The sequence below is a fragment of the Mesorhizobium loti R88b genome (assembly GCF_013170845.1).
Lineage (GTDB): Bacteria > Pseudomonadota > Alphaproteobacteria > Rhizobiales > Rhizobiaceae > Mesorhizobium > Mesorhizobium loti_B.
Window position 1 is genome coordinate 1022629 of the sequence record NZ_CP033367.1, and the last position, 56409, is coordinate 1079037.

Genomic DNA, 56409 nt, shown 5'->3' on the forward strand with positions numbered 1-56409 from the left:
TCGCGAAATGGTGGACATCAAAGGGCTCCATGAAAACAGAGAAAACCGGATTGCCCTATGATAGTCCGCTAATTCTATGGTTCTTGTAGAGTTAAATCCTTCCAACAAACCCGCCTTCGTTGGAAAAAACCCACCGATGACGCGCGCCAAGGCGGATAGGGCGGCTGTGGCAGGCCCGGCCTCACATCACCGCGCGGCCTCGGGGGCGAAATCGTCGGGCTGGAACCGTCGCTGTCCACCGAACGGTGGATGACGCGAAATCCTTTTCATGGTGGTCTGCGGTCTGCATCTGCCCCGATTCAATGGGGACCCGACAGGCTCGACGGAGTTCTACGGATCTCTGGAGGGATGAAAAATGGCCATTGGCTGCTAACGCCTCACTGGGCGGCCAACATTGTCGGCATCGTGGTTATGTTTCGTTTCTGCCGTGGAATCTTTACCATCGGATAAGGCATAAATAGCTTGTGTATGGAGGATGCGATGACAGTCGAGGATGATTGCGATTGCAATACAATTTGCCCACAATACCAGCACTGTATTTGTATTTATCACTATGATGAAGGATATTGTGACTGCACTTGCGGCCCTCTGCAGATTTTATCCGAGCGAGTCGCAAAGCGGCCGTCGGACAGCATCATAAACATTTGCGTCAAGGGTGCCGAATTGTCGGCGGTGGCGGAGTTCCTGAGCAGATACAGCGAGGAAGAATTGTTCATCCCGGCCGCACGCGCGAAGACAAAAATCTCCCTGGAGATCAAGAAGGTGTCGCTGGCCAGCGTGATCGAGCAGGTTGGCTTGCGGGTCGGCCTGCCCGGTTGAAACGACCCCACGCGCCGGACCGCTTGAGGTGTTCGCCGATTCGAGATCGCCGGCGCTGCCATTGGCAATCGGCTTTGCCTATGAAGCCATACCAGCCAGGGGCGACGCGAGCGACGCGGCAAGCTGCACCAGTTCGGCCTGCCGCCGCGTGCCGGTCTTATCGAACAGCCGTAGCAGATGCGTCCTGACCGTGCTGCGGCCGATGTCGAGAGCATCGGACGTCTCCTCCACCGTGCGGCCCGCCGCGATCTGCTCGAAGACGCGCGCTTCGGCCGGCGTCAGGCCGAACAGCGCCGCGACGAGTGCTGTCGGCGCGACAAAGGGCGTATCCGCGCGTGCGACAAACACCGCCGCGACCACGCTGGCATCGAACGCCCCGCGCCCCGGGCGCAGCGGCAGGACGTGCAAGGCTCCGGCCGAGCCGTCCCGCCAACGTATCGGAACCCCCAGCCCTTTGCGGTCGATGGCGCTCTCGTCCTGCGCCGCCTGCGACACGGCCACGGCCAGCGCGCTGGACACGGCGGCGACGCTGGCGCTGAGAACCCCGTTGCGGATGTTCAGCAGCTCTGCCGTGGCGACGATGTCCTGGGCAGCTGGATTGGCATGCACGACATGCAGATCGGCGGTGGTGAGAAAGATCGGCGCCGTCAGCGTGTCGAGCACCGTCTGGAAGGTCGACCGGGCAATCGCCGCCATGTCCAGCAGCCGGTTGATCGTCGCGGCGCGCTGGAGATGCGGGATCAACAATCGGGCGGCCTCGATCTCATATTCACCGATCGGCTCCGCGCTCTCGTGACGGCCAAGGCCCAGCGACCCGAAACCACGCTCGTCGCGAGCGAGCCCCAGCCCCATGACATCGACCAACCCCCGCGGTTTGGCCCACTCCAGCGAGTAGCGGTTGGTCGTACTCGCTTCTGGATTGACGCGGCTCATCACCGCGGGCTGATCCAACGGCAGCGCCAGCAGCACCGCCAGCCCACCCCACTGGTCGATAACATCAACGGCGTAGTCCGCGATCCTGTCGACGTAGTCCTGCGGCATGTTGCTGGTCACGTTGAGCAGCACTTCGCCCGACGGCAACGCTTGCAGGTTGAGGGCTGCGTTCTCGAAATCGAGCGCGATGCGGATCTCTTCAATGGCGACGGCCCAGCGCGAGGGATCGATCGCGGCGTCGTAGATCAGTCCGATCAGTTCGGACAACTGAGCCATCGAGAGAGCAGAACGCATCGCCACCACCCTTGCTGAACTGCAACAAAATGAACGCATGATCCGAATTGGGTAAGTCTCCAATCTCCGACGGAGATTGTCGCCCGCCCAAAGCCGGTCAGACGCCGGTGGCTACGGGCGACGCGAGCGACGCCGCAAGCTGAACCAGCTCGGCCTGTCGCCGCACGCCGGTCTTCTCGAACAGCCGCAGCAGATGCGTCCTGACCGTGCTGCGGCCGATGTCGAGAGCATCGGACGTCTCCTCCACCGTGCGGCCCGCCGCGATCTGCTCGAAGACGCGTGCCTCGGCCGGCGTCAGGCCGAACAATGCCGCGACGAGTGCTGTCGGCGCGACAAAGGGCGTATCCGCGCGTGCGACAAACACCGCCGCGACCACGCTGGCATCGAACGCCCCGCGCCCCGGACGCAGCGGCAGGACGTGCAACGCTCCCGCCGAGCCATCCTTCCAGCGTATCGGAACCCCCAGCCCCTTGCGGTCGATGGCGCTCTCGTCCTGCGCTGCCTGGGACACCGCGACGGCCAGTGCGCTGGATACGGCGGAAACGCTGGCGGTGAGAACCCCGTTGCGGATGTTCAGCAACTCGCCCGTGGCGACGATGTCCTGGGCAGCTGGATTGGCATGCACGACATGCAGATCGGCGGTGGTGAGAAAGATCGGCGCCGTCAGCGTGTCGAGCACCGTCTGGAAGGTCGACCGGGCAATCGCCGCCATGTCCAGCAGCCGGTTGATCGTCGCGGCGCGCTGGAGATGCGGGATCAACAATCGGGCGGCCTCGATCTGCAGATCGCTGATGGGAGGGGCATCGACATGGCGGCTGAAGGACAGCGAGCCGAGGCCACGCCCATCCCGCGCGAGCGGCAGTGCCAGGGAATCGACCATGCCTTGCGGTTTGCCGCACTCCACAAAATAGCGGTTCGTCGTGGTGTCGAGGTTGGGATTGAGCTGGCTCAACACCGCCGGCCGATCCATCGGCAGCGAGCCTACCACCGCCATGCCACCCCATAGCTCGACAATTTCAGCGCCGTAGCTGACCATCTGGTCGACATAGGGCTGCGGGATGTTGCTGGTCACGTTGAGCAGCACTTCGCCCGACGGCAACGATTGCAGGCGGATGGCGGCGGTCCCGAAGCCAAGCGCGATGCGAATCTCATCGATCGCGACGGGCCAGCGCGCGGGATCGATCGCGGCGTCGTAGATCAGTCCGATCAGGTCGGACAACTGAGCCATCGAGAAGGCAGAGCGCATCGCAACATCCTTGCTGCACGGCAACAAAATCTTTGCTGCACGGCAGCAAAATGAACGCATGATCCGGATCGGGCAAGCCCCATCATCTTGGGCGCTACCATCGAACTGTGGCCGTCGCTATCCACCGAATGGTGGAAGACGCGACATTTCCTTTGTGTTCGTTTGCGTCCGTCGGGTGCTGCGGTCCTGCGCGGAATTCGGGGGCATCGGTGTTTGCAAGGCGAGTGCTGTTCGGGGACGGCGGCACAACCGTCGAGTGCGCAACTGCTTGATTGTCAGCCCAGCCATGGCCGGAGCACCTCCCGCCCGGCCCGGCCAACGTGCGGGACCGACAGCCGCCGGCAGTACGACTTGGTCGATTGTCTGGCAATGAAGCGAGGGCTTTGAGCGTGATTGCAGAAACGAGCGAACGGATGGGCGTGAGCGGATCGGAAGACGCTGCGACTGGCACAATAAGCAGAACAATCGCGATTGGGCGCCAAGTGCTAAAAAGCATAGAATCGGCCGCGGCGGCGGTTTTCGGTGGGCTGGCATCCTCCCAAGTGCCCACCCTCGGGACCGCAGCCATCATGGTGGTCGCGGCCGCCGGCTTTGTCGCCTTCGCGCCGGGCACAGCACGCGGCGGCGGGTTCATCTGCCAGGATTTCAATGGGTTGAATGGTGGAGCGGCTTACGCCGGGGGGTCGGCCAATTCTGTGGCATGCGGAGTGTCCGCCAATAGCAATGGCTTTGTGTCGACAGCCGTCGGCTGGGCCGCAGGTGCTATTGCCGACTACAGCGTGGCCCTCGGCTACCTCGCAAACGCCGGTTGACATTATGACTTGATCTCGACGACTAATTACAACAATTCCAACACAACGGCCATCGGCACCGAAGCTCAGGCCGGCGCCAGCGCGACCGGCCAGGCCAACGCCACGGCCCTTGGCGCTTCCGCCCAAGCGAATGCCTTGAACGCCACCGCGCTCGGCGCCGGCGCGACGGCCAATTTTTCCAACTCCACCGCCATCGGCCAGGGCGTGCAAACGACGCGTGACAATCAGGTCATGCTTGGCACGGCCAGCAACACCTACACGCTGGCCGGCATCACTTCGCAGGCGAGCACGGCGGCCCAGGCTGGCCCGACCTATCTGGTGACGACGGACGCCGCCGGCAATCTGGCGGCGTCGACATTCGATATGGCAACCCTGCAAAACCTGCCGGCCGAGGTCGCTCAGAACAGCACCGACATCAGCAATCTGAACACCACGGTGAGCAATCACACGACGCAAATCGCCGCCAACACCCAAGAACTCGCCGGCCACGAGACGCGCATCACCAACAATACGACGCAGATCGCCGCCAACACCACCGAGCTCGCCAATCATGAGACGCGTATCACCAACAACACCAACGCGATTGCGGTGCACACCACCGAGATCGCGGACCTCGACACCAGGGTGACCACCAACACCAGCAACATCACCCAGCTCGACGGCCGCGTCGGCGCGCTCGAAGCCGGCGTTCCGGATCTCGGCAACCAGATCAGCGAAACCCGCACCGAGGCGCGTGCCGGCACGGCGCTGGCATTGGCCACGGCGGGGCTGCGTTACGACGACAGGCCCGAAAAGCTGTCGCTCGCCGGCGGCTTCGGCCACTTCAAGGGTCAATCCGGCCTGGCGCTCGGCCTTGGTTACAACACCAGCGAGGATTTCCGCCTCAACGCCGCTGTCTCTGCCACCACCAACCACGGCGATGTCGGCGTCAGCGTCGGCGCATCATGGACGCTGAATTGAGGCGGCCAGCGTGATCCGGAGTGCGAGGGGGCTGGCTTGAAAAAGCCGCCGGCGGCCGCGTTCCCACAGACGCGGTCGCCTGTCTCCCCTGCCCGAGGCGCGATTCCGATCAATGCTCAGAGGCCACATGAAGCACCCGCGATTCTTATCAATAGGGCGGATGACCCATACCGCCGTGACAGGCCTGCTGCTGGCCGGTCTGTTGGCAGCATCCGGGGGTGTTGCGGAGGCGCAGACCAAAAAAACCGAGAAGAGCGACAAGGTCCGCGCGGCTCATCCGGCCAGCATCGACCGCAACGGCGTGCTGATCCTGATCCGCGGCACGCTGCTGGCGCTCGATCAGGCCAACAAGACCGGTAACTACACGGTGCTGCGCGATCTCGGCTCGCCGAATTTTCAGGCCAACAGCGCGGCAGGGCTCGGCGACATCTTTGCCAACCAGCGCAAGCAGGCGCTCGACTTCGGCGCCGTCGCGGTGCTCGATCCGCAACTGACCCTGCTGCCGCAGATCGAGCCGAACGGCATGCTGCATATGGCTGGCTTTTTCCCGTCGGTGCCAATGCAGGTCAATTTCGAGCTTCTGTTCGAGCCGGTGAACCGGCAGTGGAAGATTTATGGCGTATCGGTCAACCTCACCTCGGGAGCACCGCAGGCGCCCGACACACCTGTCGCCGAGCAATCCAAGCCTGACGATACGGCCCCGCCGCCTGACGCGCCCTCGATGGCCGTGCAGCCGAAGAAGGCAGCAAAACCTTAAAGCGGCATGCGCATTCAGCCGCCCCTACGACAGCAACTCCAGGCGCAGGGCGCTGGCCAGCAGCGACAGCGCGAAGACGAACAGGCCCGAACTGAAGACAAGATTGACGGTGCGCAGCCCGCGCGCGCTCAGCCGCTTGCGCAGGAGGTTGGTGACCAGTGTCAGCGTTGTCCACCAGGTGGCCGAGCCGAGCAGCACGCCGGCCGAGACAAGCGCCAATGTTTGCCAGGACGGCATGGCCGCGCCCAGGATTCCCGGCGTCAGCGTGAAGAAGCCAAGCAGAGTCATCGGGTTGCCCAACGTCCAGATCAGCCCGGTGACATAGGCCCGACCCGAGGGCATGCGCCGCTGCAACGCGGTGTCCAGCGACGGCGTCAGCCGCGCCGCCGTCACCGCCATGTAGAGCAGGAATATGCCGGCGCAGAGCTGCAGCAGCATGTGCCAGCCGATGAGCACATGCGCCACCGCGCCCAGCCCCGCGGCGGCAACGGAGGCGTAGACCGAATGCGTGGTCGCCGCGCCATAGCCGGTCGCCAGACCTGGCCCGATGCCGCCGGCGATCGTGCGCTGCACGCATAAGAGCCCGGTGGGACCGATGGGAGCCGCGACCGCGAACCCCAGCAAGGCCCCACGCATCACACTGAGGAAAAGGTCTGCTGTACCCGACATGCGAACAGATCTTCCGTTGGCCGCACGTCGTCGGGGTTCCCGGCCAGGCAATACCTGGGCCAGATGCTGGCCAAGGCCAGCAACGGTCGCCCCGCTTTCGTGAGCTGCTTCGACATTCTTGCGGCAAGACGGCCGTTGGCGGGGCTGACGAGCACGTCGTCTTGAAGTTTCTCTCCAAGTATTAGCTAGATGTAATGTGTCTACGCGTATAGACGCCGTTCAGTTCGGTGAGCTTTAGACCCGACTAATGTGTCGACGCATTACTGGCGGCGGAAAATCTGCAATTCTCCTGATGCGCGTCACGTGCCTTGAACTCAGTCCAACCTCAAGCCGATGCACCCAATCACAAATGAACGATCGCGGCGTCCACCATTTGGATTAGGCTTGACTCCCAGCTTCTATTTTTTTCTACTGACTTTCAGTTGGCTTTCGGTGCGCCCCACCTCCATGTCGACTCCAGACAGACAAGTCGCGAAGTCGAACGAGGATTGATCCCGTTGAAGCGATATCGGCGCAGCAGCACGCGATGTCTGACCGGGGCCGCCAGCCCATGTTGGTCAGCATGACTGACCGATCCTATCCGGCGGAGCGCATTTCAGAACTCATCGGCACCATTTACGACTGCGTCCTCGATCCGGACCGATGGCCATCGGTCGTCGACAACATTCGACGGGAGCTGGAGTTCTGTTATGCGGTTCTGGGGGTGTATCCGCTTCCGGGCGGCGAAGTTACGCTCGGCGTCGCGACAGGCATCGATTCGGTGAAGCTCGGCGAGCTTCCCGCCTATGGCCAGGATCTGGTGGACCTCTGGGGTGGCGACATCAGGGTCAAACAATATCCGCTCGAGGAGCCGATCGCGCAGTCCCGGGCCGTGCCGGATTCGGCACTTGTCGCCAGCCGCTATTTTCTCGAATGGGCCCAGCCGCAAGGGGTGGTCGACGCGGTTGCGATCGGGCTGGAGCGCAATGCGCGCATGGTCTCCACGCTTTCGTTCGGCCGGCACGAGACGGTCGGCATTGTTGGCAACGGGGAACTTGACGCCTTGCGTCTTCTGGCGCCGCACTTCCGGCGCGCCATCGCCATTGGCCAGATGCTCGAATTGCAATCGATTGCCGCCGCCAACGTGACATCCGTGCTGGAAAGCCTCTCTGTCGGCGTCGTACTGGTCGATGAATTGATGGCCTTGATCCATGCCAATCCGGTCGCCGAGTCCATGCTGGCCCGCAAGGAACCGATCAAGGTCAGCAATGGCCGCGTTGTCGTCTCGGATGCCTCGCCCGCTATCTCGTCGGCGATAGAGGATGCGGTCGCCCAGGCGGCCCGCGACGAGGCAGCGCTCGGACGGCGCGGCGGCACCGGGTTTCCGACGCGCGGCCTCTCGGGCGAGCCTCGCATCATTCATGTCCTGCCGCTGAAAAGGCGAGAGAGCCGTCCCGGCCTGTTCCGGCGGGCGACAGCGGCTCTTTTCATCGCCCCGGTCGACAGACCGATAAGCCTGCCATTCGATGCTTTCGCCGCCCTCTACGGCCTGACGCCCGCCGAGGTTCGGATCGTGGAACTGATCGTCGCCGGCCAGACCCAGCGCGAGATCGCGAAATCGCTTGGCCTGGCCAGCGCCACTGTGAAGACGCACCTTCTGCATGTTTTCGAGAAGACCGACGTCCGGCGCCAGGTCGATCTCGTCCGGCTTGTCGCATCCCTGGCATCACCGCTCTGACAGGACAGCCGTTTCGGCGCTGCGCCGATGAACCATGTCCGGCTTCGAACCGGCCGTCGATCCTTCGTCGATGATTTGGCGACACATTGTCGCAGCTATCGCCGAGCGGCGTCGATAGCCGCCGCCCAGGCCCGGTATCCCGGATCCGGGCCTGGGCGCGGTATCGCGAACCCGAATGAGCGCGCCCTCAAGGCTTCCGGCCGTTCCGGCGTCCTGAATTGCCCGCCGGCGTCGCGGTCAACGCGCGCCGGCAGTGCCGGGCTGCTCCGTCAGGAGCGGCTAATATGAACTGCCTCCACCAAACGGCTGACGTCGAGCGCCCGCGCATCGCCTACCCCGTTCATGGAAGTGTTTTTGCACTGCGTTCCGGTCGTCATTGTCGTGGCCCGTTTCGGCCACCCAGTCGATGGCGTCGCCGGATGACTAGGGGGCTTGGAATTGTCGCATCGCCGGGATTTGAACGGACGCTCCACCGCGTCGCGCATATTCAGCAGAAAAGCGCGGCGGCGGCGCTGATGGCCTCGACGGCTGTCTGGGTCGCCGGACCGGCCTATGCCCAATGCACCGTCACCGCGCCGCCGGACACCTGTGTGTGCGCCGGCGCAAACGGCTTCGGAATTGGCCACGACGCCCTGAAAGGCATCGGCTTAAAACATAGTTTGGATGGGGATCCGCAATGACACCAGCTATTGGCTTGCGCGCAGGGCCGCGCGGAAAGTTTCGTCTCTCCAGGCTTCTGGCAACCACCGCGCTGGTCGCCTGCCTCGCCACGCCCGCCTTCGCGACGAACTATCTGGTTGGCACCGAGCAGGAGCTGCGATCGGCGCTGAGCAGCCACGCCAATGGCGACACCATCACGTTGAGCAACGACATCACCCTGACGGCGGGCGGCGGCGGCAATCTGCCGGAGGTGCACAGCGATGTGACGATTTCCGGCGGCGGCCACACGCTTTCGGGCGGCGGCGCCTATCGCGGGCTCTTCGTGACGGCGGGCACGGTGCGCGTCGAGGACCTGAAGATCACCGATACACTGGCACAAGGTGGCACCAGCAACGGTGGTGGGGCTGGCGCGGGGCTTGGCGGAGCGCTGTTCGTCAATGAGGGCGCAACGGTTACCGTCAGCAATGTCGATCTTTCCGGCAACCAGGCCAAAGGTGGCGCGGCCAGCACGAACACCTCGTTCGGCTACGGCGCGGGCGGCGCGGGGATGCTTGGAGATGGTGGCAATACCTCGGCAAGCCAGGGCGGCGTTGGCGGCTCGCCCAATGGCGGCACCGGCGGGACGACGCCCGCAGGGGGCGACATAACCAGCAATGGCCCGATTGCCGAGACCGCCCAGGATGGGTCGGCCGGGGCCGCCGGCGGAACAGGGGGCGGTGGGGGTGGCGGCGCGGCAGGGCCACACCTGCAGGTGGCCACGACAAGCGGCGACGCCACGGTGGACGGTGGCACGGGCGGTGCCGGGGGTGTCGGAGGGTTCGGTGGGGGTGGCGGTCAAGGCGGCTCCGGCAGCTGGAACACCGCAACCGCGCACGATCCGGGAACCGCATCAGCCAGCGGAGGCGACGGTGGCGACGGTGGTGCGGGCGGGTTCGGTGGCGGTGGTGGCGCCGGCGGCGTTGGCGGATTGAAGGGGACGACTCAGTATAATGGCAACTTTTTTGTCTCGCAAATCACCTCGGGCAATGGCGGCGACGGTGGACAGGCAGGCTTCGGCGGCAGCGGTGGCCTGCGCGGCAACAGCAGCAGCCTGGCCCCCGGCGGGCTCGGTGGCGTCGCCCTTGGCGATGGCAGCGGCGCCGGCATGGGCGGCGCGCTGTTCGTGCGCCAGGGTGGCCAGCTGATCGTCGAGGGAAACCTTGCCCTGAACGGCAATTCGGTGGCGGCGGGCGGTGCCGGCAGCCAGGCCTTCGGTTCCGGCATCTTCCTGCAAGGCGGCGGCAACCTCTCGTTCAAGCCCGGCGCGGGCGAAACCCAGACGATATCGGACGATATCGACGACATGGTCGGCGTGGTCGCGCAGGGCTATGTCCCGCCCGCCGGCACCTACACCGGCAATGAACGCTGGGGCGTGACAGTCGATGGCGACGGCACGCTCGTGCTCTCCGGCACCAACAGTTTTTCGGGCGGTGTCCTGGTGTCCAAAGGCACGCTGTCGGTCGGCGCCGACGCCAGTCTCGGCAATCCGGATGGCGGCATTACGCTCGCAACCGGCACGCTGATGACGACCGCGAGCTTTGCCACGGACCGCGACATTACGCTGTCGCTTGGCGGAACGGTTTCGCAGGCCGCCGGCACGATCTTCACGGTGAACGGCATCGTCTCGGGTGGCGGCGGCCTGACCAAGGCCGGCGCCGGCACTGTGGTGCTGGCCGGCGACAACAGCTATGGCGGCGGCACCAGCCTGGAAGCCGGCACGTTGCGGCTCGATCACGACCATGCGCTCGGCACCGGTTCGCTGAACGCCCGCGATGGAACGACGATCCAGTACGGCCTCGACGACCTCAGCGTCGCCAACGCCATAGCGATCGAGGGCGACGTCAAGTTCGACTACGAGCAGCCTGGCCCCATCATCATCGCGGTTCCCGAACAGGCCGGCGCGATATCCGGCACGGGCCGGCTCATCCGCACCGGCACCGGCGGCCTCACCCTCTCGCATGCCAACAGCTATGAAGGCGGCACGATCGTCGAGGGCGGCAGGCTGATCGCGAGCGTGACGGGCGCGCTCGGCACCGGTGATGCGGACGTCAGGGGTGGAGCGGTGCTTGCCTTCACCGGCAGCCAGGCGACACCCACCGACGCGGGCTCGCGCACGATCACGGTCGAGAATGACGGCCAGCTTCAGTTCTCCGACCATTCGAATGCCACGACGACCACCGTGCTGAACGAGGCGGGCGGCCTCGTCGCGTTGAAGGGCAACGCCGCACCGGTCGAAGTCGGCTCGCTCTCGGGCGCCGGCGACGTCGATCTCGACTTCGGGACCATGATTGTCGGCGGCCTCGGCAGCGACGACACGATCTCCGGGGCGATCCGCGACGGCAATGTGCCGCCAGTATTGCTGCCTGCGGCACAGGCGGGATCGCTGGTGAAGACCGGCGCCGGTACACTGACCCTGTCTGGGACCAACAGCTATTTCGGCACGACGACTGTCGAGGAGGGCAAGCTTGTCGTGAATGGCTCGATCGCCGCCTCCTCGCTGACCACGGTCGGTTCGGGCGCGGTGCTGGGCGGCGGCGGCACGATCGGTGCGACGCGGGTCGAGGGGACGATCGCACCGGGAAACTCGATCGGCACGCTTAACGTAAAAGGGGCTTTTACCCAGGTCGCGGGCTCGACCTACGCGGTGCAACTGGATGCCACGACCAGCGACCGCATCGCGGTGACCGGCACCGCCGATCTGCAGGGTGGCACGCTCGATGTCGAGGCCGCGCCCGGCGGCTACAGTCTCGGCGCGCGCTACACCATCCTCACTACCACCGGCGGGCTGACGGGAACGTATGCCGCCCTCACCGGCGATGCCGGGCCGCTCTCGGCATTCGTCAGCGTCATCGATAGCTACGACACCAACAACGCCTATCTCGACGTGGCGAAGGTGCGCGATTTCGCCGATGCCGGGCTGACGCCGAACCAGATCGCAACGGGCGAAGGGCTCGATAGCATTGCGGAATCCGGGGCCTTGTTCAGCGCCGTCGCCGGTCTGGCCACCGATGCCGCTGCCCGCGGCGCCTTCGACCAGCTGTCGGGCGAGATCCACGCCTCGGCCAAGGGTATGCTGGTCGGGGACAGCCGCTTCGTCCGCGATGCCGCGACCAATCGCATCGCTGCCGCCTTTGACGATGGCGGCACCACGGCTGCTATTCCTGTGATGGCTTATGGCGAGGGTGGACCCGAAATGGTCGCTGCCGACACCGATCGCTTCGCCGTCTGGGGTCAGGCCTTCGGCTCCTGGGGCAATACCGACAGCGACGGCAATGCCGCCGCCTTCGATCGTTCGACCGGCGGGGTGCTGGCGGGCGCCGACACGCTGGTGGGCGGCTGGCGTGTCGGCGTTCTCGGCGGCTACAGCCATTCCTCCTTCGATGCCGACGATCGCAACTCGTCCGGATCCAGCGACAACTATCATCTCGGCCTCTATGGCGGCACCAATTGGGGCGCTATCGCCTTCCGTACTGGCGCCGCCTACTCCTGGAGCAGCATCTCGACCAAACGCTCCGTCGCCTTCGACGGGTTCACGGATGGGTTCTCGGCCGACTATGATGCCGGCACCGCGCAGATGTTCGGCGAACTCGCCTACAAGGCCGATTCCGGGCAATTCAAGCTCGAGCCGTTCGCCAATCTCGCCTATGTCAGCGTGCACACCGACGGCTTCAGCGAAACCGGCGGTGCTGCGGCACTGACCAGCGCCGGTTCGACCACCGACGCCACCTTCACCACGCTTGGCCTGCGCGCCTCGACCGACTTCGCGCCGGGCGGCATGAACGCCACCGCGCGCGGCATGCTCGGCTGGCGTCACGCTTTCGGCGACACCACGCCGCTGTCAACGCTCGCCTTCGCCAGCGGCGATGCCTTCACCATCGCCGGCGTGCCGATCGCCAGGGACGCCGCCGTGATCGAGGCCGGTCTCGATTTCAACATGACGGCCAATGCCACGCTCGGCCTGTCCTACTCCGGCCAGTTCGGCGGCTGCGCGGTCGACAATGGCGCCAAGGTCGATCTCAACGTGAAATTCTGAGGGCCGAGGAATCTGACGAAGGGGCGCATGACGGATCCCGCCTCGCCTGGCCTAGGGAAGTGATCTGGCAAATGGTGACGCCTGCGAAGTAATTCAGCCGTCACGATCGACCCGCTAGTCGAAACGGGCTCCGCGATGCTAGCCTCGACGGCTGGCGGCGCCCGCGCTTGCGACAGGAACAGGAATTCCCTGTTGGCCTTATCTTTCGGCAAATCCATGCCTCAGACAGCTGCGGAATTGACAAGCCGTTCCGCGTGGTCGAGGGTAAGTATAGTATCCTTATCGACATGAGGGAATTGGAGGCGACGATGAGCGAACACCCTATCACCATGATCGCTCGCGGCATGCATCCGCTCCAGACGTCGCATGAGTCGGCGCGCAACACGGCTACCCCATGGGAATCATTTGTCGCCTTTTTGCCGTCGAAGCGCATTTCTGTGCTCTTAATGGCTCAAAGGCCTGATAAAATTGCCACAACGGCTTGAAAACGAAGCAAAATCAACGATTCTCGGCTTGTATATCATGTCACTAGAATTTATGTGTCATGGATGCTTGGGCGCGGCGGGGAAGCTCACCAGGCGTTTCGCAACGGATGGTCTCAAGCCATCGCATGACAGAGAAACGTTGGGTCTATGCTCACCAAAAAAGGCAAGTACGGCCTCAAGGCACTCGTCCACCTCGCGCAGCTGCCAGCCGGGCAGTTGGCTTTCGTTGGCGATATCGCGACCGGCAACACCATCCCGAAGAAATTTCTCGACGCCATCCTGGGTGAACTGCGCAATGCTGGTTTCGTGCAGAGCCGCAAGGGCAAGGATGGCGGCTACCGCTTGGCGCGGCCTGCCGATGAGATCAAGGTCGGTCATGTCGTGCGCGTCCTCGACGGGCCGCTGGCCCCAATTCCCTGCGCCAGCCGCACCCAGTATCAGCGCTGTGAAGACTGCAACGAGGCGACATGCCAAGTCCGACATCTGATGCTGGAAGTCCGGCAGGCGATCGCCGAGGTGCTCGATCAGCGCAGCCTCGCCGAAATGCGCGATATCGGTCTCGACGACCTTCCCGTCACGGTGAAGGTCCAGGCCTGACGCTTCACGCATGGCGGCAACACGCATGAGCGGGCGCGCCAATTCGATCATCATTGTCGGCGGCGGCGCCAGCGGCGTCGTGCTGGCCGCGCATCTCTTGAAATCGTCCAATCCCGATCTGCGCGTCACGCTGATCGAAAGGCGCCCGCATTTCGGACAAGGCGTCGCCTATTCGACGCTGCTGTCGGCGCATGTGCTGAATGTCAGCGCCGCCGGTATGAGTGCCTATGCCGACGACTCCAGCAATTTCTGGCGCTGGCTGCAAGGGCATGGCCTGGTGAGCCCGGAGCAAACGCCACAGACGCCCTTCTACGCGCCGCGCAGCATCTATGCCCGTTATCTCGGGGAGCTGCTCGACGAACTCGAAGCGCAGGAGCAGCCGACCGGGCGCCTGCGCCTGATCCATGAGGAGAGCCGGTCGATCACGCCGACCCCGTCCGGCGTCGAGGTGGCGCTCGCCAACGGCACCAGCGTCGTCGCGCATCTGGCCATATTGGCCACCGGCCATGACGAGCAGCCGGCGCAGGGCCATGCGATCCGGATGGGTTCGGAAGCCGACACGGAGCTTGTCCCCGACAGAAGGGTGATGGTGCTGGGCACCGGCCTCAGCATGGTCGATGCGTTCCTGGCGCTGGAACAGCGCGGCCACACGGGCGAGATCGTCGCCGTTTCCCGGCGTGGCCTGCTGCCGTCGCCACACCGCAAGGGCAACCCGATCAAGCTCGATGTAGCCGACATCCCGCTCGGCACCCAGCTTTCCTATTTCGTCGGCTGGTTCCGCGACCTGATCAAGGAGAACCAGAAGGCCGGCGTCGACTGGCGCGACGTGGTCGACGGTCTCAGGCCATTCAATCAGAAGATCTGGCAGAACTGGCCGGCCTCGGCCAAGCGCCGTTTCGTCGAGCACACCAAGGCCTGGTGGGACATCCACCGCCATCGCATGCCGCCCGAAGTCTATGCGCGCGTGACCGAGGCGGTGAAAACGGGCCGCATCCGCCTGGTCGCCGGCCGCGTCGTCGACATCGCCAGGGGTGGTGACTTCACCGTCCAGGTCCAGTCGCGCCACACGCAGCGCCTCGAGACCTTCGACGTCGCCCGCATCTATGATTGCTCGGGCATCGTGCGCGACATCTCGACCTCGTCGAACAGCGTGGTGCGCTCGCTGGTCGACCGCGGGCTGGCGCGGCCGGACCCGCTGCGCATCGGCCTCGACGTGTCGGCCAATTGCGAGATCATCGCCGGCGACGGGACGGTTTCGGCCAAGATCCTGGCGGTCGGCCCGCTGACGCGCGGCACCTTCTTCGAGATCGACGCCATACCCGATATCCGCGTCCAGTGCGCACGGCTGAGCAAGCGGCTGCTGGGTTGAAGAGCGCCTTCCGCGATCGCACCATATTCGGCTGAGCGCAGTCTGCTATTGATCCGGGGCGGCCCTAAGTCGGCCCGAGCAACTTCCGTTCTTAGCAATAAGACGGCAGGACTAAAGTCTTGTGCCCTAGTAGGCCTTGGTCTGAGGGGCCCTCGAACGTTCCGTACTTGTCCATTGGACGTTCCGTACTTTAGTCAATCGATATATACCTAAATTCAGCATGTCTCATATAATGGCGATGCAAATCGGCTTGCCAAAAGAGGGGTAATCCTCCCGCTTTCGGTGTTCCCGATTGTCTCTCAAGCCCGGTTTCGGGCCAGGCTCTCTTAGCTCTCAGGGACCAATTTCGACCGGATCTCTTTGACGGCGTTCGCGATGGCGTCAAGGGTCGTGAGGTCGAGGGCCAAGTCTAAAATGCCCTCCGTTGTCTGGATGGAAAGGATGCCCAGAGAACCCTTCTCATCCTCGACCGTGCTGACATGAATCTCGGTCGGGACGAAAGGCAGAGCCTTTGTGGTACGGCGCATCGATCACCTGTCTCCCCCGGGGCGCGACAATCGCGCACTCGGGTTGGGATTTCAAGCTGGCCATGAGCCCAACGGCAGGGAGAGGATGGCCGGTGCAGGGGATGCTTGGGTTGGAAGCGGGCCGCACCGGCCATCGCGGGACAGGCTTCGATTTGGGATCGTCCCCCGCATCGACCAAGCTACACATACATTAGCTATTACTCAACTAAGACTGAAGTCCCAGCCGTCGGGGAACGCCTGAAAATCCGGGGAAAAGCGCGTGGCGCTATCCAAGGGAATTGCATAAAAGCCAACGAGAAGGGCGCTCAGCCGCCCAACGCCTCGCACACCAGGCGTGCGGTCTCGGCGCCGGAAAAATTCTGCTGGCCGGTGATCAGATTGCCGTCACGTATGGCAAAGCCGCGCCATAAGCCTGCCTGGACATAATTGGCGCCGCTTGCCTTCAGCTCATCCTCGATGCGCCACGGCATCAGGTGGCTGCCAGGCTGGAGCGCGCCTATCTCCCAGGTTGCCTTGTCGGCGAAATCCTCCTCGGCATTGGCGAAACCGGTCACCGTCTTGCCGGCAACGAGCAGCCAGCCGTCAGCGCGCCTGGCGTAACGCAGCAGCGCGGTGCCGTGGCAGAGCGCTGCCGCCACCTTGCCCGCTTCATGGAAGGCGACGAATATTCTTTGCAGCGTTTCCGCGCGATCATAGCTGAACATCGGCGCCTGGCCGCCGGCGACGACGATGGCGTCGAAGCTGTCGACGTCGATCTCCGCCACCGGCCGCGTGGTTTCCACCAGAGCCGCCAGTTTCGGGCTCGACAGGAAGCCGAGCGAGATCAGATCGGTTTCGGAATAGCCTGAAGCGTCACGCGGATCGCTCAGCGCGTCGGCCTCGCATCTGCCGCCTTCAGGCGAAAAGATCTCCACCGCATAGCCGCGTTCGGTGAAGGCGAACCACGGATGCGTCAGCTCGCTCCACCAGAAGCCGACCGGCCATCCGGTCGTGGTGGAGACGGCCGGATTGGCGATGACGATCGCCAGACGCTTCGGCCTCAGCGCATCGACCGGATTGGCATCCCTGACACTCATCTTGGCTCTCCCTTATGAAGCTTTCGCCGACAATGCTGGACCTTGGGCCGGACCATGCAATCTGGCCATATGGCGGGGCAAAATCCGCTTCCGTCGCGGCGGCGCCATGCCTAGGATCGGGGCATGACCCAACGCGGAAGACTCTATGGCTGCCCGGTCGAGTTCGCGCTCGATGCGCTCGGCGGCAAGTGGAAAACAGTGATCATCGCGCGGATCAAGCAGAACCCGCTGCGCTATTCCGAATTGCGCCGGCTGATCCCGTCGCTGTCCGACAAGATGCTGACGCAGCGCCTGGCCGATCTGGTCGAGATCGGCTTCGTCGTGCTGGAGACCTCGCCCGACGGCAAGGCGCGCTATGCTCTGACCGGTCGCGGCCACGATCTCGCAGCAGCACTCCAGGCGCTTTACGACTGGGGCAGCGAGCACGGCCGTGCGGAGGGTGTGCGCTTCCGCACCGACATTGATGTCGCCGCCTGACAAAGCGTCTATCTCCCGCCTGCGGCCAGCGCGCCGCAAAAGCCGGCGACATCTGACATGACGGCTTCGCCGAGATAACGCAGCGTCGCCATCGAGCGATCGCGCGCTTCGCGATTACCGAAGCCGCAGGCGTCCTCGATCACCACGGCCACAAAACCGTTGTCGCTCGCCTGGCGGACGGTCGGCTCGATGCCGATCTCCATGGCGATGCCGGCAAGGGCAATGGCGCGCACGCCGCAATCGCGCAGCGCAAAACCGAGCGCCGTGGACTCGAAGGCCGACATGGTCAGCTTGTCGAAGACGGCTTCGTTGGCGCGGGGCGCGAGTTCGGGGACGATCCCGGTCGCATCCGTGTCGCGCAAAAACCAGGGATCGACCATGTCGGGGCTGTCGCGCCGCTGCCAGGCCATGGCGGTGCGCAGCTGGGTGGCGCCCATCCATTTGCGCGGCAAGGACAGATGGCGCGTGAACGCCACCCGCATGCCGGCCGAGCGCGCGGCTTCGAGCACGATGCCGGTGCGTTCGACAATCTCAGCGGCGCCGGCAAGCTGGCGGCAAATGCCGACCTGCATGTCGTAGACCACCAGCGCCATGCGGTGCGGTTCGCACCATTCGACCAGGCTGGTCGGGATCTCGATGCCTTCGCTGGACCGGATCATGCCGCGGTCCGGTCCCAGGGCTTGGCGATGTCGACGCTGGGATCGAACAGATATTCGAGCGGCAAGGGTGCTGAGTCGAAGGCGAGGAACTGCCACTCCAGCAGCCCGGCCTTCGACAGCGGAAAGTCGTCGGTGTAGCGCCTGGCTTGCTCGACGCTGTCGAGTTCGAAGACGATGATGACGCCGCCGACATCGGCGCGCGCATAGTTCTCGCGCACGATGCCTGCCTTCCACAGCCGCCAGACATTCGATACCTCATCGCGCAGATAGGGTTTCAGATCGTCGAGGGTGACGCCGGGCTTGAAGTTGTCATAGGCAATGATCTTCATCGGCTGTCTCCTCTTGGGGTGTCAGGATCGCGCGGTCCGCCTGTTTCGGCTGGCATCCCGTTCGGCTAGCATGTTGAAAATGGCGGCTTCAACGAACGAGATGGTTCGTTGAAGCGGTGGGCCGAATGCCCTTTCGTGGCGCGGCATCCGGTGGGAGACAAGAGAATGGCTATCGAGCGGCTGAACCCGAAGGGGATGCACAGCAACCCGGCCTATTCGCAGGGCGTGGCGCTGCCGGCCTCGGCGCGCATCGTGCTGATCGGCGGCCAGAACGGCGTTGATGCCGATGGCCAGATCGTCGGCAAGGGCGACATCGCGGCACAGACCAGGCAGGCGCTCGCCAATCTGGCGATGGTGCTCGAAGCCGGCGGCGCCAGGCCGGAAAACCTCGTGCGGCTATCGATCTACATTGTCGGCGACGCCGACATCAGGCCGGCCTTCGGCGTCTGGATGGCGTTCTGGGCAGATCGAGGACCACCGCCGGTGGTGACGGGCATCCGCGTGCTCGGCCTCGCCAATCCGGATTTCCTGATCGAGATCGAAGGCCAGGCCGCGGTTGAGGCATAATAGATCAGGCACCTCTTGGAATTTCATTCCCCGTCTGGCCGGCTGATTGGCACGTTCTATCTTCTTTCCCGCGACAAACGGCTGGAAAAGGAGCTACGCTGCCGCTCCGCCGGCTCAATCAAAAAGTAGAGCATGATGTCGTCCGAAAACCGCTTCACACTTTTCGGCATCATGCTCTGGACGGTCGCTTGATCAGGGAGCTTCGATATGAGCGAGCACGGAAAAGCTGCGCCAGGCAGCACCCCCTCGGACGGTCCATCGTCCCGGCTGCGCCCACCCTATGCGTCGGTTCTCGACCTCATCGGCCAGACGCCAGTGGTCGAGCTGACCAAGTTCGACACCGGCAAATGCCGGCTGTTCATCAAACTTGAAAGCCAGAATCCGGGCGGCTCGATCAAGGACCGCATCGCGCTGTCGATGATTGCCGCCGCCGAGAAAGAGGGCAAGCTGAAGCGTGGCGGCACCATTGTCGAGGCGACGGCCGGCAATACCGGCCTCGGCCTTGCCCAGGTCGGCATCCCCAAGGGCTACCGCATCGTGCTGGTCGTGCCCGACAAGATGTCGCGCGAAAAGATCCAGCATCTGCGCGCGCTGGGCGCGGAAGTGCGCATGACGCGCTCCGATGTCGGCAAGGGCCATGCCGAATATTACCAGGACATGGCCGAGAAGATCGCGGCGGAGGTGCCCGGCGCCTTCTACGCCAACCAGTTCGCCAATCCGGCCAACCCGCTGGCGCATGAGACGGCCACCGGCCCGGAGATCTTTTCCCAGCTCGATGGCGACGTCGACGCGGTGGTCGTCGGCGTCGGCTCGGGCGGCACGCTGACCGGGCTTGGCCGCTACTTTGCGAAAGTGTCGCCGAAGACCGAGATGGTGCTCGCCGACCCGGTCGGCTCGGTGCTGGCGCCATTGATCAAGACCGGCAAGATGGAAGAGGCCGGCAGCTGGACAGTGGAAGGCATCGGCGAGGATTTCGTGCCACCCAATGCCGATCTGTCCTTGGTCAAGAAGGCCTATTCGATCACGGACAAGCAAAGCATGCTGGCAGTGCGCGACCTGCTGTCCCGCGAAGGCATCCTGGCCGGTTCGTCGTCGGGCACGCTGCTGTCGGCCGCCTTGCGCTATTGCCGCGAGCAGACCTCGCCCAAGCGCGTCGTCACCTTCGTCTGCGACAGCGGCAACAAGTACCTGTCAAAAGTGTTCGACGATTTCTGGCTGGCCGAGCAAGGATTGGCCGAGCAGGAACATCATGGCGATCTGCGCGACCTGGTGATGCGTTCGCATCGCACCGGTGACACGGTCTCTGTCGGCCCGGACGAAAGCCTGCTCAACGCCTATGGCCGCATGCGCCGCTCGGATGTGTCGCAGCTGCCGGTGCTCGACAATGGCAAGCTCGTTGGCATCGTCGACGAAAGCGACATACTGGCCAAGGTCGAGGGTCCGCATGACGGCCGCTGGGAACGCTTCAACGGCCCGGTGCGCACGGCGATGACCTCCAATCTGCACACGCTGCAGGCCAGCCAGACGCTGGATGCGCTGCTGCCGGTGTTCGACCGCAATGAGGTCGCCATCATCTTCGACGGCGACGAGTTCGTCGGCCTGATAACCCGCATCGACCTGATCAACCATTTGAGGCGCGCCCGATGACCAAACATACCCCGCCAGTCGGCAAAAACCGCCTGGCCTTCTCGACGCGCACCATCCATGGCGGCCAGAGCCACGATCCGCTGACCGGTGCCGTGATGGTGCCGATCTACGCCACCTCGACCTTTGCCCAGCAATCGCCCGGCGTGCACAAGGGTTTTGAATATGCCCGCAGCCAGAACCCGACGCGCTTTGCCTTCGAGCGCGCGGTGGCCGATCTGGAAAGCGGCTCGGCAGCCTTCGCCTTTGCCTCCGGCCTGGCGGCGATCTCGACGGTGCTGGAACTGCTCGATAGCGGCGCCCATATCGTCGCCACCGACGACATCTATGGCGGTTCCTTCCGGCTGATGGAGCGGGTGCGCAAGCGCTCTGCCAATCTGCAGGTCTCCTTCGTCGACTTCACCGACCTTGCGGCGGTGGAAGCCGCGATCCGGCCGGACACGAAACTGCTGTGGGTCGAGACGCCGACCAATCCGCTGCTGCGCATCGTCGACCTCGAAGGCGTCGCCGCGCTCGCCAAGCGCAAGGGCATCCTGTCGGTTGCCGACAACACGTTCTGCAGCCCCTATATCCAGCGGCCGCTGGAACTCGGCATCGATATAACAGTCCACTCGACGACCAAATATCTCAATGGCCATTCCGACATGGTCGGCGGCGTCGCCGTGGTCGGCGACAACAAGGATCTCGCCGCCCAGCTGAAATTCCTGCAGAACGCCATCGGCGCCATTTCAGGCCCGTTCGACAGTTTTCTCGCGCTGCGCGGCCTGAAGACGCTGGCGCTCAGGATGGAGCGGCATTCCGACAACGGCCTGAAAATCGCGCAGTGGCTGGAAGCCCGCAAGGACGTGCGCCGGGTCCTCTATCCCGGCCTCGCCAGCCACCCGCAGCACGCCATCGCCGTGCAGCAGATGCACGCCTTCGGCGGCATGATCACGGTTGTGCTCGACCGCGACCTTGCCGGGACAAAGCGCTTCCTCGAACGCACGCAATTGTTCACGCTGGCCGAGAGCCTCGGCGGCGTGGAGAGCCTGATCGAGCACCCGGCGCTGATGACGCATGGGTCCATTCCCGCCGAGAAGCGGGCGGAGATCGGGATTTCGGATTCGCTGGTGAGGTTGTCGGCGGGGATCGAGGATGGCGATGATCTGATTGCGGATCTGGAGCAGGCGCTGGGGGGATGAAGGCGCTATGATTGGCTATCGGCCCGGTTGACCCCTAAGGCGATTGGCCCGAAATGTAGCGCCCATGGCCACGCGCGAACCCGAAAAACCCACCGAACCCCTGACCTTCGCGGTGCTGGTGTTTCCCGGCTTTCCGATGATGGCGTTCAGTTCCGTCATCGAGCCGCTGCGCGCCGCCAATGTGCTGGCGAAGCGGCAGTGCTACCGCTGGATCATAGTCGGCGGCACGAAAGGTTCGGTCGAGGCCTCGAACGGCGTCGTCATCCAGCCGGGCTTTTATGCCGAGGATGCGCCGAAGGTCGACCGCATCGTCGTCTGCTCCGGTGGCGATGCCGATCACCTCGTCGCCGAGGACGCAGCGAGCTGGATCCGCCGCAGCCTGCGCAATGGCGCCCATATCGGCGCGGTGGCGGATGCGGCGTTCTTCCTCGCCCGCGCCGGCCTGCTCGACGGCCATGCCTGCACCTTGCACTGGACCAGCCAGGCTGCCTTCACCGAGGCGTTCCCCAACATCGAGCTGCGGCGCGACCTCTATGTCATCGACCGCAAGCGTTTTACCTCGGCCGGCGGCGTCGGCAGCCTCGACATGATGCTGGAGATCATCACCCGGGATTACGGCGCCGAGCTTGCCGCCGGTGTTGCCGAATGGTTCGTGCACAGCCAGTTGCGCTCCAGCGTCGACCGCAAGCTGATGCCGCTGCGCCTGCGCACCGGGGTGCAGAACGAGCTGGTGCTGTCGGCGATCGCCATCATGGAGGACGCAGTGGAGGAAAGGCTCGGCATGGCCGAGCTGACAGCGCGGCTCGGCGTGTCGTCCGACAAGCTGGAGCGCTCCTTCCGTTCCGAACTCGACATCTCGCCCAATGGTTACTATCGGAGGCTCAGGCTGAAACGCGCCGCCGATCTCCTGGCGCATTCGACGCTCGCCGTACGCGACGTGGCGCTGGCCTGCGGCTTTGCCTCGATGTCGAGCTTTGCCCGGGCGTTTCGCGAGGAGCATGGGCATCCGCCGAAGCTGGCGCGGCGGCATTAGGCGTTCAGGTGGCCGACGACGCGCAAACCTTGTTCGGTAACTTCGATGGGAAAGCGTTTGCCGGTGGCATCGATCACTGCGCGAATAGCGTCTACGTCTTGTGAGAGGAGCGCCGGGGGCACATTGTTTGGTCTTTTCTCGACCACAGTTCGCCGGAATTCAATCCACTCTATCTCGACCAATGGATGGACATTCAAGGGCCATAGATCCACGTAGGCATGGGGTGGGTATAAACCGGGAAACACTGGTGACCACTCTTGACTATCGCCGACAAACTTGACTGCGATTCCCTTGATATCGACGCCAGAAGCTTCCAATGCCTTGAACAGAATGCGCCATTTTGTATTGGACATGAGCGAAGCCGAATAATTCCGCGCCACCTCTTTCCTGGCGCTGAGCCGTAGCGCATTCATGTCTATCGCTGGTTCTCTTCTTTTTGGCACGATTTGAGCTCCAATAGTCATGGATATATTCGCTGAGTTGGAATGCCTCCACAATACCGGTGAATGGCCCGATCACCTTTTGATCATATGGGGAGACTGACGGGGGGTTTGCTCAGGTCACGCGACACTCGCGACTGACGGACTGCAAAGGGTCGAGCTCGATCGTTCGTGTCTGTCGGTTCTAACCGAGGTTGTGGCGGCATCCCGCACAACAAACGCGGTTTTCCGCACAATGGCTTCGCCCCACCTGCGCCATGGTCTGACCTTGCAAACCACCCAAGGCCAGGCACCCCATGAGCATCGTCGTATTCGAACCTGACAGCACCGACGACGTCGACTTCAAGGATCGCATGCGTCACCCCGCGGCGGCCGATCCTGCCGGCGGCATGTGGCTGTCGGACACCGAGCCGTCCTTCATCGATGCAGACGCCTTGCGCAAAGGCCGGCTGGCAAAACTGCGCGGCTGGATGCGCGACGCCGGCTATGGCGGCGTGGTTCTGTTCGACCCCTACAATCAGCGCTACGCCACTGGCTCGCGCAACATGTTCGGCTATTTCCTGCGCAACTCGACCCGCTATTTCTTTATCCCAACCGAAGGGCCGATCGTGCTGTTCGAGTATCCACAGAGCTACCATGTCTCCATGGTGCTCGACACGATCGACGAGGCGCGTCCGTCCAAGCTGGTGTGGTCGTCGGTCTCCGGCCGCGACGACGAAACCGCCGGCCCCTTCGCCGACGAGATCACCGAACTTTTGAAGAAGCATGGCGGTGGCTCGATAAAGCTCGGCCTCGACCGCTGCAGCCATTTGCAGGCGCTGGCGCTGGAAAAGCGCGGCTGCGAGGTGCGAGATTGCCAGGGCGAGATCCTGGCGGTGCGCGCGGTGAAGACGCCGGAGGAAGTCAAATGCCTGCAGGTGTCGATGGCCGGCGCCGAGGCCGCCGTCTATGCCGTTCGCGAGGCGATCAAGCCCGGCGTTTCGGAAAACGATCTGTTCGCCATCATGTATGGCGAGGTGATCCGCCAGGGCGGCGAGTTCATCGAGACGCGGCTGTTGACCTCCGGCCAGCGCACCAATCCGTGGTTCAACGAGGCGAGCGGCCGCAAGATCCGGCCCGGCGAACTCTTGGCGCTCGATACTGACACGATCGGCTGCTACGGCTATTATTCGGATTTTTCGCGCACCTTCCGCTGCGGGCCGGGCAAGCCGACGCCCTACCAGAAGTCGCTCTACCGCATGGCGCACGACCAGGTTCAGCACAACATTGGCATCGTCAAACCCGGCATGGCGTTCCGCGAGATCGCCGAGAAGGCCTGGACGATCCCGGACCGCTTCGTCGACCAGCGCTACACCTCGGTGATGCACGGTGTCGGCATGCATGGCGAGACACCGTTCATCGCGCATGCCATGGATTACGAGACCTATGGCCGTGACGGCCATATCGTGCCAGGCATGGTGGTGAGCGTGGAAAGCTATATCGGCGAGAAGGGCGGCCGCGAGGGCGTCAAGCTGGAGGACGAGATCCTGATCACCGAGACCGGGACAGAGCTTCTGTCGCGCTTTCCCTATGAGGACGAGTTTCTGGAGACGCAGGTTTGATGCCTACTGCCCACCTCGGTGACGTGGCCTTCGCGACCGGCGCAGCCTCCTCCCATCGCTTCGTCATCCTAGGGCGGAGCAAGGAGCGCAGCGACGCGGCGCAGACCCTAGGATCCATGCCGGGACTTCGAAGCGTCGCAACGGTCCAGAATTCTGCACCGCCGCACCCGTCAGCAGCGTCACGGCATGGATCCTCGGGTCTGCGCGTCCGCTTCGCTCCCGCTCCGCCCGTGGATGACGAAGTCGCATGAAAGCCCCCATCACCATCAAGCGCGGCACCGTGGCCGCAATCTTCATCGACCTGCAAGAGGAGCACCGGCAGGATCCGCGCTATCTGGTCGAGGGCTATGGCGACATCCTCGCCAACGTCCAACGCCTGCAGGCGGCGGCGCGCCAAAACCATGTGCCGCTTTATCATTGGGCCTACATCGTCGATCTCGACAAGCAAGATCGCCCCTTCCATCCGCTCGATGCCGACGGCAAGTCGGCCTTTTCCGACAAGAGCGATCCGCTGACCGAGATCTGCCATGAGGTGGCGCCGGCCAAGGGCGAGGCGCTGCTGATCAAGGCCGAGGCCAGCGCCTTCCGGTCAGGGCCGGCCGCCGATCAGCTCAAGGCTTCCGGCGTTGAATGGCTGGTTGTTGCCGGTGTCTGGACCGAGGCCTGCATCGACGCCACCGTGAAAGACGCGGTGGCCAGGGGATTTCGCGTGCTTCTGGTGAAAGATGCCTGCGGCAGCGGCAGCGCGGCCATGCATCAGACCGGCATCCTCAACTTGGCCAACCGGCTCTATGGCGGCGCGGTCACCGACACGGACGGCGCCTGCCGGCTGCTGGCGGGCGAGACGGTCACCGTCTGGCAGGTCGAAGGCTCGGTGCCGCTGCGCTTCGGTTTCGACAATGCCGCGCAGCTTTACGCGGATCTATGACGGGGCGGCGCGGCAAATACGAGACCCGGCTCGATCCTGGCGTCTGGGCCTATATCGATGCGGTGAATGCCTGGTATCCGCCCGAAATCATCGGCCTGCCGATCGACAAGCAGCGCGAAATCTATGACCGGATGTGCCGCGCCTTCCACCAGGGCCGCCCTTCCGGGGTCAAGGCCAGCGACGGCCTGATCGCCGCTTCCGGCCACGGCGTCCCGATCCGGCACTACCAGCTTGCCGGCAAAGCCGGGCGGGCCATGGTGCTCTATTTCCATGGCGGCGGTTTTATCCTGGGCGGGCTCGACGGCCATGACGACATCTGCGCCGAGCTCTGCGCCGGCACCGGCTTCGACGTCGTGTCCGTCGACTACCGGCTGGCGCCGGAGCACGTCCATCCCGCCGCCTTCGACGATGCGCTGATCGCTTTCGAATGGGCGGCGGCGGCGTCAGGTCTGCCGCTCGTGCTATGCGGCGAGAGCGCCGGCGGCAATCTGGCCGCGGCGGTGGCGCAGGCTGCGCGCCGGCGTGCTGCGATCGGCCAGGTGCTGATCTATCCCGGTCTCGGCGGCGACGAGAGCAAGGGTTCTTATGTCGAACATGCCGAGGCGCCGCTGCTGTCCCTCAGTGATATCGCCTTCTACCGCGATGTCCGCTCGGCCAAGCGGCAATCGCCTGATGATCCGACATTTTCGCCACTGCGCGACAGCGACTTTTCCGGCCTGCCGCCGACGGTGATCTTCACGGCCGAATGCGACCCGCTGTCATCCGATGGCGAGACCTATCGCGACCGCATCGTTTCGGCCGGCGGCCGAGCGTGGTGGTACGAGGAGCCGCGCCTGGTGCACAGTTTCCTGCGCGCCCGCAACACGGTGCCCACCGCAGCGGAAGCTTTTGCGCGCATCATCGCGGCGGTGGCAGCGCTGGGGCGGGGCGAGTGGCCGTATTGAGGGCCGCGCCCTACGACGAGCTTCGGATCAACCGGCTTTCAGCCACAGCGCCTTTTCGCCGAGCGTGGCGACCATGGCGGCATGCGCGGCCCGTTCGGCCTCGCTCAGGCGCGGTGCCAGTGGCGCCGGGCGCTGGGCGACGATGATCTCGATATGGCGGACATTCTCGCCCTGCGCCGGCGCGGTGGCGCTGTCGAGGATGAGCGCCGCCTGCTTGCCGCCGATCAGCTCGATATAGACCTCGGCCAGCAGTTCGGAATCGAGCAGGGCGCCGTGCTTGGTGCGCTTGGTGTTGTCGATGCCGTAGCGCCGGCAGAGCGCGTCGAGCGAATTGGGACCCATCGGATGCTTGCGCCGCGCCAGCGCCAGCGTGTCGACAATAAGGCCGGGGTCGACATTGGGATGACCGAGCCGACCGAACTCGACATTGAGGAAGCCGATATCGAAGGTCGCGTTATGCGCGACCAGCTTGGCGCCGTCGGTGAAGTCGAGCCACGCCTGCGCGATGTCAGCAAAGCTTGGCTTGCCCTCAAGATCCGCCGCGCTGATGCCGTGCACCGCCTGCGCCTCGGCGTGGATCGCGCGGCCTTGCGGATTGATATAATGGTGGAAGGTCCTGCCGGTCGGGAAACGATTGACCAGCTCGACGCCGCCCAGCTCGATCACGCGGTCGTCGCGCGAATCAAGGCCGGTGGTTTCGGTATCGAAGATGATCTCACGCATCGAATCAGGTGCTCCTGGGGGCAGAATCACGAGACCGGAACAAAATGGCAATGGGCAATGCTGACACGGTGGCGTCAGTAACCGGCTTCGCCGGACTTATCCCCGGAGTTCCGCAATGATCGCATCAACGGCAGCACGCGCAACATCCAGCCCCTGGCCCGTATCGATGACGAAATCCGCCAGCCTGCGCTTCTCCTCATCCGGCACCTGCTTGGCCAGGATCGCCGCCAGTTTTTCCTCGGTCATGCCAGGCCGGGCCAGCACGCGCTGGCGCTGGATATCGGCCGGAGCGGTGACGACGACGACCTTGTGAACCCGGCCGCGCCCACCGGTTTCGAACAGCAAGGGTATGTCGAGCACGGCGATCGATTCGCTGGCGTTACGATGCTTGGTCAGAAAGGCATCCGCGTCGGCACGCACCAGCGGATGGATGATGGCTTCCAATGCCTTCAACGCGGCGGTATCGCCGAGCACACGCGCGCCGAGTTTTGCCCGATCGACCACGCCGGCAACAGTCGTTCCGGGAAACGCCGCCTCGACCAGAGGTGCCGCCACGCCGGAATAAAGGCGATGCACGGTCTCGTCGGAATCGTGGACCGGCACGCCGGCCTCGGCAAACATCTTTGCCGTGGTCGACTTGCCCATGCCGATCGAGCCGGTGAGACCGAGCACGATCATGGTTTCGGCACCAGATCCGCCTCGATCAGGGCGCGCAGTTCGGGCGTGACCTGCGGCCTGACGCCGAACCAGTGTTCGAAGCCAGGCACGGCCTGGTTGAGCAGCATGCCGAGTCCGTCGACCGTCTTCAGCTTTCTTGCCCGCGCAGCAGTGAGCAAAGGTGTTTCAAGCGGCACATAGACAAGGTCGGTGACGACAGCGTGGTCCGGCAGCAGGGCCGGATCGGCCGGAAGGCCTTCATTGCCAACCATGCCGAGCGCGGTGGTGTTGACCAGCAGCCCGGCGTCAGTCAGCAGCTCGCTGGTCGCCGCCGTGCCATGTGCCGAGACACCGGCGCCGAAACGATCCCGCAATTCCTGTGCCCGGGCGAGCGTGCGGTTGACGATGCGGATGTCAGCGACACCGCGTTGCTTCAGCGCCTGGATGACGGCACGCGACGCGCCGCCGGCACCGAGCACGACTGCCGGGCCCGTATTCGCCCAGCCCGGCGCATAGTCATCGAGGTTGGCGGCAAAGCCGTGGCCATCAGTGTTGCCGCCCCACAGCACGCCATCCTCGAGCCACAGTGTGTTGACGGCGCCGATCTCATCCGCCGCCCGGTCGCGGCGTTGGACAAGAGCGAAGGCGGCTTCCTTGTGCGGGATGGTGACATTGCCACCCCGAAAACCGTTGGCCTGCAACGTGCCGATGAATTCGGCAAAATCCTGCGGCGCCACGTCGATCGCCTCGTAGCTGCCGTCGATGCCATGTTTGGCCAGCCAATGGCCATGGATCTTCGGCGAGCGCGAATGCTTGATCGGATGGCCCGTGACAAAGGCCTTGTTTGCTGCCTCAGCCATCGATCGCTCCAAGTGTGCGAAGTTCGGCCAGCAGCGGCAAAAGCGGCAGGCCGACAATGGTAAAATGGTCGCCTTCAATCTTGTCGAAAAGCTGGATGCCTTCGCCCTCGATCTGGTAGGCGCCGACACTGGCCAGCACCTTGGCGCCGACACGGGCAAGATGACGGCCGATAAAGCCGGGGTCGAGCTTGCGCATGGTCATGGAAGCGATGCCGACATGGCGCCACAGCACCTCGCCGTCCCGCATGAGCACCGCAGCGCTGTTGAGCTGGTGGGTCTTGCCGGACAAAGCCAGCAGATGGCGGCGCGCGCCTTCCATGTCGGCCGGCTTGTGGAAGACTTCGTCGCCGAGCGACAGCGTCTGGTCGCAGCCGAGCACCAGGGCGCCAGGCTTGCGCTCGCTGACCTCGGTGGCTTTGGCTTCGGCCAGGATCGCGGCAACGTCTTCGGGCGAGACGCCTTGCAAAGGCGCTTCGAGCGCGCGCTCATCGACATCGGCGGGGACGGCTTCGATGGCGACGCCGGCATGGATGAGCATCGCCTTGCGGAAGGGGCTGCCGGAAGCGAGGATGATGGTTTCGGTCATGGACTGTGCGCCTGATTACCCGTCTGGTTGCCGTCGAGATGTTTACCCAAGTAGAAAACCGTTGTGCCCGTCGGCCACTGTAACGGCATGGATCCTAGGGTCTCCGCGACGGAGCTTCGCTCCTGCTCCGCCCTAGGATGACGAAGGCGCGATGGTTCATGGCCAATCACCAACGTTGGAGATCAGCAGACGACCCTCTCTTCGTCATCCTAGGGCGAAGCAAGGAGCGCAGCGACGCGGCGCAGACCCTAGGATCCATGCCGCGACCTTCGAGCTGTGCGGCGGTGGGCATTGGCGACGCGCAGCCCGGCTCCATTACCTATTCTTCCCTCTCAGGGCAACGATGGCCGCCGCCGTTTCCTCGATCGAGCGGCGGCTGACGTCGATCATCGGCCAGCCGTGGCGGGTGCAGATCTGGCGGGCGTAGGCGAGCTCCTCGGTGATGGAAGCGCGGTCGACATAGTCGGTCGCTTCATAAGAACTGCTGTTGCCAAGAATGCGGTTCTGCCGGACATGCGAGATGCGCTCGGCGGTGGCGATCAGCCCGACGATCAGCGGCGTCTTGGCGGCGACAAGGCTCTCCGGCACCGGCACGCCGAGCACGATCGGGATGTTGGCGGTCTTGATGCCGCGGTTGGCTAGGTAGATGCTGGTCGGCGTCTTCGATGTCCGCGAGATGCCGATCAGCACGACATCGGCATCGTCCATGTTGAGCGGCAGCTGGCCGTCATCATGGTCCATGGTGAAATTGAGCGCATCGATGCGGCGGAAATATTCGGCGTCGAGGACGTGCTGGGCGCCGACGCGCCGGCCGGCCGGCGTGCCGAGATAGGACTGGAACACGGTCAGCACCGGCTCCAGCACCGACACGCAGGGCAGGCCCATTGTGGCGCAGCGCTCGTCTATGCCGCGCGCAAGCTTCTGGTCGACGACCGTGTAGAGGATAATGCCCGGCTCCTCCTCGATGTCCTCGAACACCTTGGCCACCTGCTTTTCGGTGCGGATGAGCGGGTAGATGTGTTCGATGGCGCGCGCGTCCTTGTATTGCGCCGAAGCCGCGCGGCCGGCGGCGAGCAGCGTTTCGCCGGTCGCGTCGGAAATCAGATGCAGGTGAAAGAAGCTCTGGGGTTTGTTCACAGGGTTCACCTGGGGCTGTGGGCGGATGTGGATAAACCGGGACAGAAAGAGGGGCCGGTCGGAGGCGACTGTATCAGATGGCAGTTTGTCCACAATTCGCTGTGCTGTCAGCTTCGTCGGGCGGCTGGGGACAAGTCCGGGGACCGGTTTCTTTGCCCTGCTTCTGTCCACAAGGCCGACTTTTGCCGGGGCGTCCTAACGCGTTGACTCTGGTAGCGGATTCCAAACTATCCCCAGAACCCTACATCCGGGAGAAAGAAACGCGCGACAATATGCTTGCTGGTGTTTTTCGGGGCAAAGCGGGACAGGTGACAACCACCACAACCAACAGACTCTTAGAATCAGAAGAATCTTAGATATAAGAATCTTTAAGATTATAGGGAGGCTGGGAGAGGCGAGATCGATGCCCAAAAGCCGGATCATGCTGGACGTCCTGAAAGGCGAAGCGGTGTTTCCGCCTCCGCTCTGGATGATGCGTCAGGCCGGACGTTATCTGCCGGAGTATCGTGAGACGCGCAGGCGCGCCGGTTCGTTCCTCGACCTCTGCTATGATCCCGACCTTGCCGTCGAAGTGACATTGCAACCGATCGAGCGCTTTGGCTTCGACGCATCGATCCTGTTCTCCGACATCCTTGTCGTTCCGCATGCGCTTGGCCGCGATGTGCGCTTCGAAGAAGGACGGGGCCCGCTTTTGACACCGATCTCCGCGCCGGAGATTCTGGCTCTGGAAAGCGATGTGTTTCACGTGAATCTCGAACCGGTCTACGAGACGGTTCGCCGGCTGCGCTCCAAACTGCCTGAGGAGACGACCCTGATCGGCTTCTGCGGCGCCCCGTGGACGGTGGCGACCTATATGATAGCGGGCCATGGAACGCCCGACCAGGCGCCGGCACGGTTGTTCGCCTATCGCGAGCCGGTGGTGTTTCAACATCTGCTGAAAGTGCTTGCCGACAATTCCGCTGCCTATCTGATCCGCCAGATCGAAGCGGGCGCAGATGTGGTGCAGATTTTCGATTCCTGGTCCGGGGTGCTTGATGATGCCTCGTTCGAGCAGTTTTGCGTTTGGCCGGTGGCCGAGATCGTCAGGCAGGTTCGGGCCGTCCATCCCGATGTTCCGATCATCGGCTTTCCCAAGGGCGCCGGCGCTCGCTACCGCACCTATCGCCAGAAGACCGGCGTAACGGGTCTGGGGATCGACTGGACGGTGCCGCTGGTAGCAGCGAAGGACTTGCAGCGCTCTGGTGCCGTCCAGGGCAATCTCGATCCCTTGCGCCTCGTGGCTGGCGGCAAGGCGCTGTCGGATGGTGTCGAGACGATCCTTAAAGCGTTGGGAGACGGGCCGCTGATCTTCAATCTTGGCCACGGCATCACGCCGGAGACGCCGATCGCGCATGTCGAAGCAATGGTGAAACAGGTTCGGAGCGCGACACGCTGATGGCTCAGTCAAACAACACGGGCAACGCCGGCAACAGCACCGGCCAAGCGATGATGCGGATGACCGTCGGTATCGGCGTGCTGGTCGTTCTCACCGCGCTTTTGTTTTTCTTCGCCCCGGAGAGTTTCTATCCCTGGGCGAAGGCGATCCATATCCTCGCCGTCATCTCCTGGATGGCCGGCATGCTCTATCTGCCGCGCCTGTTCGTCTATCATGTCGATGCCGAGAAGGGTTCGGTGCAGTCGGAGACTTTCAAGGTGATGGAGCGGCGCCTGCTGCGCGGCATCATCAATCCGGCGATGATCGTGACCTGGGTGTTCGGCCTGTGGCTCGCCTGGAAAGTGTTTGGATTCCAAGGCGGGTGGCTGCACGCCAAGATCGGCTTGGTGCTTCTGTTGTCCGGCGTTCATGGCTATCTGGCTGGCGCGGTGCGCAAATTCGCCGAGGACCGCAATGAAAAACCGGCAAGGCACTGGCGGATCGTCAACGAGATCCCCACATTGCTGATGATCGCAATCGTGATCCTGGTTGTCGTCAAGCCGTTCTGAGCCTTTATCGGTCTCACAAAACGCGGCTTGCTCTTTCACCCGACCGACGATAAAAGACGGTCTTCCTTCCCGTCATGCGCCGCCCCTCATTGCTTTCGGCCGCGCCCGGCATTTGTCGCATCCCGTCGATATCCTCCCAAAGCCTGCCCAGACTCCATCTATTCAAGGTCCGTTTATGCAAGAAATGAAACTCGCCGAGTTCAAGAACAAGAAACCGCCAGAGCTGATCGCTTATGCCGAATCGCTCGAGGTCGAGAACGCCAGCGTCATGCGCAAGCAGGAGCTGATGTTCGCGATCCTGAAGAAACTGGCCGCCCAGGACGTCGAGATCATCGGCGACGGTGTGGTCGAAGTGCTCCAGGACGGGTTCGGCTTCCTGCGCTCGGCCAATGCCAACTATCTGCCAGGTCCCGACGACATCTATATCTCGCCGTCGCAGATCCGGCGCTTTTCGCTGAAGACCGGCGATACGGTCGAAGGACCGATCCGCAGCCCGAAAGAGGGCGAGCGCTATTTCGCACTGCTCAAGGTCAACACGATCAATTTCGACGATCCCGAAAAGATCCGTCACAAGATCCACTTCGACAATCTGACGCCGCTTTACCCGACCTCGAGGCTGAAGATGGAGATGGAGGTTCCGACCTCCAAGGACATCTCAGCCCGCGTCATCGACCTGGTGGCGCCGCTCGGCAAGGGCCAGCGCGCCTTGATCGTGGCGCAGCCGCGCACCGGTAAAACCGTGCTGCTGCAGAACATCGCCCACTCCATCACCACCAACCATCCCGAATGCTACCTGATCGTGCTGCTGATCGACGAGCGGCCGGAAGAAGTCACCGACATGCAGCGTTCGGTGAAGGGTGAGGTTGTGTCCTCGACCTTCGACGAACCGGCGGTGCGCCACGTCCAGGTCGCCGAAATGGTCATCGAGAAGGCCAAGCGCCTGGTCGAACATGGCCGCGACGTCGTCATCCTGCTCGATTCCATCACCCGTCTCGGCCGTGCCTACAACACCGTGGTGCCGTCATCCGGCAAGGTGCTGACCGGTGGTGTCGATGCCAACGCTTTGCAGCGGCCGAAGCGCTTCTTCGGTGCCGCCCGTAACATCGAGGAAGGCGGCTCGCTGACCATCATCGCCACCGCGCTGATCGATACCGGCAGCCGCATGGACGAAGTCATCTTCGAGGAGTTCAAGGGTACCGGCAATTCGGAAATCGTGCTCGACCGCAAGGTTGCCGACAAGCGCATCTATCCGGCCATGGACATCCTCAAGTCCGGCACCCGCAAGGAAGACCTGCTGGTCGCGCGTTCCGACCTGCAGAAGATCTTCGTGCTGCGCCGCATCCTGGCGCCGATGGGAACGACCGATGCGATCGAGTTCCTCATCGACAAGCTCAAGCAGACCAAGACCAACGCGGACTTCTTCGATTCGATGAACACGTAAGGTCTGGGAACACGTAAAATCTGGCCGGACATTTCCGGCCGGCATTGAAACCCCGTTCCGGGAAACCGGGGCGGGGTTTTTCATTGCCGAGGCGGAGGTCGCATTTCCGCTAGGGAGTGGCCATGGGTGGCGGCGGAGATCTCCTGCTTCGTGCGATTGATCCTGCTTCGAACCTTGGAAGAGGCCGCATGGAGAAGACTGTCCCGACCCTGATCGGCTTTTCGGCGATCCTGACCTGGTCGTTTCTGGCACTGCTTTCAACGGCTGCCGGCCCGATACCGCCCTTTCAACTGGCGGCCATGACGTTCTTTCTTGGGTCGCTGGTTGGCGCGGGCAGCTGGATCTTCCGTCCGGGCGCGATCCGCTCGCTGCGGCAGCCATGGAAAGTCTGGGCGACCGGCGTTGCCGGGCTGTGCATCTATCACTGCGCCTATTTCTTCGCGATCCAGTCGGCGCCGCCGGTCGAGGTCAGCCTGATCGCTTACCTCTGGCCGTTGCTGATCGTTGTCTTCGCCACCTTTCTGCCGGGTGAAAGGCTGAGGCTTCACCATGTCATCGGTGTAGTCCTCGGTCTTGCCGGCGCGATCGTCGTGATCACCAAGGGCGGCACCATCGGCTTGGCCAATGGGGTGATGAAGGGCCATGTCATCGCGCTGTTCTGCGCCTTCATCTGGGCCGGCTATTCCGTGCTGTCGCGCCGGTTTGGACAGGTGCCAACCGATGTCGTGGCCGGCTATTGCTTCATCACCGCAGCGGTCGCGTTGGCGCTGCATTTGATGCTTGAAACCACGGTCTGGCCGCAGACGGCGACGCAGTGGAGTGCGATCGTGGTGCTGGGTGCCATCCCGCTCGGCGCCGGTTTCTATGCCTGGGACTATGGCTGCAAGCACGGAGACATCATGATCCTCGGCGCTTTGTCCTACGCCGCACCGCTGTTTTCGGTGATCGTGCTGCTGCTGGCCGGGTTCGGCGTGTTCCACTGGTCGGTGGCGCTTGCCTGTATTCTGATCACGGTCGGCGCGGTGATCGCCGCCAAGGATCTGTTGTTCAAGCCATGGAGAGCGGAGGTTCTGGCAGACACGCTTTGATTACTGGCGGCGCAGGAGCCGCTCGAGTTCTCTGGGATCTGTCAAAACGGGAAGACAGACCTGACCTGTGCAGAACCAGGCACCCATCTTGTCGGCCGGAGGTAGAATCCCCCCGGGCAGCAAGGGTCGATTCGTTTCCGAACCGATTGCCACGACAATGTCTATACGGCGCGGATCAGGGTTTCGATTCGCAACCGGAACAAGCCTGGGATCCGCAAGATCGTCGATCAGCACCAGCTTCAGCGGCTCGATCGAAAGCGCGCAGGCGTTGACGATGCCCGCTTGACCATAAGCCTGGTGCGCCGCACGACCGGCCGCATGCTCGGCGACCCGCCAGGCTCGCTCCTGCAAGTCGAGATCGCCGGTGACGGAAGCGAGCCGCACCATTGCCTCGATGATCTGGCTGGTAGCCGATGGAATGGCTTCATCGACATCGCCCCTGATGCGGATCGGCACGTCGGTGCTGTCCGAGGCGGTGAGATAATAGCCCGTGCCCGCGGCGTCGGCATGCCAATGGTCGAGCTGTTCGATGAATTGCTTCGCCTGGTCGATATAGCTCCAATCGCCTGACGCCTCGAACAGCGAGATCGCGGCATTGGTCATGGCGGCGTAGTCGCTGGACAAAGCGGGAAACAGTTTCCTGGCGCCGAGCATGGAATGCGGCAAACGGCCCTCTCGGCTGGCGGCGCTGATATGGGCGAACGCCTTTGCCGCGGCCTCGATCCAGTCTCGACGCCCCAGCGAACGGCCGGCTTCGGCAAGCGCTGCAATCATCAGGCCGTTCCAGTCGCTGAGGGTCTTTGCATCGAGACCCGGCCTGACCCGCTCTTCGCGGACGGCGAGAAGCCTGGCCTTGAGGGGATTGAGTTTTTCGCGATCGACCACGCTCTGTGCCTGCTGCGACCGGGTTTGATGGACAACCGGCTTGCCTTCCCAGCCATGCGGGCTGGATAGTGTGAAGTGTTTGAAAAACAAGATTGAATCGCTACCGAGGGCGGCTTCGATCTCGTCCTTGCTCCAGGTGTAGAACAGTCCTTCCTCACCGTCGCTGTCGGCATCAAGGCTTGCGGCGAAGGCACCGCCATCGACGCGCATTTCGCGCAGCAGCCAGGCGATTGTCTCTTCGATTCGTATCCGGAACAAATCATTGCCGCTGGCCGAGAAAGCCCAATTGCAGAAGCGGATCAGCGCCGCATTGTCGTAGAGCATCTTCTCGAAATGCGGCACCAGCCATTCCGCATCGGTCGAGTAGCGGCTGAGCCCACCGCCAATGTGATCATAGATGCCGCCGCCGAGCATCTGTTCCAGGCTGACAAGCACGTCGTCGCGATGCGCGGCATTGCCGTCGCGCAGCCAGGACAGCCAGAGGGTCAGCATGAAGGGGGCGTTCGGGAATTTCGGTGCGCCACGCAGGCCGCCAAGGTCGCGGTCGATCATGCCGTCGATACGGCCGGCGAGTTCGGTGAGCGTGCCGCGGTCCAGGCTCTCCTTGGCGTGCGAGCCCGAAAGTCGCGCCTCGACATGGGAGGTCAGGCCGTCGGCGCTTTGATGCAGGCTCTCCCGCTTCTCGCGCCACGCCTTGTCGACCGCTTCCATCACCTGGATGAAGCCCGGGCGGCCATAGCGCGGCTCGCGTGGGAAATAGGTGCCGCCCCAGAATGGCTTGCCATCCGGCGTCAGGAACATGGTCAGCGGCCAGCCGCCTTGCTCGCCCATCGATGACAAGGCCGCCATATAGATCTGGTCTATGTCAGGGCGCTCCTCGCGGTCGACCTTGATATTGACGAACAGACGGTTCATGACGGCGGCGACGCCGTCATTCTCGAAGCTTTCATGCGCCATGACATGGCACCAGTGGCAAGCGGCATAGCCGATCGAGAGCAGGATCGGCCTGTCCAGGGCCTTTGCTTCCTCGAGCGACGCTGGCGACCAGGCCCGCCAGTGCACGGGATTGCCGCTGTGCTGCTGCAGATAGGGGCTGGCTTCTTCAGCGAGCAGGTTTTGCGCGGGCAATGTCACGATGAGCAAACTCGGGGTTGTTTTGAAAGCGCGAAGCTAGGGCGGTTCAACAGAGCGGGCAAATGATTTCAGGCGATTCGATCGTGGCGCTGTCGAGCGGCCGGCTTCCGGCCGGCGTTGCCGTGCTGCGTATCTCCGGCCCGCAGACTCGATTCGTTGTCGAAACGATAGCCGGCGGCATGGTTAAGGACCGGGCGGCGGTTCTGCGGCGGTTCCGAGCGCCTGATGGAACCGTTCTGGACACCGGCCTGGTCGTCTTTTTCCCCGGGCCGGCCAGCTTTACCGGCGAGGACGTCGCTGAATTCCATGTCCATGGCGGACGCGCGGTTGTGGCCAGGATGCTGGAAACGATCGCTGGTTTTGACGGGGTCAGGCACGCGGACCCCGGCGAGTTCACACGCCGCGCCTTTCTCAACGGCAAACTCGATCTGGTCGAAACCGAGGCGCTGGCCGATCTGGTCAATGCCGAGACCGAAGCGCAGCGACGCTTCGCCATCCAGAATGCCGAGGGCGTCCAGAGTGAGCTCTATATGAGCTGGCGCCGCCGGCTGATCCATGCGCGCGCGATGATCGAAGCCGAGATCGACTTTGCCGATGAAGATGATGTGCCCGGTTCCGTTTCGGATACGGTCTGGTCCGATATCAGGGCGATGATCGGTGAGATCGACCATCATGTCGCCGGGTTCCACGCCGCCGAGATCATCCGCGATGGATTCGAGGTCGTCATTTTGGGTGCGCCGAATGCCGGCAAGTCGAGTCTGTTCAATGCCCTGGCGCGCCGGGATGCAGCTATTGTAACGGATGAACCAGGCACCACGCGGGATCTGCTCGAGGTCGTGCTGGATCTCCAGGGATTGCGTGTCAGGCTGACGGACACCGCCGGCCTGCGCGAAGCGCCGGGCAAGGTCGAGGCGATCGGCATTGAGAAGGCCAGAGCGAAGGCTGACCGCGCCGATCTTTTGCTGCTGCTGGAAGACATTGTGGACCCCGGCGACATTGGGCCGTTGCCGGATAAGGCAGCCCTGCTGCGGGTTGGCACCAAGCTCGACCTGTTGGGCGGGCAGGCCGCCCGGGATGCGTCCGGCGGCTATGATTTCGTCATTTCGGTCGCGAGCGGAACCGGCGTGGACGCTTTGTTGGCTGCGATCGGCCAACGCGCCGCAAGGGCGGCGGGCGATATCGGAGATGTCCTGCCTTCGCGCTTGCGCCATGTCGAACTGCTCGGCGAGACGAATCGCCATTTGCTTCGCGCCGTTGAAGGGAGCGCCGCAGGGCAGGAATTGCGGGCCGAGGAGCTGAGACTAGCCGCAGATCAGCTTGGGCGGATCGTTGGCTCCATAGATGTCGAGGATATGCTTGATGTGATTTTCGGTCAGTTCTGTATCGGGAAATGACTCACGTGAAACAATCACTTGGCCGGGCGAGGGCAAGGAGCGGGAGCGACGCGGCGCAGACCCGAGGATCCATGCCGGACTCCAATGCGTCGCTGCCGTGCAGAATTCTTGCCAGCGGCGCCCTCAGCAAAGGTCACGGAATGGATCCTCGGGTCTCCGCGTCCGCGTCGCTCCCGCTCCGCCCGTGGATGACGAAGTTGAATGACGCATTCGCCAGCCGTGACTCACGTGAAACAATCGCAGCGGCGTGACTCACGTGAAACATCGCTACGTGAGGCTCTCATCCTGTTTCACGTGAAACTTGCAGCGAAGTTTTCTTGACAGCTTCGCCTCGCGGGGACATGTGTCCCTCAATCTTTCGAGTCCAGGACATTTGGAAATGACCGATCGCTATGATGTGGTTGTGGTGGGCGGCGGCCATGCGGGTTGCGAGGCAGCCAGCGCTGCCGCGCGCGCCGGTGCCAAAACCGCGCTGGTGACGCTGCGCTTCGACACGATCGGCGTGATGTCGTGCAATCCGGCGATTGGAGGGCTCGGCAAGGGCCATCTGGTCCGCGAAATCGATGCCATGGACGGTCTGATGGGTCGGGTGGCGGATGCCGCCGGCATCCAGTTCCGGCTGCTCAATCGCCGCAAGGGCCCAGCGGTACGCGGGCCCCGTACACAGGCCGACAGGAAGCTGTACCGCCTGGCCATGCAGGAAGCCATTCGGCAGCAGAACGATCTCGACGTCGTCGAGGCCGAGGTCCTGGATTTCGAAATCAGCGAGGGACGGATTGTCGCCGTCCTACTGGCCGACGGTCGGCGGCTTGCCTGTGGCGCCGTCGTGCTGACGACCGGGACTTTCCTGCGCGGCCTTATTCATATTGGCGAAAAGAAGATCGTCGCTGGCCGCATGAACGAGCAAGCAAGCCTTGGGCTGTCGGCGACTATGAGCCGGGCAGGCTTCAAGCTCGGCCGGCTGAAGACCGGGACGCCGCCGCGGCTGGACGGGAAGACCATCAATTGGGCATCGCTCGAAAGCCAGGCAGCGGACGAGGATCCCGTGCCGTTCTCGCTGATGACCGACAGCATCAAGACGCCGCAAATCGAGTGCGGCATTACCCGCACGACGAGGGCCACGCATGAGCTGATCCGCGCCAACCTTGGCCGTTCCGCCATGTATTCCGGCTCGATCGAAGGCGTCGGCCCGCGCTATTGCCCGTCGATCGAAGACAAGATCGTCAAGTTCGGCGATCGGGACGGCCACCAGATCTTTCTGGAGCCGGAAGGGCTCGACGACGATACAGTCTATCCCAACGGGATTTCGACGTCGTTGCCCGAGGATGTGCAACTCGATATCCTGAAGACCATTCCGGGACTGGAGCGCGCGATCATGCTGCAGCCTGGCTATGCCATTGAATATGATCACGTCGATCCGCGCGAACTGCATCAGACACTTGAGACAAAGCGCGTCGGTGGGCTTTTCCTTGCTGGGCAAATCAACGGCACGACCGGTTATGAGGAAGCGGCCGGGCAAGGCCTGCTCGCAGGCCTCAATGCAGCGCGGCGGGCGTCAGGCGGCGAACAGATCGTGCTCAGCCGCACCGAGGCCTATATCGGGGTAATGGTCGACGATTTGACCAGCCGCGGCATCAGCGAGCCCTATCGGATGTTCACCTCGCGGGCCGAGTTCCGGCTGTCGCTGCGCGCCGACAATGCCGATGAGCGGCTGACGCCGGCGGCTGCAAGGCTCGGAATCGCCTCGGCGCAGCGGATGCAGCGCTATGGCGACGTCATGCAGCGTCTCGACGCAGCGCGGGAATTGGCGAAGTTGGTGGCGATGACCCCCAATGAAGCGGCGCGGCATGGGCTGGAAATCAACCGCGATGGTGTGCGCCGGTCGGGCTATGAGTTGTTGGCCTATCCCGACGTCGATGTCGCCTGGCTGGCCAGGGTCGATCCGAGATTCGGCGAAGTCGATGCCAAGACGGCGGAGCGGCTCGAAACGGAAGCGAAATATTCTGTCTATCTCGATCGCCAGAAGAGCGATGTCGCGCAGATCCGGCATGAGGAAAGCCGGTTGATCCCCGATACAGTCGATTTTGCCGGTGTGCCCGGCCTGTCCAATGAATTGAAGCAGAAGATGCAGGTACGGCGGCCGCGTTCCATCGCTGATGCGCAGCGCATGGAAGGCATGACGCCGGCGGCGCTGGCGATCATTGTCTCACATGTCCGCCATAGTGAGACTGCAAAACGGGCAGAGAGCGCACAGAGGGACGTTGCGTGAGTTCTTTCTCCCTGGAGAGCCTGCAGGACGCGGCCGGTCCGGTTTCACGTGAAACATTCGATCGTCTGGTGGCGTTCGAGGCGATGTTCCAGAAATGGAACCGGAGCATCAATCTGGTGGCGCAGTCGACTGCAGGCGATGTCTGGCAGCGCCACATACTGGACAGCGCGCAACTCGCGCGAATCGAACCCAATGCCACACGCTGGGTTGACATAGGCTCAGGCGGCGGGTTTCCCGGTCTGGTGATGGCGTTTCTGGTTGGCGAGCGCCATGGGGCCAGCATCGACCTGGTGGAAAGCAACCGTAAAAAAGCGTCGTTCCTGCAGACCGTCATCGGCCAGTTCAACCTGCCGGCGCGGGTCGTGGCGCGCCGTATCGAAGACAGCCATGCGCTTGTTTCAGCACCGCAAATCGTCACGGCGCGGGCTCTGGCCTCGCTGTCGACCTTACTCGACCTGTCGGCGCCCTGGCTGACGTCGGGCGGGCGCGGGCTGTTCCACAAAGGCCGGGATTATCGCGCGGAAGTGCAAGAAAGCGTTAACCGATGGACCTTCGATCTGGTAGAACATCCCAGTGTGACCGACCCCCATGGCGTGATCCTCGAACTGTCTGACCTGCGACCTGTCTGATCTCGACTTGTCGGCTATCTGGCGACCCAAAAATGAATTTCTGGCATAGACCCATGATGAAAAACGGCCCCCGAATCATCACCGTAGCCAACCAGAAGGGCGGTGTCGGCAAGACGACCACGGCCATCAATCTGGCCACCGCGCTCGCCGCCATCGGCGAAAAGGTGCTGATCGTCGATCTCGATCCGCAAGGCAACGCCAGCACCGGTCTCGGCATCGACCGCAAGGACCGGACGGTCTCGTCCTATGATGTGCTGACCGGCGAGCTGGATTTGGAAGCCGCAGCCATCCCGACAGCGGTGCCTGGTCTGTCGATCGTGCCGTCGACGCTCGACCTGCTCGGCATCGAGATGGAGATCGCCTCGGCGCCGGACAGGGTGCTCAAGCTGCGCAATGCGCTGCGCGCCGCGACCGAGCGCGGCGCGCCCTTCAATTATGTGCTGATCGATTGCCCGCCTTCGCTCAACCTTTTGACTTTGAATTCAATGGCCGCAGCCGATTCTGTTCTTGTGCCGCTGCAATGCGAGTTCTTTGCGCTGGAAGGCCTCAGCCAGCTGTTGGAAACAGTCGAGCAGGTTCGTCGCTCGATCAATCCTGATCTGATTATCCAGGGCATCGTGCTGACCATGTATGACGGCCGCAACAATCTGGCCAACCAGGTTGTGCAGGATGTCCGGGCGCATATGGGCGACAAGGTCTACGAAACCATCATTCCGCGCAATGTGCGGGTGTCGGAGGCTCCGTCCTACGGCAAGCCGGCGATCCTTTACGATCTGAAGTGCTCTGGCAGCCAGGCCTATCTGCAACTGGCCTCGGAAGTGATCCGCCGCGAGCGTAAATTGCGCGCCGCTTGATTAGATCGGATGCATAATTAACAGCCGATTCGATACCGAAACGATCTTGAGACTTTGGAATAGACATGAGCGAAGACCTTTCAAGAAAAAGACTGGGCCGTGGACTGGCCGCCCTGATCGGCGAAATCGATCGCCCGGTGGCACCGGAAAAGCCCGGCATGAGCGCCGACGGCAAGGTGCCGATCGAATTCCTCAGCCCCAATCCAAAAAATCCACGCCGGCACTTTGGCGATGCCGAATTGACCGACCTTGCTCAGTCGATCCGCGAACATGGCGTCGTCCAGCCGGTAGTGGCCCGGTCGTCGCCATTGCTGCCCGGCCGCTACGAGATCATCGCTGGCGAACGGCGCTGGCGGGCGGCGCAGCGCGCTGGGCTGACCGAGATCCCGGTCATCATCCGCGAGGTCAATGACCGCACCGCGCTCGAACTGGCGATCATCGAAAACGTCCAGCGCACCGACCTCAACGCGGTCGAGGAGGCGCAGGGCTACCAGCAATTGATCGACGAGCACGGCTATACCCAGGCCGATCTCGGCAACGTCATCGGCAAGAGCCGCAGCCATGTCGCCAACACGCTCAGGCTGCTGAAGCTCCCGGACGTGATCCGCGACATGCTGGTCGACGGTGCGCTGTCGGCCGGCCATGCCCGCACGCTGGTGACGGCCGAGGATCCGGCCGGCCTTGCCAAGCGCATCGTCGAAGAAGGCCTTTCGGTGCGCCAGGCCGAGGCGCTGGCGCAGATGCCGGCGGGTTCCACGCCTGCCAAGCCGAAACAGGCGCAAGCCGCGCCGGAGAAGGACACCGACACGCTGGCGCTGGAAAAGCTGATGACCGACACGCTCGGCATGATCGTGGCCATCGATCACAAGGGCAAAGGCGGCGAGTTGCGGGTTTCGTATCGCTCGCTGGAGCAGCTGGATGAGCTGTGCCGCCGGTTGAAGCAGGAACGGTAGTTAGCCGGCGAATTAACTTCGCTTTTCCTTCTCCCCTTGTGGGAGAAGGTGTCGCCGAAGGCGACGGATGAGGGGTGCTCCAGGGAACGCCAACGCCTCACTCCGCTGGAACACCCCTCATCCGTCTCGGCGCTCCGCGCCGATCCACCTTCTCCCGCAAGGGGAGCAGGAAAAACTACCGCTGCCCGAGCCTCGCGCTCTCCACCGCAATCCCCAGCAGCGCCTGTCGTGCCAGCGCCACCGAAAGGTCCGGCCTTCGCCGCGTCTGCAGCACCGCGGTCTGCAACCGGGTCAGCGCGCGGCTGAGCGCGTCGCTGCTCCAGCGATCGAGCGCTTTTTCAACCAGCTTGCGCCTTGAGAAAAACACCGGCGGACGGGCGGCGGCAACGACCGACGCGGCGTTGCGGCCGGCGGAGTCCATCTGGCCGCGCATGATTTGAATCTGCTGCAACTGCCGCATGGCCGAGGACAGCACCAGGAAGGGCGGGCCGCCCGACTGGCAGTGGCGGGTGAAGGCGGTGTCGAAGTCGCCAACCTTACCTTCGAGCAGCGCGTCGACCGCATCGTCTAAGGAAGCGCCGGACACGTCGCCCGACATGGCGCGCACTTCTTCCAGCCCGATTTCCTTCTGGCCATGGGCATAGAGGATGAGCTTTTCGATTTCGCCGCGCGAGGCCAGCCGGTCGCCGCCGAGATTGCGGCGCAGCGCTTGCCTCGCTTCCAGCGTCATCGACATGCCGGCCTTGCGCAACTCATCGTCGATGACCGTGTCGATGTCGCGGGCTTCATCGGCGTAGCAAGGCAAGGCCATGGCGATGTCGGCCGCCTCGACCACGGCGCGCAGGCCGACGCCTTTCTTCAGGTCACCGGCCTCGATCAAGATGATGGCATCGCGCGCGGGCTCCGCTGCCAGCGCCTTGACGTCGTCGGCCAGCGCCTTCTGGCCGGTGGCGTTGCGGACCCACAGCAGGCGCCGGTCGGAAAACATCGGCACGGTGCGGGCTTCGTCGAGCAGCCGGCCCTCGTCGCGATCGACCTCCGAGCCCTCCAGCCGGACCACGGAGAAGGGATCGTCGAGCGGCAGGCCGGTCTTTGCGGCAAAGGCCTTGGCGCGCTCGGAGACAAGCCCGCGATCGGGGCCGTAAAGCAGGACGATGGAGATGCGCGAATCCGGCTTCGCGAGCCACGAATCGACCTCGAACGCTTTCTTCTGTGCCATGGAGGGTGGTTAGCATGGCACGGGGACGGCGTGAACAAGCCCTTGGCGCCGGACGCTATTTCTTCTTCTCGGAGGGCTGCACGAGGCTGTCAGGCTTGAACAAGGTATCGGCAGCCTCGAGGCGCTCATAGCCTGTCAAAGCCGCGTCAAGCGCATCGTCCTTCTTGACCGTCCATAACGTCAGCATGGTCAGATAATTGGCAAAGGCGTTCTGTTCACTTGCGAAAATGGCGGCCAAACGAGGGTCGTTCTGGAGGAACCGATCGAGTTCCTGTTTGATCCCAGCGTCGTTCTTCGCCAGCGATCCTATAGCCCATACAGCCGATGCTATCGTCATCGCACGCATCATATCCCTGGAGGCCTGATTCTTCGGGCATCCGTATTTCCGGCAAGCGGCGATAATCATGACGTTGGGTCGACCCGGGGTTCCTGCACCCCCGAACTTTCCCATGACGAGACCGATCCGGATCGCGTCCGCCGCCATGCCATCACGGCTGGTTCGAAGATTCTCCAGAATATGGTCGATGTAGGACAAGTCTCCGGTCGCCATGTAGGCGCCAATCAGCAGGTCATTGTCCATCGCCACGGAGACGGGCATCACCGTTTTCAGTGGCGTGACGTCGGCGGGGGCTGCATTCTCCAGCTTTCGGGCCGACGCGAAACGACGCGCTTCGTCCGCCAGGTCGGCCTTGCGAAGTGCAACCAGATAGAACTCCGCCGCACGATCGGAACGCACCCCGTCCAGCAGTTTTCGCCGCAGCTCCGGTGCGCTGTCAAACAACGCAGCGAAGAATCCGATGATCGTTCCGTTGTCGATCCTGGGCTGAGCATCGTCCAGGGTGGCGACGAGGCGGTCGAGGCAGGCAGCATCTTTCGTGCGATAGAAAATACTTATGCAATCGCCTGAGTCCGACTGGGCGAAAGCCGGCCGACCGAGCCCGGCCAGAAACGCCAAAATCGCCAAGGCGACGAAAATTCTCGATCGTCCTTCCATGATTTGCCTCTCCCGAACGATACAAATCAGGATAGGTTTTGCGGGGCGGGAGGCGCAACTTGAATCGCCGGGGCGCATCCACGCCAGGGACAAGCTGGCCCAGGATTTATCGCCTGTTGCGGCAATCGCCCGCGACCTTCTGCTAAATTGCGCGCCACTGCCCAACATCGACAAGAAATTTCGCGGACATATCTACATCTTGTACTGGGGAGGCAGGATCGGCCGGCATGGCTGGTCCGATGGCGAAAGGCTTGCCCGACGAATTCGCTCTGGTCTGGCGGTACGGATGTGCAAATATCCCCACCCTAGGCAACATTGGAGGACAAAGGTCATGGCCGATGCTGGGATGTTGCGTTTCCACGTTCCGGAGCCGGAAGTGCGGCCGGGCGGCACGCCTGACTTTTCCAATGTGACCATCGCCGAGGCCGGCTCGGTGCCGCGCCCGGACATTGATGTCGATCCGCGCACCATCCGCGACATGGCGTTTTCGATCATCCGCGTGCTGAACCGCAATGGTGAAGCCGTCGGGCCGTGGGCAGGTCTGCTCTCCAGTGACGAACTGCTCGAAGGTCTGCGCCACATGATGACGCTGCGCACCTTCGATGCCCGCATGCAGATGGCGCAGCGCCAAGGCAAGACCTCGTTCTACATGCAGCATCTCGGCGAGGAGGCGGTGAGCTGCGCCTTCCGCAAGGCGCTGTCGCCGGGTGACATGAATTTCCCGACCTATCGCCAGGCAGGGCTGCTCATCGCCGACGGCTATCCGATGGTCACGATGATGAACCAGATCTATTCCAACGAGGCCGACCCGCTTAAGGGGCGGCAGCTGCCGATCATGTATTCCTCGAAGGAGCACGGCTTCTTCTCGATCTCGGGCAATCTGGCGACGCAATACATCCAGGCGGTCGGCTGGGCGATGGCCTCGGCGATCTCGAACGACTCGAAGATCGCCGCGGCCTGGATCGGCGACGGCTCGACGGCGGAATCCGACTTTCATTCGGCCCTGGTGTTCGCCTCGACCTACAAGGCGCCGGTGGTGCTCAATGTCGTCAACAACCAGTGGGCGATCTCGACCTTTCAAGGCATTGCGCGCGGCGGCTCCGGCACCTTTGCAGCCCGAGGCCTCGGCTTCGGCATTCCATCGCTGCGCGTCGACGGCAATGATTATCTCGCCGTCCACGCCGTGGCCAAATGGGCGGCAGAGCGGGCGCGCAACAATCTCGGGCCGACGCTGGTCGAATATGTCACCTACCGCGCCGGAGCGCATTCAAGCTCGGACGATCCCTCGGCCTACCGGCCAAAGACGGAATCCGACGCCTGGCCGCTGGGCGATCCCGTCATGCGGCTGAAGAACCATCTGATAGGGCTCGGCGTCTGGTCGGACGAGCGCCACGCGCAGGCGGAGGCCGAAATCCTCGACACGGTGATCGCGGCGCAGAAGGAGGCGGAGAGCCACGGCACGCTGCATGCCGGCGGCAAGCCGTCGACACGCGAGATGTTCGAAGGCGTTTTCGCCGAAATGCCCGCGCATCTAAGGCGCCAGCGCCAGCAGGCGGGAGTCTGAGCCATGCCAAGACGGACCATGATCGAGGCCATTCGCGACGCCATGGATGTGTCGATGGGGCGCGACGACAAAGTTGTCGTGTTCGGCGAGGATGTCGGCTTCTTCGGCGGTGTCTTCCGGGTCACGCATGGCCTGCAGGCCAAATACGGCAAGAGCCGCTGCTTCGACGCGCCGATCAACGAATCCGGCATTGTCGGCTCGGCCATCGGTATGGCTGCCTACGGCTTGAAGCCTTGCGTGGAAATTCAGTTTGCCGACTACATGTATCCGGCCTACGACCAGCTGACCCAGGAAGCGGCGCGGCTGCGCTACCGCTCGAACGGCGATTTCACCTGCCCGATCGTGGTCCGCATGCCGACCGGCGGCGGCATTTTCGGCGGCCAGACGCACAGCCAGAGCCCCGAGGCCTTGTTCACCCATGTGTCGGGGCTGAAGACCGTGGTGCCATCCAACCCGCATGATGCCAAGGGGCTGTTGATCGCGGCGATCGAGGACCCCGATCCGGTGATTTTTCTTGAACCGAAGCGGCTCTACAATGGTCCCTTCGACGGCCATCACGACCGGCCGATAACGCCTTGGTCGAAGCATGAGCTGGGCGAAGTCGCCGACGGCCACTACACCGTGCCGCTCGGCAAGGCGGCGATCCGCAGGGCGGGCTCGGCTGTCACGGTTCTGGCCTACGGCACCATGGTCTATGTCGCGCAGGCCGCGGCCGAGGAGACAGGCATCGATGCCGAGATCATCGATCTGAGAACCCTGCTGCCGCTCGACCTCGATACCATCGTTGCGTCGGTGAAGAAGACAGGGCGCTGCGTCATCGTGCATGAGGCAACGCTGACCTCGGGCTTCGGCGCCGAGCTTTCGGCGCTGGTGCAGGAAAACTGCTTCTACCATCTGGAGGCGCCGGTGGCGCGGGTCGCCGGCTGGGACACACCCTATCCGCATGCGCAGGAATGGGACTATTTCCCTGGCCCCGCCCGGGTCGGCCGCGCTCTTCTTGAAACCATGGGAGCCTGAGATGGGCGAACACATCATCAAGCTGCCCGATGTCGGCGAAGGCGTCGCAGAGGCCGAGCTCGTCGAGTGGCACGTCAAGATCGGCGACATCGTGCGCGAGGACACCGTGCTCGCCGCCGTCATGACCGACAAGGCGACGGTCGAAATCCCATCACCCGTCGATGGCGAGATCCTGTGGCTGGGCGCCGAGATCGGCGACACGGTGGCGATCGGCTCGCCGATCGTGCGGCTGAAGGTGGCGGGCGAAGGCAATGCGAAGCCGCAGAGCGGCGCCAAGGCCGAGGTGGTGGCCACCGAGCCTCCGGCCAAGCTTCCGACGCCAAAGCCGGAGAGCGCCGAGCCGGCCGCGAACGCCGCGCCAAAGGCCGGGATGCCGGACGCGAAACCCGCTCCCGCCGTCTCGAAGATTTCCACACAGACTTCCGTTTCCAGCGCGCCGCGTCCGGAAGGTGAAAAGCCGCTGGCGTCGCCGGCCGTCCGCTTGCGGGCGAAAGAGGCGGGCATCGATCTCAGGCAGGTTGCGGGGAGCGGCCCGGCCGGGCGCATCGGGCATGAGGATATCGAGGCGTTCCTGGCGCGTGGGCCACAGGTCGCCAAGGCATCCGGCCTCGCCCGCAACGATGCGATCCAGGACATCAAGGTGGTGGGCCTCAGGCGTAAGATCGCAGAGAAGATGACGCTGTCCAAGTCGCGCATCCCGCACATCACCTATGTCGAGGAGATCGACGTCACCGCGCTGGAGGAATTGCGCGCCGCGCTCAACAAGGAAAAACGCGCCGCCAAGGGTGGCGCAGAGAGGCCGAAGCTGACGCTGCTGCCGTTCCTGATGCGGGCGATGGTCAAGGCGATATCAGACCAGCCCCAGCTCAATTCGCTGTTCGACGACGAGGCCGGCATCATCCACCAGCATGGCGGCATCCATATCGGCATTGCCGCGCAGACGCCGTCTGGGCTGGTGGTGCCGGTGGTCAAGCATGCCGAAGCGCGCGACATCTGGGATTGCGGCGCCGAGGTCATCAGGCTGGCGGAAGCCGCCAAGTCCGGCACGGCAACGCGCGACGAGCTGTCCGGCTCGACCATCACCATCACCTCGCTCGGCGCCATGGGCGGCATCGCGACGACGCCGGTCATCAACCATCCGGAAGTGGCGATCATCGGCGTCAACAAGATGATGGTGCGGCCGCTGTGGGACGGCACCCAGTTCATCCCGCGCAAGATGATGAACCTGTCGTCGAGCTTCGATCACCGGGTGATCGACGGCTGGGATGCGGCGGTGTTCATCCAGCGGATCAAGGCGCTGCTGGAAACGCCGGCGCTGATTTTCGTGGATTGAAGGTGATGCGGCTGGTCAAGACGGTTCTTCGGAAGTTGCCGGCGCCGGGGTGTGGGCTCCCCCTTCTCCCCTTGTGGGAGAAGGTGTCGCCGAAGGCGACGGATGAGGGGTGCTCCAGAGAGCACCAGCGCCTCACTCCGCTGGAACACCCCTCATCCGTCTCGGCGCTAACGCGCCGATCCACCTTCCCCCACAAGGGGGGAAGGAAGGGCTGCGTCGCGGCCTTCGCCAAAAGGAAACAGCCCTCATGAAAGAAATCTCCTGCAAGCTGCTCGTTATCGGCGCCGGTCCCGGTGGCTACATCTGCGCCATCCGTGCCGGCCAGCTCGGCATCGACACAGTGATCGTCGAGGCAGGCAAACCTGGCGGCACCTGCCTCAATGTCGGCTGCATTCCGTCGAAGGCGCTGATCCATGCGGCGGAAGAGTTCGAGAAGGTGTTGCATATGGCCGGCGGCAGCAGCCCGCTCGGCATTTCGGTCTCGACTCCCGTGCTCGACCTCGGCAAAACCGTCGCCTGGAAGGACGGCATTGTCAGCCGGCTCAACAGCGGCGTCGCCGGGCTGCTGAAGACGGCTGGCGTGAAGACCGTGCTGGGCTGGGCAACTTTTCGCGATGGCAAGACCGTGGCGGTCGAGACCGAGACCGGCACGCAGATCATCCGGGCCGAGACCGTGGTGATCGCCACCGGTTCAGCGCCGGTCGAGCTGCCGTTCCTGCCGTTCGGCGGGCCGGTGATTTCATCCACGGACGCGCTGGCTTTGAGTGAGGTCCCCAAAAAACTCGCGGTTGTCGGTGGCGGCTATATCGGGCTGGAACTCGGCATGGCCTTCGCGAAAATGGGTGCGAAGGTAACCGTGGTCGAGGCCTTGCCGCGCGTGCTGGCGCAGTATGATGCGGAGCTGACCCGGCCGGTGGTCAAGCGGCTCGCCGCGCTCGGCGTCGACGTGATACTGGGCGCCAAGGCCAGGGGGTTGTCGAAAAAAGGCGATGCGCTGCTGGTCGAGACAGCGGACGGCAAGAGTTCCGAGATCGCCGCCGACAAGATCCTGGTGACGGTCGGGCGCAAGCCGGTGACCGAAGGCTGGGGGCTCGACCAGATCGACCTCGATATGGCAGGCAAGTTCATCAAGATCGACGATCAATGCCGCACCTCGATGCGCGGCATCTTCGCCATCGGCGACGTCACCGGCGAGCCGATGCTGGCGCACCGAGCGATGGCGCAAGGCGAAATGGTCGCCGAGATCGTTGCCGGCCACAAGCGCAGCTGGGACAAGCGTTCAATCCCCGCCGTCTGCTTCACCGATCCGGAACTGGTGACGGCAGGGCTGTCGCCGGAAGAGGCGAAGGCGCTTGGTGAAGTCAAGATCGGGATGTTCCCGTTCGCCGCCAATGGGCGCGCGATGACGAAAATGGGCGAGGATGGCTTCGTGCGGGTCGTGGCGCGCGCGGATAACCATCTGGTGCTCGGCATCCACGCGGTCGGGCAGGGCGCGTCGGAACTGGCGGCGGCGTTCGGGCTGGCATTGGAGATGGGGGCGCGGCTGGAGGATATCGCCGGCACCATCCATGCGCATCCGACGCAAAGCGAGGGGTTCCAGGAGGCAGCGCTGAAGGCGCTGGGGCACGCGCTGCATATTTAGAGGGGTGGTTTTTCCTTCTCCCCTTGCGGGAGAAGGTGTCGCCGAAGGCGACGGATGAGGGGTGTTCCAGCGGAGTGAGACGTTGAGTTCCCTGGAGCACCCCTCATCCGTCTCGGCGCTACGCGCCGATCCACCTTCTCCCACAAGGGGCCTGTTGCGTAATTCGCTGGTTGTGATTCTCTGATGCGGACGCTCGGAGGGAATCACGATGGCAGTGAAGCAGACGGGTCAGTTGAGCTTGGCGGAAGCCTTTCTGGGTACCAAGCTGGTGGGCGGTTCTTCGCCGCTCGACCGGCTGTCAGGTTTGGTGAAGTGGTACCGCTTCGAGAAGCTGCTCAACCCGCTGCGCGATGGCGGACCGGGTCGGGCTGCATGGCCGCCGCTGGTGCTGTTCAAGGCACTGCTGCTGCAGTCGCTCTACGGCCTATCTGATCGCGAACTGGAGGAGGCGCTGAGCGACCGGTTGTCATTCAGGCGTTTTGTCGGGCTTGGTCTTGAGGAGAGCATTCCCGATCACACGGTGCTGTCGCGCTTTCGCAACCTTCTTGTCGGCGAAGGGCTGATGGAGAAGCTGTTTGGCGAACTGGATCGGCAGTTGGAGAAGGCCGGCGTGATCTTAAAGCGCGGCACAATGCTGGATGCCACGCTAATCGACGCGGTCTCATTGCCGCCGACGGACGAGCGGCCGTCGAGGGATGCCGATGCCCGTCCCACCGTAAGACAGAGTAAGCGCGACTTCACCTTCGGTTACAAGGCCCATGTCGGGGTGGATGAGGGCTCCGGCCTGATCCGCACGGTGATCACCACTCCAGCCAACGTCAACGACACCGTGGTGGCCGATGCCTTGATCTGCGGCGACGAAAAGACGGTATGGGCGGATGCCGCCTACGACACCCATGCCCGCCGTGCTCGGCTCAAGGCTGCAGGCAAGAAGCCCCGCATCGCGCGCCGCCCCAACAAGCACCATGCGCTGCCGCCGCGGCTCAAACATTACAACCGTCTGATCGCCAGACGGCGTGCCGCAGTCGAGACCACCTTCGCCACGCTCAAGAACCGCATGAAGCTGACCACGATCCGCTATGTCGGGCTGGCGAAGGCCACTGCCCAGGTGACGATGGCGGCGATCGCCTTCAACATGCGCCGATGGATTGCCATCTCGGGATAGGTGCGCCCGGTATCCGGCTTCAAGGGCCGCACTACCATCGAACTCCACCCCAAAACCCAAAGCCAAGCGAGACCTCTCGGTCAAATCGCTCCGCAAGTCTGCTCTCGCTAACTACGCAACAGGCCCACAAGGGGAGAAGGGAAAAAGCGGCGCCCGCTCAGCTCGCGAGCCGGCTCACCATCTCATGCTGCGCGTACGCCCGCCCAAATCGATTGGCCAGAAAAGCATCCAGCGCGATGTCCTCCTGCTTGACGAAGCCGGTCGCCGGCAGGCTGCCGTCGACCAGCATGTCGAGCACGGCGCAGATGCCGGAAGCCGTGGTGATCTGGATGGCGCTACGCACCGTCTGGCCGACGCGCTGCGAATAGATCTTGTTGGCGTAGGTTTCCTGCAGCAGGCGGCCATTACGGCGGCCGGAGACGGTGACGAAGACGATGACCACATCCTGCAGCGTTGCCGGCAGGGCGCTTTCAAAGATGTCCTTCAGCACGTCGCGGCGGTGGCGCAGGCCGAGGTCGTTGAGCAGCGCCTTCATGATCGCGGCGTGGCCGGGGTAGCGGATGGTGCGGTAGTTCAGCGTGCGCACCTTGCCTTTCAGCGTCTCGGCCAGCGTGCCCAGACCGCCCGAGGTGTTGAATGCCTCGTAAGTGACGCCGTCGAGCGAGAATTCCTCGCGCTCTTCCAGCGGCGGCACTTCGATCAGCTCGCCCTCGACGATCGCTTCGCAAGGCTCGCAATATTCGTTGATGACGCCGTCGGTGCTCCAGGTCAAATTGTAGTTCAGCGCATTGGACGGGTATTGCGGCAGGGCGCCGACGCGCATGCGCACGCTTTCCAGCGTGTCGAAGCGGCTGGCGAGATCATTGGCGACGATCGAGATGAAACCCGGCGCCAGCCCGCATTGCGGGATGAAGGCGCTCTTGCCCGAACGCGCCAGCTCCTTGACGCGGCGGGTCGAGACGACGTCTTCGGTAAGGTCGAGATAATGGACGCCGGCACTTGCCGCTGCCTCGGCGATGCGCGTGGTGAGATGGAAGGGGGCGGCGCTCAGCACCGCGAATTTGCCGGCGAGTGCTGCTTCCAGCGCACCTGGTGCTGCGATGTCGAGTTCAAGCGTCTCGACACCAGCAGGGACTTCGGCCGCGGCGAGTTGTGCCGCCGAGCGGTCAACAAGGGTGATGCGGTAGTCGCCCGTTGCAGAAAGCATCTCGGCAATGGTCGAGCCGATCTTGCCGGCGCCGACGATAACAATCTTGTTCATGATCAAAAATACCCCTGCCAGTTCGTGTTGGCGGAATCATCGCAGCTTGCCTGTCGAAAAGAAGCGTGAGATCTGGCAGAGTGAACCCTAACTTTAGCTTATCTGCCGAAGGGATTCGTCGAAATGCTCAGTGAAGCCGAACTGGCGCTGCTTTCCCTGCTGCGCGCCAACGCCCGCGCCTCGACCGCCGAACTGGCGCGGCAGCTCGGCGTGTCGCGCACGACGGTACAGAGCCGCATCGAGCGGCTGGAGCAGCGCGGCATCATATCGGGCTATGGCGTCAAGCTCTCCGCGGACTATGAGCAGGGGCTGGTCAAGGCGCATGTGCTGCTGACGGTGACGCCGAAGCTCGCCGACAAGGTGGTGCGGGCGCTGCAGGCGCTGCCGTCGGTCAGGACGCTGCATTCGGTCAGCGGCAATTTCGACATGATCGTCATCGTCGACGCGCCATCGATCCGCGACCTCGATGCGCTGCTCGACCGGATCGGCGCTCTGGACGGGGTCGAACGGACCTCGTCGTCGATCATCCTGTCGACCCGGATCGACCGCTGAGGGCCGGCTCTTACCGATTTGTAAAAACCCGGCAAGGCGTCCGTATTCTCGATCAGGCATAGTCGCCCATGACATGCTGGGTCCCCGGCGTCGAAAGCCCGTCGCGCAGGGAGTTTGTCATGCAGAGTCGTCGCCATTCCTCAACCTACTGGATCCGTGTCGCGATGCCCGCGGCGCTGCTGGCCATGGTCTGCTTGCTGCTGATCATGTCCCGGTACCCTACGGCTGTCGACGAGCGGTCTTACCTGTTCTGGATATGGTGATCTCCATGCAATGGAGAAGCCGGGCCGCGAGCGGCCCGGCCGCCGCGCCCTATTTGGCGGGCTGGATGCTCGACACCAGCGATTTGCCAGATGTCGTCGAATAGGTGACGACCACCTTCTCGCCGGCCTTCAGCGTCTCGACCTCGATACCTTCCGGCAGGTTCAGCGTCTTGCCGTCGGCGAGCGTGATGGCGTCGCCCTTGGCATCGACGCTGACGATGGTGCTGGTGACCGTCCTGGCGAAAGCCGCCGTCGATAGTGCGGTGGCCAGCACGGCCGCGGTGACAATGACGAGTTTCTGCATGATTTTCTCCTGATTTTGTCGTGGTGCCGGATTGTCCGACATCGATGTGGGCCGCAACGATGACAGTTGCCGGCCCGCCTCTCTCCGGATCGAGAGAAGATTGGGCGAAACTAGCAGGACGAGTTTTCAAGCGGCTTGCCGGGGCCTTACGGATGGGTAAGGCCGGTAATTTCCCGGCTAATCGATTGCCAGGGGAAAGCCCACCACCACCGCAAGCCCAGGCTGACAGTCCTCGAGAGCAATGGATGCCCCGTGCAGGTCGGCGATGGCCCTGACGAGGCTCAGCCCAAGGCCGCTGCCCGGCGTCGAACGGCTGTGATCCAGCCGGTACAGCCGCTGAAAGACTTTCTCGCGTTCATCCGCGGCAATGCCGGGACCATCGTCGGCAACGGTGACAAGGATGCGGTTCCCCTGGCGCGTCACCGATAATTTGATCGTCGTGCCGGGCGGACAATGGCGCAGCGCGTTCTCGACCAGATTGGCGAACATCTGCATCAACAGTTCACGATCGCCATGGATCCGCTCCGCTGTCTCGTTGCGCTGCGTGGGCGACAACGCCTTGCCATCGTCCTCGGCAACATCGGTGTAGATCTCGGCCATGGTCTGCAGGATCTCGCCGAGGTCGACATCGGTAAAGCGCGCCTTGCGGGCGCCGGCCTCGATCTGGGCGATGCGCAGCAAGGCGTCGAAAGTCTCGTTGATCTGATGGCCCTCGGCGCGCGCATCGGCGAGGTCGTCGGAAACATCGCGATCCTGCGCGGCCTTGTCGGCGGCGCCCTCCAGAATCATCTGCAGCCGGTTGAGCGGCGTCTTCAGATCATGCGCGATGTTGGCGCTGACCTGCTTCATGCCTTCGACCAGGCCCGACAATCGGTCGAGCGCCGCATTGATCTGGCTGGAGACGATGTCGATGTCGTCGCCCTTGCCGGTCAGCGGAATGCGGGTGTCGAGCCGGCCATGCGAGACATCGACCATGGTGGCCGCAATGCCGTCGAGCCGGCGCTGGACACGCGAGGCAAGCAGCGCGCCGCCGGTGACCGCCAGGCCGGTGATGATTAGGGTTGCCCAGCCGAAGCTCATCATCGCCACCGTTTCCAGTTCCTCCGTTTCGGAAAGGCTGAAGGCGACCGTCAGGGTGTTGCCGCCGACCGAACCGGAATAGGCCCTGAACTCCGTGTCCGGAGGGACGCCTGGCAACACGGCCTCGAACGCAGAAAACCCGTCGGGGAGCCCGGCGGCGGTGAAGTTGCCGGCCAGGTGATTGCCGGCCGGGTCGGTCAGCGAAAACAGCTGTTCTTTCTTCGGGTTTACTTTTGCGTGGCTTTCGATCGTGGCGACAAGGTCTTCAAGGTCGTTCGCGGAATAGGTGGCGGCGACGACCGAATAGGTCTCCTTGATGGTTTCGTCGAGCCGTTCGGCAAGATCTGCGCTCATCATCTGGTAGACGATGGCGCCCGACAGGATGAAGGCCAGCATGAACAGGAAGCCGAATGTCAGCGCGAGCCGGAACGGCGTGCTGCGCAGCAGGCGAGCCCAGGTTCCGGTCATGATGGAAGCGGTGCGTGCAGGCTGTAGCCGGTGTTGCGTATGGTGTGGATGAGCTGGGTCTCGAACGGCTTGTCGACCTTGGCGCGCAGCCGGCTGATATGGGTCTCGACGACGCTGGTCCGGGGGTCGAAGTGAAAATCCCAGACGCGTTCCAGCAG

At 63.5% G+C, this 56409-nt stretch carries 54 protein-coding genes (2 of these 54 cut by a window edge); 33 read left to right on the plus strand and 21 right to left on the minus strand.

Features of this window, described 5'->3' with window-relative positions; all coding sequences use genetic code 11:
- On the minus strand, positions 1-18 hold the start of the coding sequence (tauA, locus tag EB235_RS04880) for a taurine ABC transporter substrate-binding protein (RefSeq protein WP_027032079.1). It extends 996 nt beyond the left edge of the window; 18 of the gene's 1014 nt are visible here — the first part of the coding sequence; it begins with the start codon at positions 16-18; its stop codon lies beyond the left edge, outside the window.
- Positions 19-480: 462 nt separating this feature from the next.
- Between tauA and EB235_RS04885 the strand changes: the two genes are divergently transcribed.
- Positions 481-819 (plus strand): hypothetical protein, encoded by a 339-nt coding sequence (locus EB235_RS04885; RefSeq protein ID WP_155256444.1) that lies wholly within the window; start codon positions 481-483, stop codon positions 817-819.
- A gap of 78 nt (positions 820-897) precedes the next feature.
- Here EB235_RS04885 and EB235_RS04890 read toward each other — a convergent pair whose 3' ends face one another.
- Entirely contained in the window at positions 898-2019 is a 1122-nt protein-coding gene (locus EB235_RS04890) for a helix-turn-helix transcriptional regulator (protein WP_171878133.1), read from the minus strand.
- A 124-nt stretch (positions 2020-2143) separates the two neighbouring features.
- A complete protein-coding gene (locus EB235_RS04895; protein ID WP_171878134.1) occupies positions 2144-3292 on the minus strand; it encodes a helix-turn-helix transcriptional regulator in 1149 nt (382 codons plus the stop codon).
- A 383-nt stretch (positions 3293-3675) separates the two neighbouring features.
- Between EB235_RS04895 and EB235_RS04900 the strand changes: the two genes are divergently transcribed.
- The 3 genes from EB235_RS04900 to EB235_RS04910 all read left to right on the plus strand — a co-directional run bounded on the left by EB235_RS04900 (position 3676) and on the right by EB235_RS04910 (position 5821).
- On the plus strand, positions 3676-4104 hold the full coding sequence (locus tag EB235_RS04900; protein WP_155256442.1) for a hypothetical protein: 429 nt from the start codon (positions 3676-3678) through the stop codon (positions 4102-4104).
- A 9-nt stretch (positions 4105-4113) separates the two neighbouring features.
- Complete coding sequence (locus EB235_RS04905) at positions 4114-5064, plus strand: YadA-like family protein (RefSeq protein WP_051429728.1); 951 nt, start codon at positions 4114-4116, stop codon at positions 5062-5064.
- 160 nt (positions 5065-5224) lie between these two features.
- Positions 5225-5821 (plus strand): hypothetical protein, encoded by a 597-nt coding sequence (locus EB235_RS04910; protein ID WP_032925702.1) that lies wholly within the window; start codon positions 5225-5227, stop codon positions 5819-5821.
- Between the two features lie 24 nt (positions 5822-5845).
- Here EB235_RS04910 and EB235_RS04915 read toward each other — a convergent pair whose 3' ends face one another.
- The gene (locus EB235_RS04915; protein ID WP_080680873.1) at positions 5846-6490 is read right to left on the minus strand and encodes a LysE family translocator; all 645 of its coding nucleotides are present in this window, start codon (positions 6488-6490) and stop codon (positions 5846-5848) included.
- Positions 6491-7052: 562 nt separating this feature from the next.
- Here EB235_RS04915 and EB235_RS04920 point away from each other — a divergent pair.
- From EB235_RS04920 to EB235_RS04945, 6 genes are all read left to right on the plus strand, one after another.
- Positions 7053-8207 carry a helix-turn-helix transcriptional regulator gene (locus tag EB235_RS04920; RefSeq protein ID WP_032926577.1) on the plus strand — a complete coding sequence of 385 codons (1155 nt, stop codon included), beginning with the start codon at positions 7053-7055 and terminating at the stop codon, positions 8205-8207.
- 419 nt (positions 8208-8626) lie between these two features.
- On the plus strand, positions 8627-8887 hold the full coding sequence (locus EB235_RS04925) for a hypothetical protein (RefSeq protein WP_027032073.1): 261 nt from the start codon (positions 8627-8629) through the stop codon (positions 8885-8887).
- Positions 8884-12939 (plus strand): autotransporter domain-containing protein, encoded by a 4056-nt coding sequence (locus EB235_RS04930; protein ID WP_155256441.1) that lies wholly within the window; start codon positions 8884-8886, stop codon positions 12937-12939. Before EB235_RS04925 ends, EB235_RS04930 begins: the two co-directional genes overlap by 4 nt.
- 308 nt (positions 12940-13247) lie before the next feature.
- On the plus strand, positions 13248-13424 hold the full coding sequence (locus EB235_RS04935; RefSeq protein WP_155256440.1) for a hypothetical protein: 177 nt from the start codon (positions 13248-13250) through the stop codon (positions 13422-13424).
- A 147-nt stretch (positions 13425-13571) separates the two neighbouring features.
- Positions 13572-14021 (plus strand): RrF2 family transcriptional regulator, encoded by a 450-nt coding sequence (locus tag EB235_RS04940; RefSeq protein ID WP_027032071.1) that lies wholly within the window; start codon positions 13572-13574, stop codon positions 14019-14021.
- A 25-nt stretch (positions 14022-14046) separates the two neighbouring features.
- Positions 14047-15390: an FAD/NAD(P)-binding protein gene (locus tag EB235_RS04945; protein WP_027032070.1), complete on the plus strand. Its 1344-nt coding sequence runs from the start codon at positions 14047-14049 to the stop codon at positions 15388-15390.
- A gap of 326 nt (positions 15391-15716) precedes the next feature.
- Here EB235_RS04945 and EB235_RS04950 read toward each other — a convergent pair whose 3' ends face one another.
- Both EB235_RS04950 and EB235_RS04955 read right to left on the minus strand, forming a co-directional pair.
- Positions 15717-15917, minus strand: coding sequence for a hypothetical protein (locus EB235_RS04950; RefSeq protein WP_027032069.1), 201 nt, complete (start codon positions 15915-15917; stop codon positions 15717-15719).
- Between the two features lie 305 nt (positions 15918-16222).
- A complete protein-coding gene (locus tag EB235_RS04955) occupies positions 16223-16993 on the minus strand; it encodes a type 1 glutamine amidotransferase domain-containing protein (protein ID WP_027032068.1) in 771 nt (256 codons plus the stop codon).
- 123 nt (positions 16994-17116) lie between these two features.
- Here EB235_RS04955 and EB235_RS04960 point away from each other — a divergent pair, with 123 nt between their 5' ends.
- Positions 17117-17470, plus strand: coding sequence for a winged helix-turn-helix transcriptional regulator (locus tag EB235_RS04960; RefSeq protein ID WP_027032067.1), 354 nt, complete (start codon positions 17117-17119; stop codon positions 17468-17470).
- An 8-nt stretch (positions 17471-17478) separates the two neighbouring features.
- Here EB235_RS04960 and EB235_RS04965 read toward each other — a convergent pair whose 3' ends face one another.
- Together EB235_RS04965 and EB235_RS04970 are read right to left on the minus strand one after the other, a co-directional pair.
- Positions 17479-18129: a cysteine hydrolase gene (locus EB235_RS04965; protein WP_027032066.1), complete on the minus strand. Its 651-nt coding sequence runs from the start codon at positions 18127-18129 to the stop codon at positions 17479-17481.
- Complete coding sequence (locus EB235_RS04970; RefSeq protein WP_027032065.1) at positions 18126-18458, minus strand: hypothetical protein; 333 nt, start codon at positions 18456-18458, stop codon at positions 18126-18128. Before EB235_RS04970 ends, EB235_RS04965 begins: the two co-directional genes overlap by 4 nt.
- A gap of 165 nt (positions 18459-18623) precedes the next feature.
- Between EB235_RS04970 and EB235_RS04975 the strand changes: the two genes are divergently transcribed.
- The 4 genes from EB235_RS04975 (at position 18624) to EB235_RS04990 (ending at position 22883) form a co-directional block, all read left to right on the plus strand.
- Complete coding sequence (locus EB235_RS04975) at positions 18624-19025, plus strand: RidA family protein (protein ID WP_027032064.1); 402 nt, start codon at positions 18624-18626, stop codon at positions 19023-19025.
- A gap of 207 nt (positions 19026-19232) precedes the next feature.
- Positions 19233-20672, plus strand: a complete 1440-nt coding sequence (locus EB235_RS04980) for a pyridoxal-phosphate dependent enzyme (protein WP_027032063.1) — start codon at positions 19233-19235, stop codon at positions 20670-20672.
- Complete coding sequence (locus EB235_RS04985) at positions 20669-21850, plus strand: trans-sulfuration enzyme family protein (protein ID WP_027032062.1); 1182 nt, start codon at positions 20669-20671, stop codon at positions 21848-21850. The genes EB235_RS04980 and EB235_RS04985 overlap by 4 nt, the downstream gene beginning before the upstream one ends.
- A gap of 64 nt (positions 21851-21914) precedes the next feature.
- A complete protein-coding gene (locus EB235_RS04990) occupies positions 21915-22883 on the plus strand; it encodes a GlxA family transcriptional regulator (RefSeq protein ID WP_027032061.1) in 969 nt (322 codons plus the stop codon).
- On the opposite strand, the gene EB235_RS04995 is transcribed toward EB235_RS04990, so the two are convergent.
- Complete coding sequence (locus EB235_RS04995) at positions 22880-23347, minus strand: DUF6678 family protein (protein WP_155256439.1); 468 nt, start codon at positions 23345-23347, stop codon at positions 22880-22882. The genes EB235_RS04990 and EB235_RS04995 overlap by 4 nt on opposite strands.
- 272 nt (positions 23348-23619) lie before the next feature.
- Between EB235_RS04995 and EB235_RS05000 the strand changes: the two genes are divergently transcribed.
- The 3 genes from EB235_RS05000 to EB235_RS05010 all read left to right on the plus strand — a co-directional run bounded on the left by EB235_RS05000 (position 23620) and on the right by EB235_RS05010 (position 26796).
- Positions 23620-24924, plus strand: coding sequence for a M24 family metallopeptidase (locus EB235_RS05000; protein WP_027032059.1), 1305 nt, complete (start codon positions 23620-23622; stop codon positions 24922-24924).
- 247 nt (positions 24925-25171) lie between these two features.
- A complete protein-coding gene (locus tag EB235_RS05005) occupies positions 25172-25852 on the plus strand; it encodes an isochorismatase family protein (protein ID WP_027032058.1) in 681 nt (226 codons plus the stop codon).
- Positions 25849-26796, plus strand: a complete 948-nt coding sequence (locus tag EB235_RS05010) for an alpha/beta hydrolase (RefSeq protein ID WP_027032057.1) — start codon at positions 25849-25851, stop codon at positions 26794-26796. The genes EB235_RS05005 and EB235_RS05010 overlap by 4 nt, the downstream gene beginning before the upstream one ends.
- Positions 26797-26823: 27 nt before the next feature.
- Here the strand turns inward: EB235_RS05010 and dnaQ are convergent, their stop codons facing one another.
- The 5 genes from dnaQ to EB235_RS05035 form a co-directional block, all read right to left on the minus strand.
- Positions 26824-27519, minus strand: coding sequence for a DNA polymerase III subunit epsilon (gene dnaQ, locus EB235_RS05015; RefSeq protein ID WP_027032056.1), 696 nt, complete (start codon positions 27517-27519; stop codon positions 26824-26826).
- A gap of 96 nt (positions 27520-27615) precedes the next feature.
- Entirely contained in the window at positions 27616-28197 is a 582-nt protein-coding gene (gene coaE / locus EB235_RS05020; RefSeq protein WP_027032055.1) for a dephospho-CoA kinase, read from the minus strand.
- Complete coding sequence (locus EB235_RS05025) at positions 28194-29036, minus strand: shikimate dehydrogenase (protein WP_027032054.1); 843 nt, start codon at positions 29034-29036, stop codon at positions 28194-28196. Before EB235_RS05025 ends, coaE begins: the two co-directional genes overlap by 4 nt.
- Positions 29029-29622, minus strand: a complete 594-nt coding sequence (locus EB235_RS05030; RefSeq protein ID WP_027032053.1) for a Maf-like protein — start codon at positions 29620-29622, stop codon at positions 29029-29031. The genes EB235_RS05025 and EB235_RS05030 overlap by 8 nt, the downstream gene beginning before the upstream one ends.
- A gap of 315 nt (positions 29623-29937) precedes the next feature.
- Complete coding sequence (locus EB235_RS05035; RefSeq protein WP_432431179.1) at positions 29938-30870, minus strand: pyruvate, water dikinase regulatory protein; 933 nt, start codon at positions 30868-30870, stop codon at positions 29938-29940.
- Positions 30871-31162: 292 nt separating this feature from the next.
- Between EB235_RS05035 and hemE the strand changes: the two genes are divergently transcribed.
- From hemE to yddG, 4 genes are all read left to right on the plus strand, one after another.
- A complete protein-coding gene (gene hemE, locus EB235_RS05040; RefSeq protein ID WP_027032051.1) occupies positions 31163-32194 on the plus strand; it encodes a uroporphyrinogen decarboxylase in 1032 nt (343 codons plus the stop codon).
- The gene (gene hemJ, locus EB235_RS05045) at positions 32194-32742 is read left to right on the plus strand and encodes a protoporphyrinogen oxidase HemJ (protein WP_027032050.1); all 549 of its coding nucleotides are present in this window, start codon (positions 32194-32196) and stop codon (positions 32740-32742) included. Before hemE ends, hemJ begins: the two co-directional genes overlap by 1 nt.
- Before the next feature lie 175 nt (positions 32743-32917).
- Positions 32918-34183, plus strand: coding sequence for a transcription termination factor Rho (gene rho, locus EB235_RS05050; RefSeq protein ID WP_027032049.1), 1266 nt, complete (start codon positions 32918-32920; stop codon positions 34181-34183).
- 188 nt (positions 34184-34371) lie between these two features.
- Positions 34372-35271, plus strand: a complete 900-nt coding sequence (gene yddG / locus EB235_RS05055) for an aromatic amino acid exporter YddG (protein WP_027032048.1) — start codon at positions 34372-34374, stop codon at positions 35269-35271.
- On the opposite strand, the gene EB235_RS05060 is transcribed toward yddG, so the two are convergent.
- Complete coding sequence (locus EB235_RS05060; RefSeq protein ID WP_027032047.1) at positions 35272-37290, minus strand: thioredoxin domain-containing protein; 2019 nt, start codon at positions 37288-37290, stop codon at positions 35272-35274.
- Between the two features lie 62 nt (positions 37291-37352).
- On the opposite strand from EB235_RS05060, the gene mnmE reads away from it, so the two are divergent.
- The 5 genes from mnmE to EB235_RS05085 all read left to right on the plus strand — a co-directional run bounded on the left by mnmE (position 37353) and on the right by EB235_RS05085 (position 43389).
- A complete protein-coding gene (gene mnmE / locus EB235_RS05065; protein ID WP_027032046.1) occupies positions 37353-38684 on the plus strand; it encodes a tRNA uridine-5-carboxymethylaminomethyl(34) synthesis GTPase MnmE in 1332 nt (443 codons plus the stop codon).
- A gap of 379 nt (positions 38685-39063) precedes the next feature.
- Positions 39064-40953: a tRNA uridine-5-carboxymethylaminomethyl(34) synthesis enzyme MnmG gene (mnmG, locus tag EB235_RS05070; RefSeq protein WP_027032045.1), complete on the plus strand. Its 1890-nt coding sequence runs from the start codon at positions 39064-39066 to the stop codon at positions 40951-40953.
- Positions 40950-41582, plus strand: a complete 633-nt coding sequence (gene rsmG / locus EB235_RS05075; RefSeq protein ID WP_027032044.1) for a 16S rRNA (guanine(527)-N(7))-methyltransferase RsmG — start codon at positions 40950-40952, stop codon at positions 41580-41582. Before mnmG ends, rsmG begins: the two co-directional genes overlap by 4 nt.
- 53 nt (positions 41583-41635) lie before the next feature.
- The gene (locus tag EB235_RS05080; RefSeq protein ID WP_080680871.1) at positions 41636-42436 is read left to right on the plus strand and encodes a ParA family protein; all 801 of its coding nucleotides are present in this window, start codon (positions 41636-41638) and stop codon (positions 42434-42436) included.
- Positions 42437-42501: 65 nt separating this feature from the next.
- A complete protein-coding gene (locus EB235_RS05085; protein WP_027032042.1) occupies positions 42502-43389 on the plus strand; it encodes a ParB/RepB/Spo0J family partition protein in 888 nt (295 codons plus the stop codon).
- 175 nt (positions 43390-43564) lie between these two features.
- Here the strand turns inward: EB235_RS05085 and holA are convergent, their stop codons facing one another.
- Positions 43565-44608, minus strand: coding sequence for a DNA polymerase III subunit delta (gene holA, locus EB235_RS05090; RefSeq protein ID WP_027032041.1), 1044 nt, complete (start codon positions 44606-44608; stop codon positions 43565-43567).
- A gap of 55 nt (positions 44609-44663) precedes the next feature.
- Positions 44664-45602, minus strand: coding sequence for a hypothetical protein (locus EB235_RS05095; protein ID WP_155256438.1), 939 nt, complete (start codon positions 45600-45602; stop codon positions 44664-44666).
- Between the two features lie 331 nt (positions 45603-45933).
- Between EB235_RS05095 and EB235_RS05100 the strand changes: the two genes are divergently transcribed.
- From EB235_RS05100 to EB235_RS05120, 5 genes are all read left to right on the plus strand, one after another.
- The gene (locus tag EB235_RS05100) at positions 45934-47166 is read left to right on the plus strand and encodes a 3-methyl-2-oxobutanoate dehydrogenase (2-methylpropanoyl-transferring) subunit alpha (RefSeq protein ID WP_027032039.1); all 1233 of its coding nucleotides are present in this window, start codon (positions 45934-45936) and stop codon (positions 47164-47166) included.
- A 3-nt stretch (positions 47167-47169) separates the two neighbouring features.
- The gene (locus EB235_RS05105) at positions 47170-48183 is read left to right on the plus strand and encodes an alpha-ketoacid dehydrogenase subunit beta (protein ID WP_027032038.1); all 1014 of its coding nucleotides are present in this window, start codon (positions 47170-47172) and stop codon (positions 48181-48183) included.
- 1 nt (position 48184) lies between these two features.
- Entirely contained in the window at positions 48185-49516 is a 1332-nt protein-coding gene (locus EB235_RS05110) for a dihydrolipoamide acetyltransferase family protein (RefSeq protein ID WP_027032037.1), read from the plus strand.
- 247 nt (positions 49517-49763) lie between these two features.
- A complete protein-coding gene (lpdA, locus tag EB235_RS05115; RefSeq protein WP_027032035.1) occupies positions 49764-51158 on the plus strand; it encodes a dihydrolipoyl dehydrogenase in 1395 nt (464 codons plus the stop codon).
- A 208-nt stretch (positions 51159-51366) separates the two neighbouring features.
- Positions 51367-52323: an IS5 family transposase gene (locus EB235_RS05120; protein ID WP_027032034.1), complete on the plus strand. Its 957-nt coding sequence runs from the start codon at positions 51367-51369 to the stop codon at positions 52321-52323.
- A gap of 157 nt (positions 52324-52480) precedes the next feature.
- Here the strand turns inward: EB235_RS05120 and EB235_RS05125 are convergent, their stop codons facing one another.
- Complete coding sequence (locus EB235_RS05125) at positions 52481-53584, minus strand: saccharopine dehydrogenase family protein (RefSeq protein ID WP_027032033.1); 1104 nt, start codon at positions 53582-53584, stop codon at positions 52481-52483.
- A gap of 123 nt (positions 53585-53707) precedes the next feature.
- On the opposite strand from EB235_RS05125, the gene EB235_RS05130 reads away from it, so the two are divergent.
- Positions 53708-54136 (plus strand): Lrp/AsnC family transcriptional regulator, encoded by a 429-nt coding sequence (locus EB235_RS05130; RefSeq protein WP_027032032.1) that lies wholly within the window; start codon positions 53708-53710, stop codon positions 54134-54136.
- 312 nt (positions 54137-54448) lie between these two features.
- On the opposite strand, the gene EB235_RS05135 is transcribed toward EB235_RS05130, so the two are convergent.
- From EB235_RS05135 to EB235_RS05145, 3 genes are all read right to left on the minus strand, one after another.
- Complete coding sequence (locus EB235_RS05135; RefSeq protein WP_032926569.1) at positions 54449-54703, minus strand: DUF1344 domain-containing protein; 255 nt, start codon at positions 54701-54703, stop codon at positions 54449-54451.
- Between the two features lie 177 nt (positions 54704-54880).
- On the minus strand, positions 54881-56251 hold the full coding sequence (locus EB235_RS05140; protein ID WP_027032029.1) for a sensor histidine kinase: 1371 nt from the start codon (positions 56249-56251) through the stop codon (positions 54881-54883).
- A protein-coding gene (locus tag EB235_RS05145) for a winged helix-turn-helix domain-containing protein (RefSeq protein ID WP_027032028.1) crosses the window boundary here: on the minus strand, positions 56248-56409 show its 3' portion. The gene runs 522 nt beyond the window's last position; 162 of the gene's 684 nt are visible here — the last part of the coding sequence; its start codon lies beyond the right edge, outside the window — the gene reads right to left on this strand; it ends in the stop codon at positions 56248-56250. The genes EB235_RS05140 and EB235_RS05145 overlap by 4 nt, the downstream gene beginning before the upstream one ends.

Excerpts from the sequence above, each read along its gene's own strand:
- EB235_RS04885 (WP_155256444.1), top strand. The coding sequence starts at position 481 with ATGACAGTCGAGGATGATTGCGATTGCAATACAATTTGCCCACAATAC.
- EB235_RS04895 (WP_171878134.1), bottom strand. The coding sequence starts at position 3,292 with ATGCGCTCTGCCTTCTCGATGGCTCAGTTGTCCGACCTGATCGGACTG.
- EB235_RS04910 (WP_032925702.1), top strand. The coding sequence starts at position 5,225 with ATGACCCATACCGCCGTGACAGGCCTGCTGCTGGCCGGTCTGTTGGCA.
- EB235_RS04915 (WP_080680873.1), bottom strand. The coding sequence starts at position 6,490 with ATGTCGGGTACAGCAGACCTTTTCCTCAGTGTGATGCGTGGGGCCTTG.
- EB235_RS04920 (WP_032926577.1), top strand. The coding sequence starts at position 7,053 with ATGACTGACCGATCCTATCCGGCGGAGCGCATTTCAGAACTCATCGGC.
- EB235_RS04925 (WP_027032073.1), top strand. The coding sequence starts at position 8,627 with ATGACTAGGGGGCTTGGAATTGTCGCATCGCCGGGATTTGAACGGACG.
- EB235_RS04930 (WP_155256441.1), top strand. The coding sequence starts at position 8,884 with ATGACACCAGCTATTGGCTTGCGCGCAGGGCCGCGCGGAAAGTTTCGT.
- EB235_RS04935 (WP_155256440.1), top strand. The coding sequence starts at position 13,248 with ATGAGCGAACACCCTATCACCATGATCGCTCGCGGCATGCATCCGCTC.
- EB235_RS04940 (WP_027032071.1), top strand. The coding sequence starts at position 13,572 with ATGCTCACCAAAAAAGGCAAGTACGGCCTCAAGGCACTCGTCCACCTC.
- EB235_RS04945 (WP_027032070.1), top strand. The coding sequence starts at position 14,047 with ATGAGCGGGCGCGCCAATTCGATCATCATTGTCGGCGGCGGCGCCAGC.
- EB235_RS04950 (WP_027032069.1), bottom strand. The coding sequence starts at position 15,917 with ATGCGCCGTACCACAAAGGCTCTGCCTTTCGTCCCGACCGAGATTCAT.
- EB235_RS04955 (WP_027032068.1), bottom strand. The coding sequence starts at position 16,993 with ATGAGTGTCAGGGATGCCAATCCGGTCGATGCGCTGAGGCCGAAGCGT.
- EB235_RS04960 (WP_027032067.1), top strand. The coding sequence starts at position 17,117 with ATGACCCAACGCGGAAGACTCTATGGCTGCCCGGTCGAGTTCGCGCTC.
- EB235_RS04965 (WP_027032066.1), bottom strand. The coding sequence starts at position 18,129 with ATGATCCGGTCCAGCGAAGGCATCGAGATCCCGACCAGCCTGGTCGAA.
- EB235_RS04970 (WP_027032065.1), bottom strand. The coding sequence starts at position 18,458 with ATGAAGATCATTGCCTATGACAACTTCAAGCCCGGCGTCACCCTCGAC.
- EB235_RS04975 (WP_027032064.1), top strand. The coding sequence starts at position 18,624 with ATGGCTATCGAGCGGCTGAACCCGAAGGGGATGCACAGCAACCCGGCC.
- EB235_RS04980 (WP_027032063.1), top strand. The coding sequence starts at position 19,233 with ATGAGCGAGCACGGAAAAGCTGCGCCAGGCAGCACCCCCTCGGACGGT.
- EB235_RS04985 (WP_027032062.1), top strand. The coding sequence starts at position 20,669 with ATGACCAAACATACCCCGCCAGTCGGCAAAAACCGCCTGGCCTTCTCG.
- EB235_RS04990 (WP_027032061.1), top strand. The coding sequence starts at position 21,915 with ATGGCCACGCGCGAACCCGAAAAACCCACCGAACCCCTGACCTTCGCG.
- EB235_RS04995 (WP_155256439.1), bottom strand. The coding sequence starts at position 23,347 with ATGACTATTGGAGCTCAAATCGTGCCAAAAAGAAGAGAACCAGCGATA.
- EB235_RS05000 (WP_027032059.1), top strand. The coding sequence starts at position 23,620 with ATGAGCATCGTCGTATTCGAACCTGACAGCACCGACGACGTCGACTTC.
- EB235_RS05005 (WP_027032058.1), top strand. The coding sequence starts at position 25,172 with ATGAAAGCCCCCATCACCATCAAGCGCGGCACCGTGGCCGCAATCTTC.
- EB235_RS05010 (WP_027032057.1), top strand. The coding sequence starts at position 25,849 with ATGACGGGGCGGCGCGGCAAATACGAGACCCGGCTCGATCCTGGCGTC.
- dnaQ (WP_027032056.1), bottom strand. The coding sequence starts at position 27,519 with ATGCGTGAGATCATCTTCGATACCGAAACCACCGGCCTTGATTCGCGC.
- coaE (WP_027032055.1), bottom strand. The coding sequence starts at position 28,197 with ATGATCGTGCTCGGTCTCACCGGCTCGATCGGCATGGGCAAGTCGACC.
- EB235_RS05025 (WP_027032054.1), bottom strand. The coding sequence starts at position 29,036 with ATGGCTGAGGCAGCAAACAAGGCCTTTGTCACGGGCCATCCGATCAAG.
- EB235_RS05030 (WP_027032053.1), bottom strand. The coding sequence starts at position 29,622 with ATGACCGAAACCATCATCCTCGCTTCCGGCAGCCCCTTCCGCAAGGCG.
- hemE (WP_027032051.1), top strand. The coding sequence starts at position 31,163 with ATGCCCAAAAGCCGGATCATGCTGGACGTCCTGAAAGGCGAAGCGGTG.
- hemJ (WP_027032050.1), top strand. The coding sequence starts at position 32,194 with ATGGCTCAGTCAAACAACACGGGCAACGCCGGCAACAGCACCGGCCAA.
- rho (WP_027032049.1), top strand. The coding sequence starts at position 32,918 with ATGCAAGAAATGAAACTCGCCGAGTTCAAGAACAAGAAACCGCCAGAG.
- yddG (WP_027032048.1), top strand. The coding sequence starts at position 34,372 with ATGGAGAAGACTGTCCCGACCCTGATCGGCTTTTCGGCGATCCTGACC.
- mnmE (WP_027032046.1), top strand. The coding sequence starts at position 37,353 with ATGATTTCAGGCGATTCGATCGTGGCGCTGTCGAGCGGCCGGCTTCCG.
- mnmG (WP_027032045.1), top strand. The coding sequence starts at position 39,064 with ATGACCGATCGCTATGATGTGGTTGTGGTGGGCGGCGGCCATGCGGGT.
- EB235_RS05080 (WP_080680871.1), top strand. The coding sequence starts at position 41,636 with ATGATGAAAAACGGCCCCCGAATCATCACCGTAGCCAACCAGAAGGGC.
- EB235_RS05085 (WP_027032042.1), top strand. The coding sequence starts at position 42,502 with ATGAGCGAAGACCTTTCAAGAAAAAGACTGGGCCGTGGACTGGCCGCC.
- holA (WP_027032041.1), bottom strand. The coding sequence starts at position 44,608 with ATGGCACAGAAGAAAGCGTTCGAGGTCGATTCGTGGCTCGCGAAGCCG.
- EB235_RS05095 (WP_155256438.1), bottom strand. The coding sequence starts at position 45,602 with ATGGAAGGACGATCGAGAATTTTCGTCGCCTTGGCGATTTTGGCGTTT.
- EB235_RS05100 (WP_027032039.1), top strand. The coding sequence starts at position 45,934 with ATGGCCGATGCTGGGATGTTGCGTTTCCACGTTCCGGAGCCGGAAGTG.
- EB235_RS05105 (WP_027032038.1), top strand. The coding sequence starts at position 47,170 with ATGCCAAGACGGACCATGATCGAGGCCATTCGCGACGCCATGGATGTG.
- EB235_RS05110 (WP_027032037.1), top strand. The coding sequence starts at position 48,185 with ATGGGCGAACACATCATCAAGCTGCCCGATGTCGGCGAAGGCGTCGCA.
- lpdA (WP_027032035.1), top strand. The coding sequence starts at position 49,764 with ATGAAAGAAATCTCCTGCAAGCTGCTCGTTATCGGCGCCGGTCCCGGT.
- EB235_RS05120 (WP_027032034.1), top strand. The coding sequence starts at position 51,367 with ATGGCAGTGAAGCAGACGGGTCAGTTGAGCTTGGCGGAAGCCTTTCTG.
- EB235_RS05125 (WP_027032033.1), bottom strand. The coding sequence starts at position 53,584 with ATGAACAAGATTGTTATCGTCGGCGCCGGCAAGATCGGCTCGACCATT.
- EB235_RS05130 (WP_027032032.1), top strand. The coding sequence starts at position 53,708 with ATGCTCAGTGAAGCCGAACTGGCGCTGCTTTCCCTGCTGCGCGCCAAC.
- EB235_RS05135 (WP_032926569.1), bottom strand. The coding sequence starts at position 54,703 with ATGCAGAAACTCGTCATTGTCACCGCGGCCGTGCTGGCCACCGCACTA.
- EB235_RS05140 (WP_027032029.1), bottom strand. The coding sequence starts at position 56,251 with ATGACCGGAACCTGGGCTCGCCTGCTGCGCAGCACGCCGTTCCGGCTC.